A 56,171-nucleotide genomic window follows, 5' to 3' on the forward strand; every position below is an offset into this window, starting at 1 on the left:
ATGCCGCCGATGTGGCGCAGTCCGCCCAAGACCCGGGCATGGCCGCCGAGATGTACCTGGCCAGCGTGATGTTGGTGGACGATCAGCAGGACGCCGAACGCAACTATCTGGATGAGTTGGCCGCTGCGTTGAAGATCGATCCAGAGTTGCAGCTGCACCTGGAGCAGCAGGCCAAGGGCGGCGCTGCCTGAACATTCCCCTGCGATCTTTTAATTTTCAGCGGTTTTGAACATGCCAAAGATCAAAAGATCGCAGGCTTCGCCAGCTCCTACAGGGATGGTGTGGCCGGCTTTAGGCGCTGGCCCGTCTGTCCGGCCAATTTCAACGCCAATGGAATTTTTTTCCGGCACCGCCGCTCTGCTGATAGAGACGTACTGATCCAGCGTCCTGCCACTGGCCTCAGAGCGAGAAAATTATTCCATGACTGCCCTGACACGACTTGAATCCCGGCCTGCCCACGAACACGCGATAACTGCCGCTGGCGGCGTGAAATCGCTCTATGAACAGTTGCTGCTGAGCGACGATGATGCGCAAAAACACGCGTTCGCCCGGCGCTTTCTGCAAGAGCAATTGCAGCAAGCGGCGCACCTGCCTGAACAGATGCCACAGGACCTTTCGGCCCTGCAAAATTGGGTCGAACAGCACAGCGTCGACGTGGCCCGGCAATACGCCGATTACCTTCAGCAGCGCAAGGCGGGCGGGGCGCGACAGTTCTTCAGCAATAAGGCGCATGCGCTGTTTTTCCTGCAGTCGGTTGCCCCGACCAAACTCGTGGATGGCGCCTGGCTTTATGGCCTGTTGCGGCACTGGCGCGACCCGCGCTTCGACGGCCTGTTGTGCACCTATCTGGAAGAGTTGGGCGAGGGCGATCCGGCGCAGAACCATGTGGTGATCTACCGCAAACTGCTCGCCGAACATGGCCTGCAAGACACTGCGGCGATTGCCGATGAGCGCTACCTGCAAGGCGCGATTCAACTGGCGCTCGGCTATTGCGCTGACGACTGCTTGCCGGAGGTGATCGGCTACAACCTCGGCTATGAACTGCTGCCGCTGCACTTGTTGATCAGCGCTTATGAACTCAGCGAACTGGGCATCGATCCGCTTTATTTCACGCTCCACGTGACCATCGACAATGCCAGCACCGGGCATGCCCACAAGGCAGTGCAGTCGGTGCTGCAATTGCTCCCGGTGGAAGGCGACCGTGATGAATTTTTGCGTCGTGTGGCGCTCGGTTATCGGCTCAACGACCTAGGGCAGGGCAGCCGGGCAATCATCGAGTCGTTCGACCTCGACAGTGAAGTCCTGAGCATGCTTGAACGCAAACGCCCGTTCGGCCAGCACATGCATTCCGATTACAGCCGCTTTGAAGGCAAGACCGTCAATCAATGGCTGTCTTCACCCGAGCAGTTGCCAGGATTACTGGCGGCCATGGAAAACAAGGGCTGGATCAAGCGCCACCAGGACCCGAAGGCCAGTCGTTTCTGGCAATTGATCGACGGTGCCGGCGCGGCGATGTTCGGCGTATTCAGTCCCTACGAAAAACAGTTGCTGCATGACTGGATCGCCGGCGACTGGAAGCCGGAGCATCCGGTCGCTGCGGTACGGCGCGGCAGCAGCGTTACGGCGCAGACGCCGGTGCCTGAGAGCGATCCGGATATCCAGCACCTGCAAACCGCGCTTAACGGTCTGAGCGGGCACGAGCAGATGTCGGTGTTGATGCCGTGGCTTTCGCCCCATCGGCATGCCCATCCTGCCGGTCTGTTGGCGACGCGCCGGTTTATCGAACTCAAATCCAGCCTTCTCTAGAACGCCTTTTATCAACGGGAGCGGTTTATGAGTCAGGAAGAACAGCTGTCTGCCGCCGACCTGGCGCTGGTGCAACTGGGACGGCGTTTGCAGGCTGACGGTTACCGATTCATCACGCCGACGCCGCTGACCCATCAGCGCGTCAATACCCGCGCCGAAGCCCGGCGGGCCGAGACCCTGCGCGATGTCTTTGGCTGGTCGCGGCCGTTTGAGCCAGGGCTGTTGTCGGCGGATGAACAACGCCAGTTGCAACAGGCGCAGGTGCTGGAGGAGTGCAACGGGCGGCTGAAAAGCCGGGTGCGCTGGTCCAGCCTCGACGACTTGCTGTTCGTGCATTCGGCCTTTCCGACGGAGGCCGCCGATTCGGTGTTCTTCGGCCCCGACACTTATCGATTCGCCCAACTGATTCACGCCCATCTGCAGCAGAATTTCGCCCCGATCAGGCGCGCCGTGGACATCGGCTGTGGCGCCGGTGTCGGTGCCATTCTAATTGCCCGCGCCCGTCGCGAAGCCGAGGTGTTGGCGCTGGACATCAACCCGGAGGCGCTGCGCATGACGGCCATCAACGCCGCGCTCGCCGAAGTGGCCAATGTCAGCGTCGAGGCCAGCGATGTGCTGCAGGGCGTCGACGGATACTTTGACCTGATCGTCGCCAATCCCCCCTACATGGCCGACCCGGCCGAGCGTGCTTATAGGCATGGCGGTGGCGCGCTGGGCGCGGAGTTGTCACTGCGGATTGTCGAGCAGGCACTCGGTCGGTTGGCGCCGGGCGGCTCGTTGCTGCTGTACACCGGCGCGGCGATGGTCGATGGCCGCGACCCGTTTCTGGAGGCCCTCGCTCCGCGTCTGGAGGCCCCGGGGTTCGGCTGGACGTATCGCGAACTCGATCCCGACGTGTTCGGTGAAGAGTTGTCGACACCAGGTTATCAACGGGTGGAACGGGTTGCCGTCGTCGCGCTGACCGTGACGCGTCTCGGCCCAGGCATTGGGGAAAACGTTGATGAGCAGGCGCCTGAACTTCGGCATTGAAGAAGAATACTTGCTCACCGACCTCGTCACCCGGCGCATGCCCGGGCAGCCCGAGGCCCAGGCGATCGAGGCGTGCAGGGCGGCGCTGGGCCAATCGTTCGCCTATGAGATGTTCCAGGGACAGATTGAAGTCGCCTCTCCGGTTTTCAGCAGCTTGCCGGAGGCCGCCGATTACCTGGCCACCACCCGCAGTGCCCTGAGACGTGCTCTGGAGCCCTTCGGCCTGGGCCTGCTCAGCGCCGGCAGTCATCCGTTGGCGGATTGGCGGATTCAGCAACCGACCGATCAGGCGCATTTCCATCAGCTGTTCGACGACTACCAGCGAGTCGCCCGGCGCAGCCTGTTGTCTGGGCTGCACGTGCACGTCGAAGTGCCCGGTCATCTGGATCGTATTCGGGTCATGAACGAAGTCTTGCCGTGGGTGCCGCTGTTGTTGGCGCTCAGCACCTCGTCACCGTTTTGGGAGGGGGAAGACAGCGGTTTCATGAGCTATCGCCAAGTCGCCTGCGACGAGTGGCCGCGCATGGGCATTCCGGAGTTTTTCGAGGATCAGGATGCGTTCGATGACTACGTCGCGCTGATGACCCGGACCGGCTCGATCCGGCAGCCCAGCGACTGTTGGTGGAGCGTGCGCCCGGCCGCGCGGTTTCCCACGCTGGAGCTGCGCATTACCGATGCCTGCCCACGGCTGGACGACGCGTTGTGCATCGCTTCGCTGTTTCGCCTGATGGTCGCTGACGCCATCGCGCAGCCGCTGCCCGGGGCGAACTTCAACCGGGCGGCTTACTGGATCCTCAAGGAAAATCGCTGGCGCGCCAAGCGTTACGGCGTTCACGGCACCTTCATTCGCAAGGACCACGAACCGACGATCTCGGTCGAGCAATGGCTGGCCCTGGCGCAAGTGACGTTTGCCGAAACCGCGCAGCAACTGGGCGTGCAAGACGTCTTCAAACAGGCCCGGCGCATGCTGATTGAAGGGACCAGCGCGGATCGGCAACGGTATGCGGTGAAACAGGCATTGCGCGACGGAGGCTCGATGCCCGAGGCGTTGGCGCGAGCTGTCGATCAACTGCTGATAGAAACCGGCGAACAACCTTGCGCCAGCCCGGTCCCGCAACGAGCGGTAGGTGAGCCATGAACAAGAACCTGGACGATTACAACCGGATGCGCGATTTCTCGGCGACCTCGGAACCGACCGCCGTCAAACGCCCGGGCAAAAAAACGGCGAAAGACCATGCGTTGCAGTACTGCATTCAGAAGCATGACGCCTCGCACCTGCACTATGACTTTCGCCTGGAACTCGATGGCGCGCTGAAAAGTTGGGCCGTGCCCAAGGGGCCGTCGCTGGACCCCAAGGTCAAGCGCCTGGCCATCCATGTCGAAGACCATCCGCTGGATTACGCCACGTTCGAGGGCACCATTCCGGAAGGGCATTACGGCGCCGGCGATGTGATTGTCTGGGACCGTGGGGTGTGGATTCCCCTGGAGGATCCGGCCAAGGCGTACACCAAGGGCCGGCTGAAATTCGAACTGCAGGGGGAGAAGCTCGGTGGCCTGTGGAACCTCGTGCGCACGCACATGCCGGGCAAGCAGGAACAATGGTTTCTGATCAAACATCAGGACAGCGCCGCCAGACCTGACAGCGAATACGACGTGGTCGCCGCCGAGCCGGACAGCGTGCTCAGCGACCGCACCATCGTGGAGAAAAAGCACGGCGCTGAAAAGCCCAAACCGATCAAAAAAGCCCCGGCCAAGGTGCGTAAGGAAAAGTCGACACAACTGACGGGCGCGCGCAAAGCCAAGCAGCCGGAGCTGCTCAAACCCGAACTGGCAACGCTGGTCGAATCCGTCCCGAGTGGCGAATGGAGCTATGAGATCAAATTCGACGGCTACCGGGTCATGGCGCGCATCGACCATGGCGACGTCAAACTCTTCACCCGCAACGGTCACGACTGGACCCACAAATTGCCCGGGCAAGCCGAGGCACTGGCAGCGCTGGGCCTGGAATCGGCCTGGCTCGACGGCGAAATGGTGGTGACTAACGAACAAGGCGTTCCGGATTTTCAGGCGCTGCAAAACGCGTTTGACGCCGGCCGAAGTGGCAGCATCGTTTACTACCTGTTCGACTTGCCCTACCTCAACGGCGTGGACCTGCGCGAAGTGCCTGTCGAGGAGCGCAGGGCCGCGCTGGCGACCGTGCTCAAGCCCAATGAAAACCCGCTGCTACGATTCTCCGACGCCTTCGGCGAATCCCCGGAGGCCTTGCTCAACAGTGCCTGCGAAATGCAGATGGAAGGGCTGATCGGCAAGCGCCTGGGGTCGCCTTACGTGTCTCGGCGCACCAGTGACTGGGTCAAACTCAAGTGCAAACATCGGCAGGAATTCATCGTTGTGGGCTTCACCGATCCCAAAGGCGCGCGCAGTGCTTTTGGCGCGTTGCTACTGGGATTGCATGACCGCGACAGCGGTGAGTTGCGTTATTCCGGCAAGGTTGGGACTGGGTTCAACGAGGCGACTCTCAAGCGCATTTACGAACAAATGAAACCGCTGCAGACGAAAAAGCCATCGGTGGTCAATCCGCCTAGCGGTTTTGAAGCCAAGGGCGTGCATTGGCTTAAACCCACACTGCTGGCGGAAGTGGCCTTTGCCGAAATGACCAAGGACGGCTCGGTGCGCCACGCCGTGTTCCATGGTTTGCGAGATGACAAGCCTGCCAAAGAAATCACCGAGGAGTTGCCGAAAACCGTGAACACTTCAGCCTCGAAAACATCAGCCTCCGCTGCGTCAAAAACCGCCACGAAGAAGAAATCCGTCGCCGAAAAACCTGACGCCACCGACGCGAAAGCCGCCCAGTCGGCTGCCGCGCCGTCGCAGATCGGCTTGGCTGGCGGCAAGGTGCGCATCACGCACCCGGACCGGGTGATCGACGCCAGCAGCGGCACCACCAAGATGCAACTGGCGGAGTACTACGCCAGTGCTGCCGAATGGATTTTGCCGCAACTCAAGGATCGGCCGGTGGCGCTGGTGCGCGCGCCGGACGGCATCGCCGGCGAACTGTTCTTTCAGAAGAACGCCGAACGCCTGGCCATTCCGGGGATTGTGACCCTGGACAAGGAATTGACGGGCCAACCGGTGATGATCATCAACAACGCCGAAGCCCTGATCGGCGCGGTGCAAATGAGCACTGTGGAACTGCACACCTGGAACGCCACGTCAGTCGATCTGGATAAACCCGATCGCTTCGTCCTCGATCTCGACCCGGATCCGGCGTTGCCCTGGAAAAGCATGATCGAAGCGACTCAGCTAACCCTCACGGTGCTGGATGAACTGGGCCTCAAGGCATTTCTCAAAACCAGCGGTGGCAAGGGGATTCACCTGATCGTACCGCTGACCCGCAAGCACGGCTGGGACGAGGTCAAGGACTTCAGCCACGCGATCGTCAGCCACATGGCCAAATTACTGCCGGATCGCTTTTCTGCGGTGTCCGGACCGAAAAACCGCGTCGGGCGTATCTTCATCGACTACCTGCGCAACGGTCTGGGCGCCACCACTATTTGCGCCTACGCCGTGCGCACCCGCGAAGGGCTGCCGGTATCGGTGCCGATTTTTCGGGAAGAGGTGGCAGAGCTCAAGGGCGGCAATCAATGGAATGTGCACAACGTGCATGAGCGCCTGGCCGAGATCGGTGACGAACCCTGGGCCGACCTGAAGAAAACCCGGCAGACGATTACTGCCGAAATGCGGCGGCGGGTCGGGATGAAAAAGTAGGGAATCAGAAGGAAGGCGGCGAGGGTAGTGCCTGTCAGTTAAGTTGCGCAACTTGTGGGAGCGAGCCTGCTCGCGATAGCAGCGGTACATTCAGCATGAATGTTGGCTGACACGCCGCTATCGCGAGCAGGCTCGCTCCCACAAGGGCTGCGGTGTTCACCTCTTGGCTGACTGGCATTGAGTGGGATGTACGCTCACCGCCTCGACGACTATTGCTTGCCGAGCGCGGCTGCCAGCAGCGGCGCCGCCTGTTCATCGGTCAATGCGGCGTGGACTTCCATGCTCATGAGATCGCTCCATTCCAGTACCCACTTCTGAATCGACGCCGGATCACTGGCTTCTGCAATGCCAAAACCACTCGAGCCGCCGACGGCATGCCAGCGCCCCAGCATGTTGACGCCTGCGGGTGGCGCGCCACCGGTCTTGAGAAAACGTTCGATTGCGCTATTACGATGTTGCGGACTGATGGACCAACGGACGATGAATAACATCTGCCACCTCCTGCTACGGATTGGCACCTTTATCTTCGCGCACCTGGCTGGCGCCGGGGCCACGGTCACGCTTGTGTTTCCAGCTCCATCCTGGCTGGCCTGAAACCCTTTCTCCCATGAAAAGGCATAGCAGCGGCCCGCGGTTCGCGTACGACCGCTGATCCTCTTTCAGGCATTTGAAATGAACATATCGGGATAACAGTGCAAACCATCAGGTATCACGCAACAAGTCGTTGGCATTGAGCAGCTCGTAGGCAATCTCCGGGCGCTTCTCCAGCCCTCGACGAATCGCCGCCGGAATCGACTGACGGGTTTTGCGGCACAGCCCCGGCAATTCGCCGAGGGTGATATTGATGCCGCGCATGGTGCGCACTTCATTGAAGCCCGGGGCGATCTCAACGCGCAGACCCAACTGCTCGTACATCCGGCGTTGCAGACGCTCCAGGTCGCTCAGGCTCTGGAGATTTTCCAAGCGTTCGATCAGGCGCTTCTCCTCCGACCGGGTCAGGCTCAGGATGCGCAAATCCGCGCCGGGGGTTTCCAGCAACGGCTCACGCTCGCAGATGCAGGCACCGGGCGGGCAGGGTTGGCGGATCGGAACAGAGGTCGTCATGGGGTTCAATCATAGAGCGCTATGGTCGGGTTTGCCCATGGGGTTGTTGTGCCGTGACATGAGAGGCTTGGTCGGGCTTGCCGGAACAAGCCTCTCGGTGGAGGGGTTGGACTTCAGGGGAGCACACAGCGTTCTCAACCTTAGGGGCAGGTAGCCAGAGGCCAACCGATGCGCGCTGCACGGAGGAGGCTGGCTTTGACAACCAAGCGGTGAAATGGGGCAATGACGAAGATGTAGGCCCGGCCTAGACGGTTGTGGCACTGGACCACGGTTGAAAAAACGAGTTGATGACTGCCTTCTGGCTCTGCCTCTCCAGAACATAGAATCGATATCCGGAAGTCGAGGTGCTTGTCATCCTCTCCCAACACGATTTCAGTCTGGTGCGTGCTGTAGACCTTGAAGATTCCAATCCGATTGGCAAGTGATGCCAGGTGTTTGGCTGTCTTGAGACCAAAACAGGCAACGATAGTGTCTCGGACTTTCATGAGCCATCCGACCCAGGATGGCTGGTGGGAAAAGATGAATCGAGCTAGCAAATCTGGATTGCCAGATGTGCCCGCAGGGAGCCGAATCGCAAAAGCGTCCGCTAGGTTCATCGACTTGTAAAGGTGGGAGATGCCGGACCTCGAGGGGACTGGCACGGACGTAATGAACTCGAATTCTCTGGGCATTGGGGATCTTTCCTGAGGTCTGACTACTAATTGGACGACATGCCATGTCACGTTTCTTGTTGCGATGGCTTGTCGTATAACGCTCCTTGTCGCCCTGTAAGTGCTTGTCTAGCTTAGAAGTGGTTGCGGGTTTCGGCGATAGTAGAACCCATGCGTGTTCCGAATGGAATTGCAAAGCAATCAAGCCTTGACCCACCGCTGACGGCTCCAGCTGCTCAATGTATCGACGGCGAATACCAACAACAGCATGGCCAGAATAACCGTGCTGGCTTGAGCTTCCTGGAACAGGCTGAGGCTGACATAGAGCATTTGCCCCAACCCCCCGGCGCCGACGAAGCCGAGCACACTGGCCATGCGGATATTGTTTTCCCAGCGGTACAGAACGTAGGCCAGTAGCTGTGGCAACAGGTTGGGCAGTGTGCCGTAACAGAAAGCCCATACGGCGTTGCCGCCTTGCAGGCGGATGGCTTCGGCGGGTTCTGGCGGGGTGTTTTCCAGCGCTTCGGCGAACAGCCGACCGAGCACGCCGGTGGTGTGCAGGGCTAATGCCAGGGTACCGGCATTGGGGCCGAGACCGGCGGCAAGGACCATCAACGCAGCCCACACCAGTTCCGGAACCGCGCGCAAGGCGTTGAGCACCAGGCGCGACGCGCCCTGCAGTGGCCAGCCAAAGCGCCCGGCCGCGGGCAATGCCAATATCAGACCGAGTACCGCCGCGAGCAGGGTACCAAGGGCAGACATAGCAATGGTTTCCAGTGCGCCATGGCCAATGGCTTGCAGATGGCTGGAACTCAGGTCCGGGCTGAGAAAACGCTGTGCATAAGCGCCCATCTGCTTCAGATTGCCGGTGCCGCCCAGCTCGCCGAGGTCGATGCCCAAGTAGATGAATGAGGCGACCACCGCTGCGCCGATGCAGAGCAGCAGTGCCAGATTGATCAGGCGATTCATGCCAGCCTCCAGCGCAGCAGACGGCTGAGTTGATCGGCGAGCAGCACCAGCACGAGGAACGTCAGTAACAAACTGGCCACTTCACCACCGGCGAACATGCGTAATGACAGATCTATTTGCTGGCCCAGACCGCCGGCACCGACAAAGCCCATCACCACCGAGGCGCGGATGGCGCATTCCCAGCGGTACACCGTGTACGACAGCAACTCCGCAGCGACATTGGGCAGGATCCCGTAGCAGAAGGCTGCAAGCCGACCGCTGCCCGATTGCAGCAGCGCATGGGCCGGACGCTGGTCGACCGACTCGAAAATTTCCGCGTAGACCTTGCCCAACATGCCGCTGTAGGTAATGGCAATGGCCAGCACCCCGGCAGTCGGGCCGAGGCCGACGGCGCGCACGAACAATAGAGCCCAGACGATTTCCGGCACGCTGCGCAGGAAGATCAGTAAGCCGCGTACAGGCCAGCGCAGCAGTTGGCCCCAATAGCTCGGGTGCCCGGCACGGGAGGCAGCAGACAGCGACAAAGCACGGCTAGCCAACAGGCTGGCGGGGATTGCCAACAGCAACGACAGAGCCATGCCGGCCGTGGCGATGGCCAAGGTCTGCAGGGTGGCTTGCAACAACAGCTCAATGAACTCTTCGCCATGGGCCGGTGGCCAGAAGGCGGATACAAACCGGCCCATCTCGCTTTGACTGTCACTTGCCACCAGCACGCTGAGGTCCAACTCGCTGAAGTGGATGCCCGGCCACAGCAAGGCAAGGGCCAGCAAGGTGAGCAGCAGGCGGGGGCGGGTGGCTGGGTCTCGGGTATCACGGGTCAGCATCGGGGAATCTGCACACTCAAGGGCGCCGGAGCAATCGGTGGGGACAGCAATTGTTCGTTGGCGTAGAGCTTGTCGAGCAACTCACGGTCGACTTCGCTGGCCTGAAGGTCGAACAGGATCTGTCCTTCACGCAAGCCGATGATGCGCGAAAAGTTCGCCAGGGCCAGCTCCACCGCATGCAGGCTGGCAACCAGGGTGACGTTGTGCTGCCGGGCATGGCGACAGAGCACCGAAAGCGTGTGCTGGGCCAACACGGGGTCCATGGCCGATACCGGCTCATCGGCCAGCAACACCTCGGGCGCTTGATATAACACGCGGGCAATGCCCACGCGCTGTAGCTGCCCACCGGACAGTTGCTGGCAATGCGCGAACAACTTGTCACTCAGGTCCAGCCTGGCCAATGCCGCGCGTGCGCCCGGAATATCCAGTGGATGCACCAGGTTCAACAGGCTCTTGCCCAGCCCCCACTGCCCCAGCTTTCCGGCCAGAACCGCGGTGACCACGCGTTGGCGCGGTGGCAGGGGAGGCGACTGATGGATCAGACCGATGCGCGCGCGCAGACGCTGACGCTGACGGGCAGAAAGCTGCCAGGCGCGCTCACCGAGCACCTGCAACTCGCCATTGCCCGGTCGCAGGGCGGTGGCCAGCACGTTGAGCAGGCTCGACTTCCCCGCGCCGGACGGGCCGATGATGGCGACCTGTTCGCTTGCACCGATGTGCAAGTCCACGCCACGCAGCGCCTGGACGCCGTTGGCGTGAGTAAGGCTGACCTGGGTCAGACGCAATGTCATTTGAGCAGTTCGGCGGCGAGGGCGGCTTCCTCGATGCCTTTGTAGTTCTCAGGCTTGGTTTCGATGAATCGGCTGGCGGCCTGCAGGTCCAGAATCTCCTTGTCCGCAGGCTTCGCCGGATCGAGCGCCAGGAAGGCTGCCTTGATCTTGGCCGCCAGCGCCGGGTCGAGGGTTCCGCGCACCGTCCAGTTGTAGTCGAAGTAGGCCGGGGTGGTCGCAAACACTTTGACCTTGGTGGTGTCGACCTTGCCGGCGGTGACCAGTTTTTCCCACACGCTGGCGTTCAGTACCCCGGCGTCCACCTTGCCGGCCTGGACCCAGGCGACAGTGGCGTCATGGGCACCGGAGTAGCCGACTCGGCTGAAGTATGTTTCAGGCTTGATGCCGTCCTTCAACATGAAATAACGCGGCATGAGACTGCCCGACGTGGAGGACACCGAGCCGAATGCAAAGGTCTTGCCCTTGAGATCGGCGAGGGATTTGACGGCAGGGTCGGCGGTGATGAATTTGCTGGTGAATTGGGCGTCCTGTTCGCGCTGTACCAGCGGAATGGCATTGCCGGTTTTCAGGCGTGCCTGCACGAACGTGAAGCCGCCCAGCCAGGCCAGGTCGATGCGGTCGGTGGCCAGCGCCTCGACCACGGCCGGGTAGTCGCTCACGGGCACGAACTCAACCTTCATGCCCAACTGTTGTTCCAGATAGGCGCCAAGTGGCTTGAACTTGCGCAGCAGTTCGGTGGGGGCTTCATCGGGAATTGCGCTGACTTTGAGGGTGTCGGCGGCCTGTGTCAGCAGGGTGCAAAATGACAGGGTCAAGCCGAGGGCCGATGCCAGGGTACGCTTAAACATGAAGGATCTCCGATCCATTAATTCAAGAATGATTAAGCGCCAGGCACACGCTGATAGCGGCATGGCGCGTTGTGAGGGTAGACGAAAGGAGCGATATTGACCGGTTTTGGCCCAATTGCAATCTGTTGCATCGACCGGTTGAATCCACAACCCGAAACGGTCAATTATCGGAGCGCATAACCCCGTTTGTGAGATCACCCTCGGCCAGCATTTGCGTCATGATGTTTCTCGCCCCTCCGGCATTTGGCTAATTACCGTCCGCCACTTTACGTTCTATCTCCGCTATTTTTCGCCTGAGCTCTTCAGCCTCCTGATCCTGGTTTCGCGCTTCATCCAAACTTTCGGCGTCACTGTCGCGGTCCTCAAGCTCGCTTTCGACCACATCGTCGGGTTTGCCAGAGGTATCGGAAGGCGGGGTCGTTTCTGATTCGTCGTCATCTATACGGTCATCATTGTTCATTTCGCTCACCTCCATTGGCCTACACATTGGATTCAGCGGTATGGATGGAGTTCGGGTTTTTCAAATTTATGAAGCGGCTCAACGGTTTCCGTTTTCAGTAACGTCTCTCCATTGCCGCAGCGGAATGTCGCAAACGCTTCCTGAAGTCTCGTCCCCGGCCAACCGCCCTGATCGGTTGCATAATGGCTAGGGCTTTTCGAGCGTCTGCAGGTAGCATGACGCTACGCACCAAATGACAGATTGGCTAACGTAACCGAGTGGGTTGACCATTGATCGAACGACGTCAATTCAGCGGAGGCATGAAAGGAAAAAACCTCCGCTATCTGAATGAAAACACTGGCGAGCCTGTTCGAATGACTCGGGCGGGCTTTTTGCTGCTCGAGCATTTCTCCCTGCCTGCCTTCACCCAGGCGCTGGATACGATTGTCACCGCGAATCTTCTGCGCCCCGGGTTGTTCTCTTCCCGAACGTTCGGCTTGAATGAGGGGGAGGTCGTCAGCGATCTGGGTCTGGTCATTCGGCCGGATGCGCGCATCAATTCTTCAGCCATTCACGACCTGGATCTGCTGGTTATTTGCGGCGGCTACAGGACAGAACTGAAGGCGACAGATGAGTTCATCAGCCTGTTGCGGATGGCGGCAGATCGGGGCGTCAGTCTGGCCGGGTTGTGGAACGGGGCATGGTTCCTGGGCAGCGCAGGCCTGCTCGATGGATACCGTTGCGCCATTCACCCCGAACATCGTCCCGCACTCGCGGAAATCTCCAAGGCGACGCATGTCACCAGTGAGCCCTATGTCATCGATCGAGACCGGCTCACTGCTTCCAGTCCTTCGGGGACCTTTCATATGGCGCTGGACTGGATCAAGGAACTGCACGATAAAGCGCTCGTCGAGGGTATCGAGGACATTCTTGCTTTCGAAGAGTCTCGCTACCGGCGCATCAAACCGGCTGAAAATATCTGTGTGAGCGCGCCATTGCGAGAGGTGGTCAAGCTGATGGACGCCAACCTCGAAGAGCCTCTGGAGCTAGAGCAGCTGGCGGTTTACGCGGGCCGTTCCCGGCGACAACTCGAACGCTTGTTCAAGGAGCAACTCGGGACAACGCCGCAGCGATATTACATGGAGCTGCGCATCACCGAAGCGCGTCGACTGCTTCAGCACACAGAGCTGTCACAGGTAGACGTGTTGGTTGCCTGTGGCTTTGTGTCGCCCAGTCATTTCAGCAAGTGCTATAGCTCGTACTTCGGCTACAGGCCTTCCAAGGAAAAACGCCTCGTTAAATAGCCGCTTTTGAGTCCCGGCGAAGATCTCCCGACGGCGCAGATCTGCCGTCGGGAATGGTCCGGTGGCGGCCAGCTCGCTGGAACAGTGCCACCGGATAAGTCCGCAGATCAGCCCTTGGCCGCCATCGCGGTCACTTCCACGCGCATACCTTCGACCGCCAATGAGGCCACGCCAACGGCGGCGCGAACCGGCCAGGGCTTGGCGAAGAAGCGCTTGTAGACTTCGTTGAAAGCGGCGCGGTCGGCCATGTCAGTGAGGTAGATGGTTAGATGCAGCACCCGGTCCATGGAACTGCCGGCAAGCTCCAACGCCACCTTGAGCGCTTGCAAGGTGCACTCGCTCTGCTCGACGATGCCACCCAGCTCCAGACTGCCGTCGGCGCGGGTAGGGATTTGAGTGGAGACCAGAAGGCCGCCGAAACCGGCGACGTCGGAGGAGATGGATTCCGGGTCTGGGTCGGGGAGAAAGGTGATGTCGTGGCTTGCCATGGGGGATCTCTTGTTTGAGGTGGTAAAAGGGCGGTGTTTGGGGCGGCCGAACGCAGCCTCGCTGGGGCTCGACAGCTGCTACGGGCGAACGCAGGTTTCGCATTACGACTTAATATACCGCGGTCAGTTTACACACGAGACTGTCTGCCAGCCTCATGGCCTGCTGAGTCGCAGCCTTGCGCGCACTCAGGTCAACGTCTTCCCCCAGAATGGTTTTCTCGACAATCACCGAATGCACATCGCTCACGCCGATAAATTGCAGCCAGGCTTCCACGTAGGGCTTCTGAAAGTCGAAGCGCTCCGCTGGCGTGTTCGACTGCGCCGATAAATCCAGGCCGCGGGCGTACATCACCACGGCGGTTTTGTTGTGCAGCATGCCTTCCAGGCCGCGTTCCGGGTCGAAGCTGAATAAAATGTCTTTCTGCGACACCAGGTCGATGAAGTGTTTGAGTTTGTACGGGATGCTGAAATTCCACAGCGGCACGGACATTACCAGGACGTCCGCGCGGTGCAGGAACGCGGCCAGACCTTTCAAGGTGTTCCAGGCGTCTTGCTGCGCCGGGGTCAGGGGCGTGCCATTGAGCCCGGCATATTTGGCGTCCATTGCCAGCTCGTCGAATTCCGGCAAAACCATGTTCCAAAGATCGAGGCTGATGATTTCGGTGTCCGGGGTATTTTCTTGAAAGCGCGCAATGAAGCTGCGGGCGACTTCAAGGGAGGCCGAGCGCTGTTTGCGCGGGGAACATTCGATATGCAGAAGGGTGGTCATGGCGTGTCTCGGGGCGGGGAAGTTGGATCATTGCAACATAGTTTTATTTGGAATATAAATCGTGAATAAATAAGCCATTAATCACGAATGGAACTATGTTCGATATTCTGCTATTAAAAACATTCGTCACCGTCGTCGATGAAGAGGGTTTCAGTCGCGCAGCCGAAAAGCTGCACCTGACCCAATCTGCGGTCAGCGGTCACTTGCGGCGACTTGAAGAGCAAGTCGGAAAACCGCTGTTGAAGCGTACGACCCGTTCCCAGCAATTGACGCCCGATGGCGAGCGCCTGATCGCTTACGCGCGGACAATCCTCGCGCTGAACCGTGATGCCTGGGCGCAACTGACGCGCACGCCGTTTCACGGGCGGGTGCGGATCGGGGTGTCGGAGGATTTTGTCGAAGCGCGGTTACTGCGGGCTTTTCAGGATTTCGCGGCGCAGAACCCGGGAATGGAAATCGACGTGCAGGTGGGCATTCCTGGCACGTTGCTGAACCTGATGAAGCGAGGCGATCTTGAGCTGGTCATCGGTTCTCTGTGCGAAACCAACGAGGGGGGGGTGCTACTGTGGCAAGAACCGCTGGTGTGGGCCTGGTCGGCGCAACCTGTCACGCAGTTACCGACACCGTTGCCGCTGGCGCTGTTCCCTGGGCCCTGTCCTTATCGTGAGATAGCGCTAAGGCGGCTGGCTCAGGCGGGGATCGCTCAACGTACGGCGATGTCATGCACCAGCACCGCCGGGTTGCGAGCGGCGGCGTTGGCTGGTTTCGCGGTGGCACCCATGACGGTCAGTCAATTGGGGCAGGGACTGGCGGCGCTGGGTGCGGAGCAAGGGTTGCCGGATTTGCCGGATGCGCAGTTTCGGTTGTTTACCTCTGCTGAAGCGGATCATACGATTGTGGCAGCGCTCACTCAGCTCATTGTGGAACATTGCTCCACACGAAGGGCTTGAGCGTCTGGGTCGATCACTGAGGCTGGCTCAGCCGCGACGCACTTTTCGTAGGAGCTGTCGAGCCTCGCAGGCTCGACAGCTCCTACCGCCGATCGCAGCCTCGCGGGCTGGGAACTCCTACGATCAAGTGAGCGGCACCCATAGCGGATCGGCGGGCCTAAGGAGGCCTGGGCCCGGGCGCGATGTGTCGTCGCCGAGGCGGAAATCGCGCTCGCCTCGCGTGACCTGAACTGGCCAACTAAGGCACGGACTGGGGATCCTGGAAAATCTGTTGGCCCTGCTGCTGGTAATGGTCCTGGTCAGCGTTTACCGACGGTTCCGCCTGTCTGCCGTTTCCATCAGGCGGGTGTTCGTTTTTCTACGGGGGTTCTGGGTCGGGTTTGTCGCGCTGAATATATTCTGTCGACCTCGACTGTCTATGAAATCGTCGAATGGATAGGTGGGCAGTACCTGGGAAAAGACACGGCGAAGGCTTTTGTCGCTGCACAAAATGACCCATGGGACTCTCAGGCCGATATGGCGCTGGCAGTGGCCGCTGCACTCTTCACGTTATCGGTTATTCATTTATGGCGACGGTTTGTTTATCGGAGCTCTCGATTAAATAACCTAGAAAACAAATTCATGAAATTTATAAAGTGTTCTAATTGAATGATGTCGATAAGCCGCTAATGTAAAGTGGGTGTAACACGTTGAAGTATGCAGTCGTAGTTGTTTTGCCGACGAATAACCTGGAACTTATTAAATGCCGGATAGTATCGCTGTCGCACGAGTGCGCCTGCAATTTGGCAAGGGGGTTTTCTATTGGCAACAAGACGCATTTGAATGTCCTGTATATCCATCCAAATCGCCTTGTTGCTTAGCTTGCTAAAGTCATAACTATTTGAATTATAAGTGTACTATCTGCGTTTGTTGGCGGATTGGTAACGGTGATGATAATAGGGGGTTACAACTTGAGTGTGGCGATATTTTGGCGTTCTTATTGTCAAAAAATAACTGGATAATTAGTCGGGCATTTCTCTGGCGGAGTGCTAGTGTTGGTAGTCTTGTGTTGGACCACACGTGTCTCGCTTCTTAGGGGAGTGCATCATGTCGACTCCAAATCCTCGTATTGCGGTTCTTGGTAATAGAGTGGCCAGTTCTAATATCCCTGAACTCGAACATTTTTCGGATCTAAGCAGCTTATTGGCTGCGCCTGTATTTGATGTTCTGTTGCTTGATATGCCCGCGGCTTATGCCGGGCGAGTTCTGCGCAAATTGCGCTCAACTACGGCCTATCGCTATCAGCTCGTTTACTGCTGTCGAGATCAGGATGGCTGGTGTGAAGCGCTGGGCGATGGCCCATGCCCAGCTGAAACAAGCGAAATAAAAACGCTGTGGGGTATTTGGCGAGAGCGCTTCAACCTGTTCCGGCAGGGTTCTGCGCCCGAGCGGTTTGAAGGACGGGTGCTGTCGTGGCTGTGGTTACGCGCCGACGCCCATGTTTTTGCCCAGCGCGACCCCGAAGTCCCCCAGCATTATCGCTATCCGCTGCTCGAAGCACTGGCGGATAGCGAGCAGGTCAACCCGTTTGCCTGGCTCAGTTTGATGGTGCAGCACGACTGGCTGGAAGAGGGCGTGCTGGTCGATCGGGTGCGGCTGTGTTCGGACTGTGGTTCGGGGCGCCTCAATTACATTGATGTATGCGCCGAATGCCAGGCGATGGACATTTCACGGCAACCTTCATTGCACTGTTTCACTTGTGGTCACGTGGGTAGTCAGGAGTCATTTCTCAAGGATGGCCTGTTGCTCTGCCCCAACTGCCTGAACCGTTTGCGGCACATCGGCAGTGACTACGACCGCCCTTTGGAAAATTATCGCTGCCGCTCATGCCAGGCGTTTTTTGTCGATGCCGACGTGCAGGCGCGCTGCCTGGATTGCGGCTTGTCCCACGCGCCCGACAAGTTGCGTATACGCGAGGTTCGAGACTTTCGCCTGGCGGAAGCGGGGCGCTTCCGGTGTCGCCAGGATTTCAACGATCGATCGGGCAACCATTTCGGTCGCCTCAATTTGTTGGGCAGCAAGGATTTCTACGAGCTTTTGACCTGGCAGCTGCAGGTGGTGCGCCGTTACCAGCAGCCAGCGTTCTCACTGATCGGCCTGCGCTTCGTCAATCTGGCCGGTACGCTGGCGCGACTTGGCGAGCACCGCGGGCATGCCTTCATCGATAGCCTGACGGATCGGCTGAAGGAATCCGTAAGGGAAACCGACCGCTGCTCGCGAAGCACCGAAGAGTTCTTCTGGGTCATGCTGCCGCACACGGATAGCAAAGGGCTGGAGTTTGTCACCCAGCGTTTGGGCCGGGTCGCCGAATTGTTTTCCGCACCGGAGGTCAGTGACATTTCCCTGCGCGTCGTCAGTTTCACGGCCCCCGGGGATTTGCTCGAACAAGAAGACGGTGAGCTGCTGCTGGCCCGTCTTGCCAGTGAGTTGATTTGAGCCATGAGCCCGCTAATGGAGCAACTCTATAGCCTGCTCAGCGCGCTCATGGGGACGGATGGTCTGAGCCGATTGTTCTTCATGCTCTTCCCGTTGTTTCTGGTGTTTGAATTGCCCCTGACGATCATGGTGCTGCTCGGCGTATTGCGCTGGTTTGCCCGTCGACGCAGCCGCGTGCCGAAGACCAGTCTCTATCGGCCCAAAGTCTCTTGCATCATCACCTGCTACAGCGAAGGGATGGATGTCCAGACCACGTTGTTAAGCCTGTGCGAGCAGACGTACCCCGGCCACATCGAGATGATTCCGGTGGTGGACGGCGCCACGATGAATCAACCGACGCTCAGTGCCATTCGCAGTTTTTACGTGGACCCACTGTTGTACCCCCGGCGCCATTTGCGCCCGATCGCCAAATGGCAGAGGGGCGGACGGGTGTCGTCATTGAACGCCGGCCTTTCCCACGCCAGCGGCGAAATCGTCATGGCGCTCGACGGAGATACATCCTTCGACAACAACATGGTCAGTGCCATCGTGCGCAATTTCGAAGACCCTTCGGTGCCGGCGGTCGCTGGCAGTCTGCGGGTGCGCAATGTCTGGGGCTCCTGGGTCACGGCGATGCAGGCGCTGGAATACGTGTTGTCGATTCACATGTCGAAAATCGGTCTGGCCGAATGGAACCTGGTGAATAACGTCTCGGGTGCCTTTGGCGCTTTCCGCCGCAGTTTCCTGGTGAAAATCGGTGGCTGGAACACGCATACCGCGGAAGATCTGGACCTGACGCTGCGCATCAAAAGTTACTTCAAGCGATATGACTTGAAGATTCCTTTTGAGCCGGAAGCGATCGGGCACACCGATGCACCCGCGACCCTCAGGCAGTTTCTGATGCAGCGTTTGCGCTGGGACGGCGACCTGTTTTTTCTGTACGTCAGAAAGCACAACCACAACATCAACCCGGATTTACTGGGCTGGCGAAGCTTCCTGATGATCCTGGTCAGTGGCTTCTTTTTCCAGTTGGTGCTGCCCTTCATCATCCTCATCTACACCTTGCTGGCGTTATTCATTTTGCCGGGCAAGACGCTGTTGTTTCTGTTTACGCTGATCTACCTGCTGTACCTGTTGATCACCATGCTGCTGTTCGGCGCCATGTTGTCGATGGTGTCCGATCGACCTCGACAGGACGTGACCCTGGGGTTGTTGGTGCCTGTCTTCCCTCTGTTCATGCTACTCATTCGGTGCTGGAGCGCAGTGGCCATGCTCAACGAGATGTTTCGTCGAGGCCATGAAGAGACCTCTATGGCGCCGTGGTGGGTTCTTAAACGAGCCACGAGGTTTTGATATGCGATCCGTACTTCTAGCCTTGACGCTGTCGCTGCCCTTTGCGGCGCTTGCCTGTGCATCGGCAGCACCGGCATTCACGCCACCGCATTTTTTGTTGGCATCCACGTCCGCGGCAGCGCCGAAGTCGGGGGAAAGGGCAGGGACGGGCAAATGGTCTCAGGCCAGTTATGTCTGGGACAGCGAAGCATTGCTCGACCCTGATCGGCGTGAGGCGGAGCTTCAGGCGTTGCGCAAGGCCGGGATGGACAAGATTTACCTCGGCCTCAAGGGCGCACAGGTCAATGACCTGGTGACCACCCGGCGACGGCTGGAGCAACTGCTTCAGGACGCGGCCCGAGAAGATCTGCAAGTGAGTCTGTTGCTCGGCGATTCGAGCTGGATCGAGCCGACGGATCGCCATCAGCTCAGCGATTTATTGAAGAAGTTGAAGGGGCTTGCATTCAGCAGCCTGCATCTGGACCTCGAGGTCGAACAACTGGGCATGCCAGTCCCTGATCAGCGCCTGAAAAACTGGCTCGATACCTTGCGCATGGCGTCCAGCGAAAGCCCATGGCCGGTGGAAATATCCAGCCATCATCGCTGGTTCGCTGAACCGAAGGCAGGGCAAACCTGTGTGCCGTGTGCACTTCCCGACGCCGGTGTGCGTCAGGTCAGCCTGATGATTTACACCCGCAACCCGAAAAACAGCGCACGCATGACGGAGCAGATCGCCCAGCGCTGGCCGGCGCTGCAGTTTCGTTTGGCCCAAAGCACAGAACCCGAATTACCAGCCACGGAAAGTTGGGCTGGCGCATCCACTGAACAGCTGAAACATCAGGCCAGCGCCTGGCGCGAACAATTGCAACCGCGGGGGGTTGCCGGTATTGACTGGCAGGCCTGGCGAGACTTTCCAAAACGGTGAGCCGTCATGAAAATTCGTTTCGATAGTCGCAAAGAATTGAACCCCACCCAGGAACAGGGCTTGAGCGTGCTGTACGCACCGGGCAAGCGCATGGCCTTTCGCGCGCGCTGGTATTTGATTCTGTTGCTGGTTGCCAGCCCCTTGATCTGGCTCGGTGGAAAACTGGCGTACAGCATGCTGATGATCGACGCGCCGGCGCAATTGCGTCTGCCGATTTACGAAGTGCGAGCGCGCGATGCCGGCCGGGTCGACCAGCTGTTTGCCAAGGCCGGTGAGCAAGTCCAGGCCGATCAAATGCTGGTCACTCTGGACAACCCGGAATGGCGGGCCCGATTAGCGCAACTGGCTGCCATGCCGACCAAGGCGACGGGAACGGGCACGGGCAAAGTCACTGCCCAACTGGGCGGCCGCGAGCGCCAGTTGCTCAAGACCCGTATCGGCAGGGCGGAACAAAAGATCAATGAACTTGAGTATCTGGTTGGACAAGGCGCGGCCGCTCGTGGCGAGGTGCTGGCAGCGCAGTCGGAACTCGACGGGTTTCGGGCGGACCTGTTGGCGTTCGAACGCCGCGAGCAACTGGCGCGTCAGGCGCCCCCAGGGCTTGAGCGCGAGATTGTTCAACAGAACGCTGAGCAGCAGTGGTTGAAGACGCGTCTCGCCGCGTTGTCGATCAAGGCGGGGCAGAGCGGACGGATCGCGGAAGTGCTGGTGACGCCCGGCGAAAACGTCGGCGCCGGCACGTTGTTGATGCGCCTGGAGCGGCTGGAGGACCCGCTGCTATGGATTTATCTGGAACCGCTCAATATCAGTTACGCCGCGATCGGTCAGCCGCTGCGCGTGCGCATGCCGGATGGCCAGTGGCTGGCGGCTCACGTGGTTCAGGCAGTAGACAGCGCCGGGCGCACGCCGACGGTGCTGCGCGGCCCGTTTGCCGCCAGTGAAATGGGCTTGCAGGTCGCAGCCCGGTTCGATGACCCGCTGCCGTCGCGCTGGCGAATTGATCAACTACCCTTGAATGTGCGCTTCCCCACGGACTGGCAAGAGATGTTCAGCGCCGGCCGGGAGCTCATGGAAAGAGTCGAGGAGTTCGTCGCGATGGATCGACCTACAACCACTACTCCAGAGTGAATTTGCCATGTCTGCTGATCGAATTCTTGTGACGGGTGGCGCGGGCTTCATTGGTTCGCACCTGGTCGAAGCCTTGCTTGAAAACGGCTATGGCGTACGGGTACTGGATGATCTTTCAACCGGCAAACTGGCGAATCTGCCGGTGGATCGTGCGCATTTGAGCCTGATAGTCGGGGATGTCGCGGACGCGCCGACAGTGGAGCGCGCCCTGAAAGATTGCAGCGCGGTGGTGCATCTGGCCGCGGTCGCCTCGGTTCAGGCGTCGGTCGAAGACCCGGTCGCCACTCACCAAAGCAACTTCATCGGGACGCTGAATATCTGCGAAGCCATGCGCCAGGCCGGCGTGAGAAGGGTGGTATTCGCCTCCAGCGCCGCCATCTATGGCAACAATGGCGAGGGCACGGCCATCACCGAAGACACACCCAAAGCCCCGTTGACGCCCTATGCCGCGGACAAACTGGCCAGTGAGCATTTCTTCGATTTTTACCGCCGTCAGCATGGTCTGGAGCCGGTGATTCTGCGCTTCTTCAACATTTACGGACCGCGCCAGGATCCTTCATCGCCTTACTCCGGGGTCATCAGTATCTTCAGCGAAAGAGCCAAGAAACACCTGCCCGTCACCGTGTACGGGGATGGCGAGCAGACCCGGGATTTCGTCTACGTGGAAGACCTTGTAAAGGTGCTGGTACAGGCAGTGAAAGAATCGGAGCCGAGCGGCGAACCGGTCAATGTCGGTTTCAACCGCTCCACCAGCATCAACGAGCTGGCGGCCACGTTGAGCACGCTGCTGGGGCGGCCTCTGGCGTTGAATTACGCTGCACCGCGCTCCGGCGATATTCGCCATTCCCGGGCCAATAACCAGCGTTTGATTGAACGTTTTCGGTTCAGCGAGCCGACGTGTTTTGCAGACGGCTTAGGTCAATTGCTCAGAAGTCTGGAGAGCGGTGACCGGTGAGCCCCGGGGCCTATAACTTTATGACGGTAAGTTAAGCCATTCAGCTGAACGCACTCTGTAGCAGCGGCCGAGCCCGCGAGGCTGCGTTCGGCTGTTTAGACTGCCACCGTGGCGCATTGACGCCTCGGCTTGGGCGAGTCCATCCAATTACAGGATTAGGTCGTATAACCGGATGGAACTGTTTTGGCGCGCGTACCGTCAATCGAGGATAAGGCCGCCAGACCAGAGTGAGAGGAAACCCCGAGGTGCTGGAGGCCATTCTCCTTCGACCCCATGACCGGAGGGCCCCTCAATGAGGATCGCTCAGATCGCGCCGCTTACCGAACGTTGTCCGCCCCGTCTGTACGGTGGCACTGAGCGGATTGTGTCTTACCTGACTGAAGAGCTGGTGCGACAGGGCCACGATGTCACGCTCTTCGCCAGCGGCGATTCGCAAACCTCGGCACGTCTGGAATCGAGCGCGCACCAGGCCCTGCGGTTCGATCCAAGCGTCAAGGACGGAGCGCCTCATCACATTCTGATGCTTGATCAGGTCCTGCGTCAGGCGGATCAATTCGACGTGATGCACTTTCATGTCGATATCTACCATTTCCCCTTGATTCGGCACTTGGCCGGGCGCAGCGTGACCACGCTTCACGGGCGTCTGGATATTGGCGATTACCAATCCTTTTACCCTCACTTTCCCGAAGTGCCGCTGGTTTCGATTTCCAAGTCGCAACGCACTCCGGTGAAAGGCGACGTCAATTGGGTGGGCAATGTCTATCACGGCATTCCGAGCGATCTGCTGACCTTCAACCCTGAACCGAGCGGCGACTATCTGGTGTTTCTGGGGCGCATTTCTCCCGAAAAACGCCCGGACCGCGCCATCGAGATTGCCTCGAAGGCCGGGCTGTCATTGAAGATCGCGGCCAAGGTCGACAAGGCCGATCAGGTGTATTGGGAAGAAGTCATCGCACCGATGATCGCCACCCATCCGAATGTCGAATTTCTCGGCGAGATCGATGAGTCCCAAAAGGCAGACTTGCTGGGCAATGCCCGCGCCTTGATCTTTCCCATCGACTGGCCCGAGCCGTTCGGCCTGGTCATGATCGAAGCCATGGCTTGCGGCACACCGGTGATTGCGTTTGGTCAGGGCTCGGTGCCGGAAGTGATCGACGAGGGTGTATCCGGTTACATCGTCGATGGAATCCCTGCAGCGGTAGCAGCGGTGCAGCGGTTGGGAGAGCTGGATCGGCGCAAGGTGCGGGCCAGGTTCGACGAACGGTTCACCGTCGAGCGCATGACCAATCACTATCTGGAGTTGTATCGCCATCTGACGGCGGGCAACACCTATGGCCATCCGTCCACGCCCTTCGATATTCCGGCCACCGCGTCGCTGCAAGAGCTGCGTTTGCGTAACCTGAAAAACAACGACACCTTCGCGGTGTTCGATCCCAATGGCGACGTGCTGTTCGCGGACGATAGCCCGCAAGGGATTTTCCATACCGATACCCGACACCTTTCCGGGCTCTACCTGACGCTCAACGGCGCGCGGCCGCTGTTGCTCAGTTCCACGCTGCGTGATGACAATGCGATGCTCACCTGCGACCTGACCAACCCGGATCTGTTCGATGCTCATGGCGATAAAATTCTGCACCACGATTTGATCCATCTGCGCCGCTCACGGTTCTTGTGGAAGGGCTCCTGCTACGAACGCCTGACTCTGCGCAATTTCGACGATGCCCCCCAGCATCTGCAATTGAGAATCCAGTTCGCGGCCGACTTCAAAGACCTGTTCGAAGTTCGCGGTGCCCGGCGCCCGCAACGCGGCGAAGGGCACCGGGCAGAGATCACCGATGAAGAGGTGGTGCTTTCCTATACCGGCCTGGACCACAAACGTCGCATGACCCGCCTGCGTTTCGCCCCGGTGCCGGCCAGTCTGACCTGCGATTCGGCGTTGTTCGAGGTTCAGCTGGCCCCGGGGGAAAGCCAGTCGCTGTTCATGGACATCAACTGCGGTGTGCAAAACCCGCCGTTTACGGTGCGCCACGGGTTCTTTATTTCATTGCGCGATGCCCGGCGCGAGTTACGCACTTTCTCTTCGCGGGCGGCCTCAGTGGTGACCTCCCATGATGTGTTCAACGAGGCGGTCAGCCGCAGCGTTTCCGACCTCTACATGCTTATGACCAAAACTCCTGAGGGGCTATATCCCTATGCCGGCATTCCATGGTTCAGCACCGTTTTCGGACGAGATGCGCTGATCACGGCATGGGAGATGCTGTGGTTCGATCCCGGTATTGCCAAGGGCGTGCTCGGGCATCTGGCCGCCAACCAGGCAACCATCGTCGACGCCCACGCCGATTCCGAGCCCGGTAAAATCCTGCACGAAATACGACTGGGAGAGATGGCTGAACTGGGCGAGGTGCCGTTCCGCCGCTACTACGGCAGCATCGATTCCACGCCGCTGTTCGTCATGCTGGCCGCCGCCTACCTGGAACGCACCAATGATTTGGGCACAGTGCGTCAGCTCTGGCCGAATATTGAGGCGGCGCTGACCTGGATCGAGGAATACGGCGACCGGGATGGCGACGGTTTTGTCGAGTATGGCCGGCAGTCTGCCGAGGGGCTGATCAACCAGGGCTGGAAGGACAGCTACGATTCGGTTTTTCATGCCGATGGGCAACTGGCCGTGGGCCCGATTGCGATTGTCGAAGTTCAGGCCTATGTGTATGGCGCCTGGACCGGTGCCGCCAAAATCGCCCGTCGGCTGGGTGATCCGGAGCGAGCCCAACGCCTGAAATACAAGGCTCAACGCTTGCGCGAAGAATTCGATAACCGCTTCTTCGACGAAGAGCTGGGCACTTATGTATTGGCCCTGGACGGTAACAAGAAGCCCTGTCGAATACGTACCTCCAATGCCGGCCATGCCCTGTTCGCGGGCATCGCTTATCCGGAACGCGCGGCATCGGTCGTCAGCACGCTGATGGACCGCTCATCCTTTTCCGGCTGGGGCGTGCGCACCGTCGCATCTTCCCAGGCACGCTATAACCCGATGAGTTATCACAACGGCTCCGTCTGGCCCCACGACAATGCGCTGATCGCTGCTGGCTTCGCCCGCTACGGTTACCGTCGGGAGGCGGCGCGGATTTTCGAAGGCCTGTTCGCTGCGTCGACCTACATCGATCTGCGGCGTTTGCCCGAACTGTTCTGCGGCTTTGCCCGGCAACGCACCCAAGGGCCGACGTTCTATCCAGTCGCCTGCATGCCCCAGGCCTGGGCCGCTGCTGCGCCGTTATCGATGATTCAGTCGTGCCTGGGGCTGAGCTTCAGGCCGAGGAAGCTCAACATCCTGTTCGACGAACCGGTGCTCCCGGCGTTTCTGGACACCATCGCCTTGCGACGTTTGGCAGTGGGTACTGAATGTGTGGACTTGATGCTCCGGCGCTCGGGAGAAAACGTGATGATCGAGGTGCTCAATCGCCAAGGCCCGGTGCGGATCTTGAGTACCAGTTAGCAAGCGTGTCAGAAAGTGAATGCTTGTGCCGAAGGATGCTGAGTCATTTCGGTCTCCAGCAGATGCTCGAGCAGCACGTCATTCAAAAAGCGGAACTGATCATTGAGCCCGACCACTTCGTTACTGAACTGGTTGGCCGCTGTCGGCATCAGCAAGGCCTCGAAGTGCTCGTCGAACACCAGCGCGACCGCTTTGCGAAACACCTTGAGGGCTTTTTCGCGAGCAGGCTCGCTCCCACAGGGGAATGCATTTCAAATGTAGGAGCTGGCGCAGCCTGCGATCTTTTCGGGCCATCGCAGAGCAAGGTCAAAAGATCGCAGCCTTCGGCAGCTCCTACGGGGTGCACTCCAAATGTGGGAGCGAGCCTGCTCGCGAAGGCGTCCTTGAGGGCACCCTCCATTCAACTGACGGACGGCCCACGCCCCCGACCTATACTCAAATCAGCACGCTCTTTAGCGTCGGACACTCCGTTCGGCGAAGACTGTAGGACACCGCGATCTTGAACCTGCGTTCGCTGATCGTCGCTGTGTTGGTGATTTTGGCGGGATGCGCCACGCCTACGCCTGCACCTGTAGTCGTGGTGCCGGTGGTGGTGTCCCAGAGCACCTGGCAGCAGGTGGACCGGGAGATTGTCGCCGCTTCGCAACAGGCCACCGAACAGGCCAGAGTCTTCGCCCGCGGGTCCATGGAGCACTGGCGCACGCGGGTTTACCAGCAGACCGAAGAAGTGTTCATTCCGTGGTTCAGCAGCTACTGGACTCAGGAATGGCTGTCGATGAAAGTCAGCTGGTACGCCATCAATTCCGGGGACGAGCAGGATGCGACGGTCAAACGCCTGGCGGCTTATCTGCTGGAGCAATATCACCGACGCGTGCTGGAACCGGTGGCGGTGGAGATCGATCCCGACGCGATCCTCGGCCAGGCGACAGCGTTTTATGTGCAACTGATGGGTCAGCAACTCGAGGTTATTTCCAAACGTCATGGCGTGCCAATGGCGCAGCTCAACGGTCGCATCCAGAAAATCCCGGCTATTTCACTGGGCCCACCGACCGCCCGTGACGCTTCGCTGTATCAGGTGGTGCATGCCGAACTAAGCAAATTGCCGGCCTACCTGGCGCTGATCGACACGATCCACAAGGCGGGCGGCGAGAAGGGCATTGCTTCGACGGACGCCGGCATGGCGCCGGTGGCCAAGCGTGCCAGTAAGCGAATACAAGCCGAAATGGCCCCCCGAGGGGCGGCCAGTGCGGTGGCGGCAGTGGCAGGGAAGGCGGCCGGGGCGTTGATTTCCGTGGGGGTGGCGGGGGTGCGCGCGATTATTCAGGCCAACGACCGGCCCGATAGCGAAGCGCTGATCCGCAGCAGCCTGGGCAATTCGTTCGACAAGGCCTGGGTGAAGCTGGTGCAAAACCCCGCCACCGGCGTCATGGCCGGAACGCTGTACATGGCCAGGCAGATCGAGGGCAGCCTGGCCCTCACCCTCGAACAGCCAGCCGAGCCGTCGGTCGGTCTGGAGGCAGGAACTGTCGATTGGAGCCACGCTGATTCGACTACCCAGCGGATCAACCCATAACTTGAGGAAAACGATCATGGCTTACGTCGATGGCTTCGTTGCAGCAGTACCTACCGCCAACCGCGAAAAATTCAAGCAACACGCGCAATCCGCCGCCGAGATCTTCAAGGAAAGCGGCGCCCTGAGCCTCGCTGAATGCTGGGGCGATGACGTGCCCGATGGCAAAGTGACCTCATTTCCCATGGCGGTAAAACTCAAGGAAGACGAAACCGTGGTGTTTTCCTGGATCGTCTGGCCGGACAAGGCCACCCGTGACGCCGGCATGGCGAAACTCATGAGCGATCCGCGCATGCAACCCGACGTCAATCCAATGCCGTTTGACGGTCAGCGCATGATTTTTGGCGGTTTCGAGATGATTGTGAAAGCCTGAAACATCGTCGCAGGATCACTCCGGCGTCGAGGCGGTCCTGCAACTCTTGCGGTTACGAATTTCGCTGTCCGAGGGGCGCTCCTTGATGAACTCGAAACGCGGCTCGCCTTCGTTGTAGTGAACCAGCCAGCCCCATTCCAGCTCGGACTCATCCTGGCCGGGTTTCGGTGGCACGGCCCACCATGGCTCTTTGCTGATGATCTGACGCATGGCGCCCTCCCGTCGATTCGGTTGCTTCAACTATAACGCGCATGCCGACAGGTGCCAGAAATGCACTTGCTGGTGTGGTATCCCTTTGTAAAATCAAAGGGACTCCGAAGGCTTGAGGTGGCAGACATGAGCGATGAATCCCGTGAGCCGTTCAAGCGGCTGTTCTTCGCCCTGAACTGTGCCCCCGAACAACGCCGGGCCATCGCCCAATGGCGCAATGCGCTGGAACTCAATGTCGGGCGCCCGGTGCCGGTGGAAAACTTTCATCTGACGCTGCTGTTTCTCGGCACGGTGGGGATGGTGCAGATAGCGGGCGTCTGCGAGGCCGCCGCCAATGTGCGGATGCCCGGCACGCCGTTGACGGTTGTGCTTGATCGTCTGGAAGTCTGGCGTCGCTCCGGGGTTTTGTTGCTGGCGCCCGCGCAGGCAGAACCAGCGTTGCTGCGATTGGTGTATGCGCTGGAGCAGGCCATGTTGCCGTTTGGCTTCGAAGACACCCGTCGGGAATTTCGCCCGCATTTGACCCTGATGCGCGACTACCGGGCGCCAGTCCCCGAATCCGCTACGCCGCCAGAGTTTTTCCTGCGCGCTGACCGCTTCACCTTGTTCGAATCCCATAAAGGGCGGTATCGGGCGCTGGCGGAATGGCCGTTGGTTTGTGCATAAAAAAAGGCGCCCGAGGGCGCCGAATTCACCTTAACCGAGGAAGCCAGGTGAAGCCGTTCTTCTTCAGAGGAGTGCAGCGGTGGTAAGGCGCTGCGTGAACGGAAAATGGTTGAAACCTTGCCTCTGATCGTTCTCATGCGGAGCGTGGGAACGATCAGATTGATGTTGGATGTGATGGCCTCATCGCGAGCAGGCTCGCTCCCACAGGGGATCGGCGTCATCAACAAATCTGCGCTCCACCACGGACTCCTGTGGGAGCGAGCCTGCTCGCGATAGCGATGTCAGGTTCAACAGTGATGCCGAGTGAATCACTTACCGAGCTTCACCCGCGTCCAGCCCCGGGTCATCACCCGCTGAATACCGATCGGCATATCTGGAATGGCATACAGCGTCGCCATCACCGCTTGCGGCGGGTAGGAACCCGGGTCGTTTCGAATCGCTTCATCCACCAGTGGCGTGGCCGCTGCGTTGGCGTTGCTGTAGCCGACACTGTTGGTGACTTCGGCGATGATGTCCGGGCGCATCAGGAAGTTCATGAACAGGTAGGCGTTGTCGACGTTGGCCGCGTCCCGTGGGATGGCGACCATGTCGTAAAAGCTGCCGGCGCCTTCTTTCGGAATGCTGTATTCGATCTTCACCTTGTCGCCGGCTTCCTGGGCGCGAGCCTTGGCTTGCAGCACGTCGCCGGAGTAACCGACGGCGACGCAGATGTTGCCGTTGGCCAGGTCGGAGATGTACTTCGAGGAATGGAAATAAGCCACCGACGGCCGAATCTTCATGAACAGCGCTTCGGCTTCGGCGATCTGCGTCTTGTCCTGGGAGTTCACCGGGTAGCCCAGATAGTGCAGGGCGGCTGGAAGCATCTCCGTTGGCGAATCAAGGAAACTGATGCCACAGGCTTTCAGCTTCGCGGCGTTTTCCGGTTTGAACAGCAAGTCCCAGGAGTTTACCGGGGCATCAGTACCCAGCACTTCCTTGACCTTGGCCGGGTTGTAACCGATGCCGATCGAACCCCACATATACGGGAAAGCGTGGCCATTGTCAGGATCGCTGGCAGAGGCGTTTTTCAGCAGCACCGGGTTGAGGTTTTTCCAGTTCGACAGCTTCGATTTATCCAGCGGCTGATAGACGCCGGCCTTGATCTGCTTGGCCAGGAAACTGTTGGACGGCACCACAATGTCGTAGCCGGATTTACCGGCCAGCAAGCGTGCCTCAAGGGTTTCATTACTGTCGAACACATCGTAGGTCACGCGGATGCCGGTCTCGTCTTCGAATTTCTTGACGGTGTCCGGGGCGATGTAATCCGACCAGTTGTAGACGCGCAATACCTTGTCATTGGCCTGGGCACCGGTAGCCATCGCGCCCAATAGGGACAGTGTCAGCAGAGTCCTGCCAAACATTTTCATCGGTACAACTCCATTTCTTTTTATAGAACACAAAACCGATTGTAGGAGCGAGGCTTGCCCGCGAAGAACGATGACGCGTAATACCTGAAAAACCGCGGTGTATTCGTCGCGGGCAAGTCGGATCGCCGCATCGCTCGCTCCTACAGGATTTTCGTCGCAGCCACTAGGCCGTCGCTTCTGCCGTGTGGTTTTTCGGTTGCTGCCACGACTCGCTGGCGGTCTGGTCCATCGCTTCCTGAATCGCCCGCTTGCGCGTGGCTTCGGCCTTGCGGCTGAAGTACCAGACCAGGAAAGTCACCAGCGACACCGCCAACAGAATCAGACTGGCCACCGCATTGATCTCAGGCTTCACGCCCAAACGCACCGCCGAGAACACTTCCATCGGCAAGGTCGTGGAACCCGGCCCCGACACAAAGCTCGCCAACACCAAATCATCCAGCGACAAGGCAAACGACATCATGCCGCCGGCCGCCAGTGACGGCGCGATCATCGGAATGGTGATCAAGAAAAACACCTTGAACGGCTTCGCGCCCAAATCCATCGCCGCTTCTTCGATGGACAGGTCCAGCTCACGCAAACGCGCCGAAACCACCACCGCTACATAGGCGGCACAAAACGTGGTGTGGGCGATCCAGATGGTGAAGATGCCACGTTCCTGCGGCCAGCCAATCAACTGCGCCATGGCCACGAACAGCAGCAACAGCGACAGACCGGTGATCACTTCCGGCATCACCAACGGCGCCGTCACCAAGCCACCAAACAGCGTGCGACCTTTGAAGCGCGTCACACGGGTGAGCACGAAAGCGGCGAGAGTGCCCAACGCCACGGCGGCAATCGCGGTGTAGCAGGCGATTTCCAGGGAGCGCACCACCGAGCCCATCAGTTGCGAGTTGTCGAGCAGGCCGACGTACCACTTCACCGACCAGCCGCCCCACACCGTCACCAGTTTCGAGGCGTTGAACGAGTAGATCACCAGAATCAGCATCGGCAGGTAGATAAACGACAGGCCGAAAATCAGCATGAACTTTGAAAATCCGAAGCGTTTCATCCCCGTCCCTCCATCTCTTTGGCCTGGCTGCGGTTGAACAGCAGAATCGGCACAATCAGAATCGCCAGCATCACCACCGCCAAGGCAGACGCCACCGGCCAGTCGCGGTTGTTGAAGAACTCCTGCCACAGCACACGGCCGATCATCAGGGTTTCCGGGCCACCCAACAGTTCCGGAATCACGAACTCACCCACCACCGGAATGAACACCAGCATGCAACCGGCGATGATTCCGTTTTTGGCCAGCGGCACGGTGATTTTCCAGAAGTTGTTGAAGTTGCTCGAGCCCAGGTCCGACGCGGCTTCCAGCAAGCTGTGATCGTGTTTCACCAGGTTGGCGTACAGCGGCAACACCATGAATGGCAGGTAGGCATAGACCACGCCGATGTACACCGCCGTGTTGGTGTTGAGGATCTCGATCGGCTGCGACGTGAGCCCGGTCCACATCAGGAACCCATTGAGCAAACCGTTGTTGCTGAGGATGCCCATCCACGCATAGACGCGGATCAGGATCGCGGTCCAGGTCGGCATCATGATCAACAGCAGCAGAACGTTCTGCGTTTCCTTGTTGGCCTTGGTGATCGCGTAAGCCATCGGGAAGCCGATCACCAGGCACATCAGCGTGCTTAAAAACGCGACCTTCAAGGAGCCGAAGTAGGCCGAGATGTACAATTCATCTTCGGTCAGCAGCGAGTAGTTGCCGAGGTTCAGCAGCAGCTGAAATTTCTGTTCGGCGAAGGTGTAAATCTCGGAGTAGGGAGGAATGGCCAGTGCGGCTTCCGAGAAGCTGATCTTCATCACCAGGAAGAACGGCAACAGGAAAAACAGGCACAACCACAGGAACGGAATGCCGATGACCAATTTTCGGCCGCTGGGCACCAGGCGCAGGAACTGCTGGTTGAAGGTTCTCATGAGCGCAGTACCACGCCGCTGTCGTCTTCCCACCACACGTAGACCTGATCGTCCCAGGTCGGGCGGGCGCCACGGCGTTCGGCGTTCGCCATGAACGACTGGACGATTTTGCCGCCGGGCAATTCCACGTAAAACACCGAGTGGCCGCCGAGGTAGGCGATGTCATGCACCTTTCCCTCGGACCAGTTGTAGCGAGTCTCGGGCTTGAGGGTGCTGACCAGCATTTTTTCCGGGCGGATGGCGTAGGTGATTGACTTGTCCTGCACCGACGTACTCACGCCGTGGCCGACGTAGATCTTCTGTTGCAGATCCGGGCTGTGGATGATCGCGTGACCTTCCAGATCCTCGACCACGGTGCCGTCGAAGGCGTTCACGTTGCCGATGAATTCGCAGACCATGCGGCTGACCGGGGCTTCATAGATGTCGACCGGGCTGCCGATCTGGGCGATCCAGCCCAGGTGCATGATCGCGATGCGCTCGGCCATGGTCATGGCCTCTTCCTGATCGTGGGTCACCATCACGCAGGTCACGCCGACGCGCTCGATGATTTGCACCAACTCCAGTTGCATCTGCGAGCGCAGCTTTTTATCCAGCGCACCCATCGGTTCGTCGAGCAACAACAGCTTCGGACGCTTGGCCAACGAACGCGCCAGCGCCACACGCTGACGCTGACCGCCAGACAACTGATGCGGTTTGCGTTTGGCGTATTGGGTCATGTGCACCAGCCGCAGCATCTCTTCGACACGGGCGTCGATTTCGCTGGTGGGCAAACGGTCCTGCTTGAGGCCGAAGGCGATGTTCTGCGCCACCGTCATGTGCGGGAACAAGGCGTAGGACTGGAACATCATGTTGATCGGCCGTTCGTACGGCGGCATGTCGGTGATGTCGACACCGTCGAGCAGAATCCGCCCTTCGGTCGGGCGCTCGAAGCCGGCGAGCATCCGCAGCAGGGTCGATTTGCCGGAGCCGGAACCACCGAGCAGGGCAAAGATTTCGCCTTGATGGATCTCCAGGGACACATCGTCCACGGCGGTGGTTTCGTCAAATTTCTTAGTGACGCGGTCGACTTTCACCAACACCTTTTTCGGTGCCTGGTGATTTTCAAGAGCCTTCCTGTAGATGCTGGAGGCGTTTGCCATATGAAACTCCCAACAGGTTTCAGTCGTCGGGCCAACGCGGCCTGACTTAAGAGTGGATTGCAGACCCGATGCCAGTCATAACGCCGTCCCTTGTAGGAGCGAGGCTTGCCCGCGAAGGCGGTGTATCAGGCAACGATGATGTCGACTGACACACCGCCTTCGCGGGCAAGCCTCGCTCCTACAAGGGATTTGCGCTTACCCGTACCGGAGGGCTTATTCGGCACCGCCATCCTGGCTGCCTGGTCGTACTTGTTGTTATTGCGGTTCATCTATTACGTGAGCGACCGGCGCGCAAAGGCACGCCCGCCAGACTCACGGGGGCAGTTAAATCGTTGAATGCTTTTTGAAGTCAGCGCGTATTACGCAACGCCGCCCGTTGCCGGCAGGCTTCGCCAAACGCCTGGAAAATACTCAAATAGAGGGGATTCGAAAGCACCTGCCATTCCGGGTGCCACTGCACGCCGACAGCGAAGGCCTTGCTGTGCTCGACCGAAATCGCCTCGATCAAACCATCCGGTGCGACAGCTTCAGCGCGAAGGCCAGGAGCGAGCCGGTCGATGCCCTGGCTGTGAATCGAATTGACCTGGAACACCTGCGGCAAATCCAGCGCTTCGAACACGCCACCCCGCTGCACGTTAACCGCATGAGCAGGCGCATATTGCACAGCCAGGTCCGGGTGATCCGCTTCGCGGTGATCGAGGTAGCCGGGCAGTTCGTGCACCTTCTGATGCAGGCTGCCGCCGAACGCCACGTTCATTTCCTGAAAGCCCCGACAGATGCCGAGCACCGGAACACCGGCGGCAATGGCTGCGCGCAATAAGGGCAGGGTGGTGGCGTCCCGCGCCGGATCGTGATCCGTGCCGGGGGCACTGGCCGGGCCTTGATAGTGGAAGGGTTCCACATTCGATGGCGATCCGGTCAGCAACAGACCGTCGAGCTGCGCGAGCAGGTCATCGATTTCGGTCAGATCGCCTAAAGAAGGAATGACCACGGGCAACCCCAAAGCCGCGACGCTGACAGCACGCAAATACTTGTCGCCGCTGACGTGGTAGGGGTGCAGGCCAATCTGTTTGATGCACGCAGTAACGCCGATCAATGGCTTGAATGCCATTTTTATCACCTCGAAGTTTCACACTTGAACGAGCTTTTCCGGAGCTTAGCCTTGTTGATTTTAATTAACAACTCTCATGTAAAAAATTCTAAACGCCGCACGTCCTATCCTTAGGATATACGCGGTGCGCAAGACTCACTTGGCACTCTCGTGCCCAAAAAAGCCCTGAAAATAAAGGATGAGAGGCCAGGTGTTCGCTATTGACTTCACTTTGCCGTTCGGGTTGACTGGGCTCGTGAACGTGAAGTGAACATAATAATTAACAGCTAATAGGTGCATCATGTCGGTCCCTCTGCGTACCGTTCAACTCAACGAAGCAAACGCATTCCTTAAGAAATATCCTGAGGTTTTGTACGTCGACCTTCTGATTGCGGATATGAACGGTGTGGTGCGCGGCAAGCGCATCGAACGCACCAGTCTTCATAAGGTTTACGAAAAAGGCATTAACCTGCCGGCGTCACTGTTTGCTCTGGACATCAACGGTTCTACGGTGGAAAGCACTGGCCTGGGTCTGGACATCGGCGATTCCGACCGTATCTGCTACCCGATCCCCGGCACCCTCAGCATCGAGCCCTGGCAGAAGCGCCCGACCGCGCAACTGCTGATGACCATGCACGAACTCGAAGGCCAGCCGTTCTTCGCCGACCCGCGTGAAGTGCTGGCCAACGTCGTGCGCAAGTTCGACGACATGGGCCTGACCATCTGCGCCGCGTTCGAACTGGAGTTCTACCTGATCGATCAGGACAACGTGAACGGTCGTCCGCAATCGCCACGTTCGCCGGTGTCCGGCAAGCGTCCGATATCGACCCAGGTCTACCTGATCGACGACCTCGACGAATACGTCGACTGCCTGCAAGACATTCTCGAAGGCGCGAAAGAGCAGGGCATCCCGGCCGACGCGATCGTCAAGGAAAGCGCCCCGGCGCAGTTCGAAGTCAACCTGCACCACGTGGCCGACCCGATCAAGGCGTGCGACTACGCCGTCCTGCTCAAGCGTCTGGTGAAGAACATCGCCTACGACCACGAGATGGACACCACCTTCATGGCCAAGCCGTATCCGGGCCAGGCGGGTAATGGTTTGCACGTGCACATTTCGATTCTCGACAAAGAAGGCAACAACATCTTTGCCAGCGAGGATCCCGAGCAGAACGCCGCACTGCGTCACGCGATCGGCGGTGTGCTCGAGACCCTGCCGGCGCAGATGGCCTTCCTGTGCCCGAACGTCAACTCGTACCGGCGTTTCGGCGCGCAGTTCTACGTACCGAACTCTCCAAGCTGGGGCATCGACAACCGCACCGTAGCGGTCCGCGTGCCAACCGGTTCGGCGGATGCCGTGCGCATCGAACATCGAGTCGCGGGCGCCGACGCCAACCCGTACCTGCTGATGGCTTCTGTTTTGGCCGGTATTCACCACGGCCTGACCAACGAAATCGAACCGGGCGCGCCAGTGGAAGGCAACAGCTACGAGCAGAACGAACAAAGCCTGCCAAACAACCTGCGCGATGCTTTGCGCGAGCTGGACGACAGCGAAGTCATGGCGCGCTACATCGACCCGCTGTACATCGACGTGTTCGTGGCGTGCAAGGAAAGCGAGCTGGCCGAGTTCGAAAACTCCATCTCGGACCTTGAGTACAACTGGTACTTGCATACGGTTTGATGGCCCCTTCGCGGGCAAGCCTCGCTCCTACAGGGATGATGTGTCGGGCACAGAAAATGTGCATACCGCAAACCCTGTAGGAGCGAGGCTTGCCCGCGAAGACGGCAGCACAATCACCGTTGGAATTGCCTGACACTCCACCTTCGCCAGCTCAATCCAACGACTACTTATTCCTCTGCGTAGAGTCACAACCATGACAAACACTCGCAGCGACTGGGAGCAACACTTCCAGTTCTTGACACTAGAAGGCCGCGCATTCATCGACGGCCAATACCGCCCGGCACTCAGCGGCGATACGTTCGAATGCATCAGCCCGGTCGACGGCCGCTTTCTGGCGAACATCGCCAGCACCGACGAAGCCGACGCCAATGCCGCCGTGCAGGTTGCACGCCGCACATTCGAATCCGGCATCTGGGCCAAACTGCCCCCGGCCGAACGCAAGCGCATCCTGATTCGTTTCGCCGATCTGATTCTGCAAAACCAGGAAGAACTGGCGCTGCTCGAAACCCTCGACATGGGTAAACCGATCAGCGATTCCATGAGCATCGACATCCCGGCGACCGCCAACGCGATCCGCTGGAGCGCCGAGGCCATCGACAAAATCTACGATGAAGTCGCCGCCACACCGCACGACCAACTCGGCCTCATTACCCGTGAACCGACAGGCGTGGTCGCCGCCATCGTGCCGTGGAATTTCCCGCTGATCATGGCCAGCTGGAAGTTCGCCCCAGCGCTCGCCGCAGGCAACTCGTTCATTCTCAAGCCTTCGGAAAAGTCACCGCTGACGGCGATCCGCATCGCGCAATTGGCCCTTGATGCCGGCATCCCCAAAGGCGTGTTCAATGTCCTGCCAGGCTTCGGACACACCGTCGGCAAGGCGCTGGCGTTGCACATGGACGTCGACGTGCTGGCCTTCACCGGCTCGACCGCGATTGCCAAGCAACTGCTGATCTACGCCGGGCAAAGCAACATGAAACGCGTTTGGCTCGAAGCAGGGGGGAAGAGCCCGAACGTGGTGTTCGCCGATGCGCCGGACTTGCGCGCAGCAGCGCAGGCAGCGGTCAGCGCGATTGCCTTTAACCAGGGCGAAGTCTGCACCGCTGGCTCGCGTTTGCTGGTGGAGCGTTCGATTCGCGAGCAGTTCATTCCGCTGCTGGTGGAAGCACTGCAAGCCTGGAAACCGGGCCACGCCCTCGATCCTGAAACCACTGTTGGCGCTGTCGTCGATCAGCGCCAACTGGAGAACGTGCTGCGCTACATCCAGATCGGCAAAGACCAGGGCGCGCAACTGATCGCCGGCGGCAGTCGTACCCTCGCAGACACCGGTGGCCTGTACGTGGAACCGGCGATTTTCGACGGCGTGACCAACGCCATGACCATCGCCCGCGAAGAGATCTTCGGCCCGGTGCTGTCGCTGATCACCTTCGACACCGCTGAAGAAGCGCTGCAGATCGCCAACGACAGCATCTTCGGTCTGGCCGCCGGCGTGTGGACCAGCAATCTCAGCAAAGCCCACACCTTCGCGCGCGGCTTACGCGCCGGCAGCGTCTGGGTCAACCAGTACGACGGCGGCGACATGACCGCGCCGTTCGGCGGGTTCAAGCAGTCGGGTAACGGTCGGGACAAATCGCTGCATGCGTTCGACAAATACACCGAACTCAAAGCGACCTGGATCAAGCTCTAACACCTTTACAGCGGCGGTCGCAGGCACACGCCAGCGGCCATCGGAGAAACCTATGAAACAAGACTCTGTTAAACAAAAGCATGTAAACAGCTACTACGCCGCGACCCGCAACTTCACCGGTGACTTCCCGGTGCTGGAACAAGCGGTGGACTGCGACGTCTGCGTGATCGGCGCCGGCTACACCGGTCTGTCCTCGGCGCTGTTTCTCAGCGAAGCGGGCTACAGCGTCACCGTACTGGAAGCCGCCAAAGTCGGCTTCGGCGCCAGCGGTCGCAACGGCGGTCAACTGGTCAACTCCTACAGCCGCGATGTCGATGTGATTGAAGAGCGCTACGGCGACAAAACCGCCGAAGTGCTCGGCAGCATGATCTTCGAAGGCGCCGACATCATCCGTTCGCGCATCAAAGAGTACGACATCAAATGCGACTACCGCCCCGGCGGCATCTTCGCAGCGCTGAACAAGAAACAACTCAATGGCCTGGCCGAACAGAAGAGCAGCTGGGAGCGCTACGGCAACAAAAACCTGAGAATGCTCGACGCGGCTGACATCCAGCGCGAAGTGGGTTGCGACAACTATGTCGGCGGCCTGCTCGACATGCAGGGCGGCCACATTCATCCGCTGAACCTGGCCCTCGGCGAAGCCGCCGCGATCATCAGCCTGGGCGGCAAAATCTACGAACAGTCCGCCGCCGTGGAAATCACCTACGGCGAACCGATCACCGTGCGCACCGCCAAAGGCGTGGTGCGGGCCAAGTACCTGCTGATCGCCGGCAACGCCTACCTGCCTCAAGACCTCGACAACCGCGTCACGCGCAAAAGCATGCCCTGTGGTTCGCAAATCGTCGTCACTGAGCCGCTGTCCGAAAAAGTCGCCCGCAGCCTGATCACCAACAACTACTGCGTCGAGGACTGCAACTACCTGCTCGACTACTACCGCCTCACCGCCGACAACCGCCTGCTATATGGCGGCGGCGTGGTCTACGGCGCTCGCGAGCCCGACGACATCGAACAACTGATCAAACCAAAAATCCTCAAGACCTTCCCGCAACTCAAGGACGTGAAAATCGACTACCGCTGGACCGGCAACTTCCTGCTGACCATGTCCCGCATGCCGCAATTCGGCCGCGTCGAAAAAAACGCCTACTACATGCAAGGCTACAGCGGCCATGGCGTCACCTGCTCGCACCTGGCCGGCAAACTGATCTCGGAAATGATCCGCGGCGACGCCGAACGCTTCGATGCCTTCGCCTCCCTGCCGCACATGCCCATGCTCGGCGGCCGCACCTTCCAGGCCCCACTCACCGCCATGGGCGCCGCGTATTACGCGTTGCGCGACCGGTTCGGCATCTAAGCCAGACGCAACCCCTGTAGGAGCCGAGCTTGCTCGCGAAGACGGCGGCACAGTCAACATTGAGGTCACCCTGACACACCGCCATCGCGGGCAAGCCTCGCTCCTACAAGGGTATACGGTGTACAAATTTTCTGTACCCGACATACCATCCTGTGAGCGAGGCTTGCCCGCGAAGGCGGCTGCACAGCCGCCATCAATGTCCCCTGACACACCGCCATCGCAAGCAGTCTCACTCCCACAATTCCCGCACCTGACCGACCGGCATCAGGGGCCCGCCGGCTTTTTTCATAGCCGTTTATCGAACCTGCTGAGCAACACCAACAAACGTGATTTAATACCCGCCTTCCACGGTTCCGGGACGGGAAACGGCGTAATCCGCGGCCACCAGTCGCCCGCCACCCACCCCCATTACCCCTTAAGTATTCTTCGCATAAGGCTGTCATGGACACGGGCTCACGACTCAAATTAGTACGCGAAAGCTACAAACTGTCCCAGCGCGAGCTGGCCCGGCGTAGCGGCGTCACCAATGCCACCATTTCCCTGATCGAACAGAATCGCGTCAGTCCCTCCGTCAGCTCCCTCAAAAAACTGCTCGAAGGCATCCCCATGTCCTTGGCGGACTTCTTCACCTTCGACCAACCGCCGCGTGAGCACCAATACGTGTTCCGCGCTAATGAGCAGCCGGATCTCGGGCGTCATGGTTTGCGGTTGTTGTTGATTGGCGCTTCGGTACCGAGTCGGCAGATGCGGTTGTTGCGCGAGCAATACGCGCCTGGGGCCAGTTCCGGGGAAGAGCCGATTGTGCACTCGGAAGGGGAGGAGTGTGGGCTGGTCACCCGTGGCACGGTTGAGCTGACGGTGGATGGGCAGATTAGTGTGTTGAATGCCGGGGATGGGTATTACTTTCCGACGACGTTGCCGCATCGGTTTAGGAATATTGGGGCGGATGAGGCGGAAATCATCAGCGCCAACACCCCGGCTAACTTCTGATATCGAAAGCAACCATCAAACCTGTAGCAGCTGCCGAGGGCTGCGTTCGGCTGCGAAGCAGTCGTAAATCCGGGTACTGTTCCTAATCGTTCCCCTCCACGATTGACAACCCGGATCATCCAAAACACTATCAGCCCATGACCTACACACGCCGCATGAACATGATGTGCTCCTCCATGATCGCCGCTGGCGGACCATGAGGTCATGCGTTCACAGGATTTGACGTAATTACCCAAGGCCCCGCCAGAAATGGACGGGGCTTTTTAGTTCTCCGTCTACCGATGGCTAACGGAGAATGAAATGTTCGAGATCAGACGAGCCACGCACGGCGATGCCCAAACGGCGTTCGACATTCGCCTTCAAGCGATACGGCATCAATGCATCGGCGCCTATACCACGGAGCAAATGCTGGCCTGGACGGCAGGAGCAGCCAAGGACGGGTATAGCGACCTGATGGATAAATACTTTTATCTGGGCTGTATTCAGGGGGAACCGGTGGCGACAGGAATGCTTGATCTGGAGAGGAGCGAAATCGGCGCGATCTTTGTCCTCCCGAGCTTTATGCAACGTGGCATCGGCTTGAAAATCCTGAACCACCTTGAATGCCAAGCGCGAGATCTGGGGCTGAGGGAGGTCAATCTGGACGCCACGTTGAACGCCGCTGACTTTTACCGGCGCTGCGGTTTCGTTGGCCACGAACCAGCTATTTACCATTCGCCCTCCGGGCTTCAGCTGGCTTGTGTGCCGATGGTGAAAGCGCTTTTGTAGGCTAGACAGGATTGATTGCTTCACCGACGGCAGACCCGGAGGGGCTGGTGCAGACCGCAATATTCCTGATTGCCACGATTGACAGCCCTCACGACTTGTAGGAATTTAGCCGCCCGCAGGTAAGGAATATCTGCTGACGGCCAAAAAATGGCCATTGTTCACCACACAAGGGATTGTCTATGCAAGATTCAAACACCGTCTCTCAACAGGTGTGCGGTCAGCTGATGCACGAGCATCAGAACAATGCGCACATGAACATTGCCCAGCAAATCCTCGAATGCCTATTCCGCCGCCGTAGCCTCGCTCCGGGGCAAGATCACGAACTTTCGTCGCAGGTGCTGGAACCCCATCTGGCGAAAGTAGTGCAGGCGATCGAGAACGGTCGCAAGGTCGAAATGGTCTTGCCAGCGTTTCCCGGCAAGTCGCCCAGCCGCAAGAAAACCCTCAGCCATCTACCCGATCTTGCTGAACATCATGCAATCGACGAGTTGCATCGCCTGTGCAATGAGATCCAGGAGATCTACGCACCGGGGGCGCTGATTCATATCTGCTCCGATGGCTATGTGTTCTCTGACTTGGTGCATGTTCCCGACGCGGACGTCAAGGCCTACACCGACGCTATCCAGGACTACGCTGAACAGCACTATCCCGGCACGTTCGCCCATTTCGATCTCAGGGATGCCTATCCTCCGCTTGACTGTCTGGACGCCATGCGTGAGGAGATGATGATCGAGCACGGCCAGTCATTGGTCTTGTTGCAGCAGCGCTTCAAGGATGATCCGCACATGATGTTGATGTACTGCGGTATCCATCGCTTCCTTTCCGAGGATTACTCGGGGCTCAAAGTATTCGCCGGCATGAGCCTTAATGCGGTGAAGAAAATTGCCAAACCGGCCTCGCAGCGAGTGATCCAGCGCAGTGAAGCCTGGAGTGCTCTGTTACAGGCGCGCTACCCGCATTGCCTGCGCCTGTCGATTCACCCGCAACTGGCGGTGTCGACGAAGATCGGTATCCGACTGGTGCCAACGAGTGACCTGTGGCGTACGCCCTGGCATTCGGTGGCCATCAAGCGACGGGGTGTGGTCACCCTCGAAAAACGCAGCAATGTCGATGAACGCTACCACCGCTTGGTGTTCCGCAAGGGGCGTCCTTGTCACTACGCCAGTGCTCAATGATGGCGTCCGGGTTGCGGTTCGAAGCCGTACTCTTCGATTTGGACGGGACCTTGGTCGACACCTTGCCTGACATCACCTGGTGCCTGAACCAGGTGTTGCTCGCACACGGTTGCCCGGCGCAGACAGCGCAAACAGTGCGAGGTTATATCGGCGGCGGGGTCACGGCGATGGTCGAGCAGATTGCCACGCGGTTCGGCATAGCCGATGCGGTCGCCCTGCACCAGCGCTATGTGGCGCTGTATCAAAACAACCTGGTTCAATTTTCCCGGCCATTCAGCGGTGTGCTTGCCTTGCTTGAAGGCTGTCGCCAGTTACAAGTGCCGCTGGCAATCGTGACCAACAAGACCGAGGACATGGCCCGGCAATTAGCCGATGCGCTGCTTCCACAAAATGCCTTCGGGACGATTCTGGGGCATCGCGCGGGCAGGGCGCTCAAACCTCAGCCGGATGTGGCATGGGAAGCCGCCCGGCGATTGTCGGTTGATCCGCAACGTTGTTTGTTCGTCGGTGACACCGAGATCGATCTGAAGACCGCCCATGCCGCAGGCATGTACTCGGCGGCGGTCACCTGGGGCTATGGCCTGACCTCTACATTGCAGGCCCAGGTCCCGAACTTCTGCTGCGAACAGCCGGCCGGGTTGTTGCGCATTCTGCAGCAAGTCTGCGGTACAGCGCATGCATTCACCGAGCATGGCGACACTGTTAAATCCTATTGATACACACACTCTCAAGGAAGTTGTTCTATGGAACATAGAGACGCCTGGATCGCTGCCATCAGCGATTTGCTCGCGGGTTATCTGCTCAAAGGCACGGATGATCGTTTCGACACACAAGGCAGAGCGCATCTCGCGCTACGCCTGGGGCATTGCTTCGATCAGAGCCTGCCGGTGCGTCTGGTACTGCCAGGCTTTCCCTGCAAGTCGCCGAACGCCACTGACCAGACATTCGGCGTGCTGCCGGACTACGGCGAGGTAATCGCCATCGAGCGCCTCGACCAACTCGGCCAAGCCATCGCCGCGCTGCACGCACCGGGATGTGTGGTGTCGATCCTCAGCGACGGAACGACCTTCAATGACATCGTCGGGGTGGTCGACGAGGTTCGCGAGACCTACAACCGGGCTTTGCGTGAACTGTGCACCACCCATACGATTCAATGGGTCAGCATGGAAGACCTGTTCCCACAGGCCCAAAGTGCCGATTCAGTTCGCGCCAGCCTGATCAAGCAGGCCCGTCTGCCCTGGAAAAACCTTGGGGATCTGATCGAGCAGAGCCGCGAAGATGAATCCCTCAGCCAGGCGCATGACCACCTCTGCAGTCACCTCTACAACGACCTGCGTCTGTGCCGTGAAGACGGGCAGAGCGAGGACGAGTACCTGCAACAAATCAATTTCAAAGCCTACCAAATGATGTATCGCGGACAGGCATTGAATGCGGCAGTGGATCGTTTCTTCGGCGATGACATTCGATTGTCGGTCCATCAGTACAGCAATGCCGGGCCCAAATTTACCTTTGGATTGGCCGAAGGGCTGACCCGTGTCGTCAGCCCCTGGCATGCCGTGCCGGTGTGCAACATCGATGGCAGCCAGAGCCTTCGCGCACGCGCCCAAGTCGACCTCGATCATCATGTGCTGGTCACCTGGCAGGGGCGGCCGTGGCTCTACCACCAAACAGAAAACCCGCAGGCCAAAGGCTTCGAATACGAACTGCAAAAGCTGCCGCTGTTTGGCCTGGTGGTGCGCGACCCCTTAGGGCTGGGTTTCGAGCGACTGTCCACGGGGCTGCTGGAGGCACTGGTGGAAACCTTTGGTTTCGTCTGCCTCAAGGGCTGCCGCTTCGACGACCAGGACAGTTTTGCTCGCAGCTGCGAACGCTTCGGCACGCTGTACGAATGGGCCTTCGGCGCCGTGCACGTGGTCAAGCCTGCAGACAAACCCCAAGGCGTGGTGCACTCGCTGGAGAAAACGCCTTTGCACTGGGACCTGAACATGCTGCCCGACAGCGACGCACAGGTTCAGCGCAACCCGAAATTCTGCGCCAGCAAATTCATGCTGTATTGCAAGACCGCGCCGCAGCCGGGCGAGGGCCAGACCACCGTCGTCGACAGCCGAAACGTACTGCGCAAAATCGGGCAGCAAGTCGCCCGACAATGGCAGAGCGTAAACATCACCTACTACACCAAAATGACCTACTTCGGCGGCTCGCCGCGCATGTACAGCCTGGTGGATCATCACCCCCGCAGCGGCGAACTCATCCTGCGTTATCAAGAGGGCACTGATTCGACACTGCAGACGCTTAGTCAGTCTGTGCAGGATCATGACGAGGAGGCTCAACAGGCGCTGCTCGAACAGGTCAACGCGCTGGTTTATGACCCGGAGTGCATGATTGCTCATCAATGGAGTGAGGGGGATTTGGTGCTGATTGATAACTATCGGACACTGCATGGAAGGCTGCCGATGTCGGCGGGTTCTTCGTCGCGGGAGTTGTGGCGGGTGCAGGTTTACTGATTGCTGTTGTCTGAGAGGCCCTGGGGACAGGGCCGTCTATTGCACATCAGGCAGCCTTGCTGAGCAGTGCCGCAAATTTACGTTTGGCATCTTCAACGGCATCGGCGATATCACGGGCGGCGTTGCTCGATTCGGTGCGGTAGGTTTCAGTCAGGCTATGCATGTCGGTCTGAAAGCTCAGGGTCGCATCGGCCAGGGCACGGACCGAGTCGACCTTGATGGTCGAGCCGTAGCTGGCCTTGACCGCGGCTTCCAGTTGCTGATTGCCGGTTGCGCCCAGGGCTTCGAGGCCTTTGCTGATACCTTCGGTGGTGGCGTTCAACGTGTGGGTGGCTTCGGCCAGACCACTGTTGCTGGTGAAGGAAACGGCAAGGCCGGTCAGCACCACTTCGTTGGTGGAGAAGAACGAAACCATGCGCTGATACTGACGCTCCTTGATCACGTGCACCTGGTTGATCCGGGCGAAGACCATTTCGGCGGTGTTGTAGCCGACCTTGAGGTCGTCGGCGATGTCCTTGACGATCTGATAGCGCTTGTCTTCATCCTGCAGGGCGCGCACGGCTTCGTCGCGTCGCAGCTCCAGGGCGGCGCGCTGGGCTGGTTCCTGAGTCTCGGCGGCAGCCACTTGGGCGTTGGCCTCATTTAGCGCCTGAGTGCGTTGCGTCAGGGTTTTACCGGCTAGGGCGAGGACTTGCTGAGCGTCGACTTCGGCCGCTTTCATGGCCATCCGGAAGTCCATGTACGACTCCAGAATCACGGTTTCCCGGGCAATCTGATCGTTGGCCGATTTGCACACTTGCAAGTAGTTTTCGCGAATGTCGTTGAAGCGATTGGGGATGGAACCGCGGCGCAGGTTTATCCAGCTCAGCTTGAGCTTTTCCATGCTGTCGAGGCGACCGTCATCCATCCAGCCGGCCATCGCAGCGGCGTCTTCACGGATCGAAGTGAAGCTCTGGGTGATGTCCATGAAACGCGTGGAAATGTCCATGCCTTCGATCTGCTCGCGGACCATGCTGTTGAAGGCGGTCGACTGCTGCAGCACCGAGGCGATGGAAGTGACTTTGGTCGTGTCGTACTGAGCCACCCGGTCCAGCAACACCAGTACCGGGGCATCCTGAACAGGTTGAAAGAGGTTGATGCCGATAGTGCGCAGGCCTGTGAGTGCACGTTCGAGGTAGTTGCTCATCGAGTGTCCTTTCGTGATGGTTTCAGCACAGGGTGAAATTGAGTGAGTGTGCCGATGGGTTAATGCTGAACAATGGCAGATTTTACCGGGCGCGCTTACTGCGCAATTCTTCATTACGTGCCTGCATTGCCAGCAGCATCTGTTCGTTCTGGCGATTGGCGGCGTAGTTGATCCGCTTGGCCACCAGACCATCCAGCCAGCGCTGGATAAAGTTGTAGCTGTACTCATCAGTGCCATAGCTGCGGTCGCGCAGGAAAATATAAGCCTCGTTGTCGTGGTACGCGCTTAGTTTCTCCCGGCACTCCTGGCGGATATCTTCATAGTCCTTCGCAAGTTGCGCAGGGCTGAGTGTCGGCGTGGGTTCGCTGGTGTCTGGAGCGTGTTCGTCGGCGATGTAGGTCATGGCATTACCCGTTCAAGATCATGTCGAAGTTGCTGGACCCGTTGGTGGGCGTCGATCCGGCCGATCCAGAGCATGTATCCGGCGGCTTTCATTTTTTGGACGAGATGATTGATCTTCGCTTCAGCGGCACCCGAGTCGCCCTTCTTGAGGTCGGCGTCAATCTCGTGGCTGATCCCCTCCAGTTCGTCGCGTAGGTCACTCGGGATGGTTTGGGAGTCCAGACGACTTTTCAGTTCATTGTGGTGCCGGGTCTGGAGAGTCAGCACGCTTGTATCGAGCAAGTCGCTATTAAGATCGCGGTAGGCGAAGAACGCATCCTGATAGCCCGTGTCGTTGTCGATTCGAGCAAGCTGCTGCTCGAGGAGGGCCAGCCGTTGGTACAGATCGCTGGATTGCGCAATGGCGGCTGCCCGATTCGGGTTCTGCTGAATCTCTTTGATTCCCTGACGCATCCAGATAATCCCGCCGGCAAACTTCAGGTCTTCTTTGACTTGGGGAAGGGCACGCCAGAATGCGTCTTGCGCGTTCTTGAGCACTATCACCTGTCGTTCGATTTCATCCACGTTGTCACGATTGATCGGTTCGCTCGTGCCGATGTCTCTGAGTTCATCTCCAGCGGGCAGCGCCTGCTGCACACGCTTGAGTAGCCGACTGACATTTGCGTCCTGCTGTTCGGCGTTGCTTCGCTGCAAGGTCTCGAGCTTTTTACGTTGCACCTCTAGCGCTCTGTTCACGTCAAAGCCGAGTTGGTTGAGCCTGTACGCCTCTCGATCGATCTCCGGCACTTTTACCTGATAACTCGCGAACTTGACGAGGGGCACGAACGCCAGGCTGAGTCCCAGTGCCACGGCCAGCAAGAATATACGTCGGCCGGAAAACCATGGCTCGGCACTCGGGGTGCCCCATGCGCGATTGATTAAGGTGTTGACCAGCCAGGCGTTGAAACCGTTGAGCGCCGGCGCCTCGAATTTCAAGCGATGAGCGAAGAACTGGTGCACGCCTTGCTCGATCAAATCATCGTCGAAGGTGATGTTATGACTCTGGTAATAGGCACGGATGCGCTCAGCGATTTCAGCGCGGCGCCGGGGCAGGTCGAGGTGTTCCTGGACCTGCCTCTGCTCATGACGCAGCTCGTCGACGAATGCCATCGCTGTCAACTGTTCGGAGAGTGGAATGCGGCTCATCGGGTGTCCTTTCTTGATGTTCTCAACACAGCGTGACGCGACAGGGCCTTACCGGGTCCAGTAACCGGCGGCTTTGAGTCGCTTGGTCAACTGACTGATTTTCTTCTCGGTAGCGTCTGAGTCGCTCTTTTTGAGCTCGGCATCAATCTCGCGCATCTTCACCTGCAATTCCTCGCGAATTTCCTCCGGGACGGACTTTTCGGCCAGACGGGTTTTCAGCTCGTAAGCACGCTGGGACTGTAGCTCAAGCAAGTCTTTGTCCGGCCACAGATCACTTCTGAGTTCACGGTAAGTGGAGGACGCATCCATGTGGCTATCAAAGCTGTTGACGTGTTTCAACTGCTGATCAAGTTCGGCCAGACGTCCATCCAGATCGCTGAATTGCGCAAGGGCGGCTGCCCGTTGCGGATCCTGCAGCATCTCCTTGACGCCTTGGCGAATATCAAGGATCCCGCGGGCATATTTAATGTCTGTTTCGGCAGCGTACAGGGCACTGTTGATCGCGTTTTTTTCTGCCTTGAGCGCATTGACCTGTGGTTCGATGACAGCCACGTTGGCACGGCTGACCGGCTCGGAAGCACCGATTTCTGTGCGGACATCGCTAACAGGCATCGCTTTCTGCGCACGCTCAAGTAGTTGGCTTGCGTACGCGTCAGGCTGTTGCGCATTACTTTTCTGAAGAGCCATCAGCTCTCTGCGCTGCTTATCGATTTCCTTGTACAGGTCTCTGCGTTCACTACGCACTTCGGCTGCGGTGCGGGCGACCTCACGGATTTTGTCATCACTGTAGAAGGTGGCTCCATAGCGTGGGTTCTGCGAAAAGGCGCCCATCACGAAGGCCGCCATGAAAGCTGCCAGGGACATCGCAATGAACCCACTCCAAAACCGCATCTTTGAGCGGTGAGTGAGCGTCTTTACCAGCCAGGCATCGAAGCCGTTGAGCGGCGGCGCTTCGAACATCAAACGATGGGCGAAGACCTGACGAACACCTTGCTCAATCAGGTCAGCGTCAAAAGCGATATTGTTGCTCAAGTAATAGGCGCGAATACGCTCAGCGATTTCAGCGCGGCGCCGCGGCAGATCGAGGTGTTCCTGGACCTGCTTTTGCTGATGACGCAGCTCGTCGACAAAGGCCATTGCCCCCATCTGTTCGGAGAGTGGAATGCTGCTCATCGGGTGTCCTTTCCAGATTGGGGCTCAGTGCCAGGTAGCGCGCGGGGCGAGTATACCGGAGCAGGATACCTGCGGTCCGCCCTGCGCGCTGTTCAATCAGTGCTTCAAGTCGGCTTCACACTGGTTGCGCACATCGCTGTTGCTGATCTGGCCACAGCCACTGCCGCTCTTTTTTGCATAGCAATAGTTACGCATGTCGCTGTCGTTGATCTGCCCGCAGCCAGAAGTGCCGGTCTCCGCATAGCACGTATTGCGCAGGTCGCTGTTATTGATCTGGCCACAGCCACTGCCGCTTTCCCTGGCATAGCAATAGTTGCGCTGGTCACTGTCGGAAATTTGCCCGCAACTGGCATGGGCGCACCCGCTAAGCATCAACAATACTGCAATGATTATTCTCATCACACACTTCCATGGTTTGCCAGGGAGCAGCCTGGCGCTGGGGTTGATCCGGGATGAAATCGCGCTATGCGCTATCACATTGACATCATTCTATAGAAAAGTTCCAGAGGGGGGGGCGAGGTGCAGGGGAGGTGGCTGGACGAGCCGCCGAGTCCTAGGTTTTGGAGGTGGAGAGGTTATCGACGACAGTAGCGGAGGAAGTGCGTGTGTCAGTTGATGAGTGTCTCGAATTTTCTTGGGGATGAACTTGGCTCTGTCCTGGTTTTGATCAAGGCCCCGCCAAAAATGGATGTGGCTTTTTAGTTCTCCGTCTACCGATGGCTAATGGAGAATGAAATGTTCGAGATTAGACGCGCCACGCACAGCGATGCCCAAACGGCTTTCGACATTCGCTTTGCCGACGGCAGAATTGGAAGCGAAACCTCTCCCCATTACTGCGCAATAAAGTCCCGAATCGCTCGAATAGTCTCTGTTGGCGCTTCTTCCATCAGCCAATGTCCTGCCCCCGGAATCACCACTTCCGTAACCTTGTCCGCCGCATTGCGCATCACGATCGCTTGATTGCTGCCAAAGGATTTTTCACCGCCGATGGCCAGCACCGGCATCGTCAGCCGCGGCGCCATCGAAGCCTTGTTGTCCACCTCATCCTGACGAATGCTGCGGAACTGAGCGAAGGCTGCACGCATGGCGCCGGGGCGGGCGTAGAGCGAGGCGTAATGCTGACGGGTTTCTTCATCCACCTTGCTAGGACCGCCCGCGAACTCGTTCAACACTGCTGCCCTGTTGCACGAGGCAGCTCTAGAAAACCCGCAGTAATGCGGGTTTTTTTAACCGAAGTTTAGTCACTGCCCGTTAGGCGTATCAAACCCCCGCTGCTCAATCACCCGAAAAACATCACTCACATCCTGAACCATGATCCGGGCGATGTTGGTGACGGTGTTGATGTCGTGCTCGGCGTAGTCGGGGAGGCTGGTGCAGGCCATGAGGTTGAGGTATTTGAGGACGGCGCTGAGGCGTTCGCTGAGGCAGTTGTGGAGTTCGCGCAGTGGGGCGTCGGCGTCGATGAGGAGGACGGGACGGTCGGTGGCGAAGTGGGACATGGGGGTGTAGTGGCGAAGCGGGTGTTGAGTTGTCATGGTGTTAATCCTAATAAAAGTAGAATCGCCACCGTTCTGCTGCGAAACAAAATGGGTGGCAGCTATGCGCGGGTTCGCAGACCGGAGGATTAACACCAAGACCCGGCAGACCCGAAGGTCTCCCACGCACAACCGCCATAAAACGATACGCAGCCGGGAGTCGGCCGTGCCTGACGGAACAAGGTGTCAATCTTAAGGGCTGCGAAACCCTTCGCCAACCGATGTCAGCGACAGACCCACTCTAGGCAGCAATTTTGATAGCCGCAACCGGGCTGTAGGACCACACGCGGTCACTGTGGCGAGGGGGCTTGCCCCCGTTCGGTAGCGCAGCCGCCGCAAAACCGGGTGTTAGGTGTGTCTGAGGAAACGGGCTAGCAGGGTTTGGGGCTGCTTCGTTGCCCAACGCGGGCAAGCCCCTTCACCACAAAGGGCAGATTCCTACGAGATTCTCGGACTTCAAAATCCTGGCTGTGCGCTCATCGAACGATCAGGCGCGGGTTTTTCGGTGATGAGGACGCTTGCTTCCGTTCAGCGTCGCCGCCGTCGTAGACTGAAAGCCAACGGCAATTCAAGGATGTAACGCGCCCATGATCGAAATCGGCAGCCGCAACAACGCTCCGACAACGCAGCACAAAACCCAGGACATTTACCTCTTCCACATCGACCTTTCCCGGCCGGATACGCCATTTTGTTTCGAGCAGTCCATCGGTGGCGGTCATTGCGAGCAGGGTGGGGCGGCGTGGTTGGCGGTGTCGGAGCTTGAGGCTTGGCCGGGTGAGTGGCGTCTGCATTTGCAGAATTCCGGTTGTGGCTGGGTCGCCGAAATGATGGATGGTCATCCGGGCGTCGATCAGGCGATGCTGGTGTCGATGATTCTCGAACGCCACGCCGAGGGTGCGAAGCCTTTGGGGCGGTAAAAAGCGATTGCAGGTTGATTCAAGCGCAACATTCATTTCAGCGGCCGTTACGGCGTTTAACCCGAGGAGAATCCCATGAGTCAGACACTGGAACGCGCCATTGCCATCGCCGCTGCGGCGCATGAGGGGCAGGTGGACAAGGGCGGCGCGCCTTACATCCTGCATCCGCTGAAAGTCATGTTGCGGGTGAACACGCTGGAAGAGCGCATCGTCGCGGTGCTGCATGACGTGGTCGAGGACTGCGGCATCAGCTTCGATGATCTGCGTAACGAAGGCTTCAGCGAAACGGTGTTGATGGCGATTGCGTCGGTGACCAAGGTGCCGGGCGAATCCTACGAGGCGTTTGTCGAGCGCGTAGCGCAGAACCCGATCGGGCGGGTAGTGAAACTGGCGGATCTGGAAGAGAACAGCGACTTGTCGCGAATTGCCCAGCCGTCCTGGGAGGATCTGGAACGCGTTGAGAAGTATCGGCGGGCGATAGGGGTGTTGCGGTCGTAGTGAGTGGGTCTGGGTTCGGAGTCCATCAAGGCGTGATGGTCGCCAGATTGTAGGTGAGTGCCGACCACTGTGGGAGTTGCGGACGTCAGGATCAAAAGATCGCAGCCTTCGGTAGCTCCTACGCCGATCGAGTAGGGATTTGAATTTGGAGCAGTCCACGATTTTTTCCATTCAACGTTTTTTGAAATCGTGGTCTGTCCCGGAATTTCGGAATTTTCGTTATAGTGCTTGGTTCAGGGCCTCCATGAAACCAAGAGTCCTGGCCGCTGCGACTGCATCTCGCCTTGCAGTGAGCCTCCAGTCTTGCACTCCGACTGCGGCCCCAACACCGGTCAAGGAATTTTGAATGTTGGTGATCACCATCGTGCCAGCATCTCCAGGTCGGCGCAGGGATTGAAACGCGGTCATCGCTTGAGTTTGTTCAAGTGTAAGCCTGTCAATGAGTACCTGGATGCGCTGGCCATCGGCTTCGTAAAAATCTCTTTGAGGATGGTCGTTCACTGCAATCACAGGGATTGTGGCCGCCAGGTACGCGGTCACCTGTGTTCTCAGTTGACCCACACTCTGATCCAATCGGGCAACAACAGGATCGAATCGCTCGCTGATTAGCGGAGTGGGGTCGTGTCGGGCGCGTCTTTCAGTGAGTTGCAAGCTTGATCTGTCGGATGTGCTGAGAAAAGACCCTATGCGTCCTAATGAGTTGATATCTACAGTTCCCCACGGCATAGCTCAATCTCCATTTCGTAGATGTGGCTCATTAGTATAGTCAGTGATTGCGCGATGCTTGCAGGAGCCCGCAGATCGGCGTTATTGCCTGGCCTGCGGTGAGTGCGGGTTATGTGTGATGTGCTTCGGTCCCGCCAAGGCCCATGCGATCAGCCCGAATAGCGGCACAAACACGATCACCACCATCCACACCAGTTTGTTGCTCGATTTGCCTTCGGCTTTACGCACTCTGTTTATCGCCCACAACTCGACCAGCACAAGTACTGCTGCGAGCACGATCCAGATTGTTTCGATTTGCATTAGTCACCTCCTGATAGTCTTTCGGTTAGGCGAGCGGGTGTGGGCGGGGTTCATTAAATTTGCGGTGGCTTGGGGGCTTAAGATCAAAAGATCGCAGCCTTCGGCAGCTCCTACATGGCGTTCGGCCGCACCTGACCGGAGCAGTGGAAGTCCGTCCCGCGGCATTAGTATTTTTCCATCCGCCGGTCATTCCCCTTGAAGGGAATCGGTCTAAAAAAGCCCGACCGAGGCCTCGAGCAATTTGCTATTCTGAAGTTGTAGGTGAAGACGCAGACTGATGCGCAAAGGGATAGCGAGGAAGCGTGGGGCGCGCTCCCAAGGGTACACGGTTAGAAAGATCTCCGCGCTGAGATCCAGCCCTTATGCCGTGTGAGGCAGAACAGCCCAAAGCAACAATTACTGTTCTGTGAGAGGCCCGATAAACCTTGTAAGCCAGAGACCAGCGCTGGCCACCTACATCGATTTCCAAAGCCCGCCTTGTGCGGGCTTTTTCGTGTTTGCGGGTAGCCATTGGGTTTACACCGCGCTTCGGCACTTGGCATTGACCCGGTTGTGTTCATCTCGCTGTTTGGCTAATCTCGCACAAACACGCAAAAACAGGCATAACCATGCAAGTCAAGCATTCCATCGCCAACCTCCCGCAGCTGCGCCGTCAGAAAATCCTCTTGATCCTCGAACGCGACGGCAAGGTCATGGCCTCCGAGCTGAGCCAGCATTTCGCCGTTTCCGAAGACACTATTCGCCGGGATCTGTCGGAGCTGGCCAGCGCCGGACTGGTGCAGCGGGTCCACGGCGGGGCGCTGCCGCGGCCCAAGGACACGGGCAAGGACTACTTCACCCGGGTCGGCGAAACCGATGAAGTGAAAACACGGCTGGCTCAACTCGCCGCGCGCCGGGTCAAAGATGGCCAGATCGTGATTTTCGATTCCGGCAGCACCACGCTGCAGATCGCACGCTCGCTGCCCGCTGACATCTGCATCACAGCCATCACCGCGTCGCCAATGATTGCGATCACCCTCGCCGAATACAAAGGCATCACGGTGATCGTCGCCGGTGGTCAGCTCAATCCCGCGACGATGTCTTCCGGCGGCCATGAAACCCTGCGGCTGATCGAGGGCATCAAGGCCGACCTGGTCTTTACCGGGGTTTGCGCCATTCATCCGGAAGTCGGCATCAGCTCGCTGCATTTCGATGAGGTGCCGGTGAAGCAGGCGATGCTCGCCAGCGCCTCCCACGTGATTGCCGTTACCACCGCAGACAAACTGGGGGCGGTGGAGCCCTTCGTTGTTGCGCCTTGCAACCGTGTGCATACCCTGATCACCGAACGTCATGTGGCCTCGGGCAATGTCGAGGATTATCAAAAACTGGGGATCGAGGTGGTGCAGGTAGACGCTTGAGCGCCATCGCGGTCCGCGGTGTATGAGTTACGCTGATAGCTACGACGGGAGGAATGCAGCCATGACTGAGCGCCATATGATCCACTCGGAAACGCTATCGAACGGATGCAGCATCGAGGTTAAAGCCGAGATATTAAGAGACGGCTCGCTGAAGATGTTCATCGGTGTTTACCGGCCGGACGGTTCGGTCATCGTTGAGGACAACCATCCGTCACCGCATCTGCTGGACATGGAAGCCGCGCAGGAGTGGGCCATCGAAAAAGCCAAAACCATCGGCAACAGCCAAAGAACGCTGTAAGGCCTAACGCCGTCATTGCAATCTGTAGCAGCTGTCAAGCTCCAGCGAGGCTGCGTTCGCCTGCGAAGCAGTCGTCAAACCAGAAATTGCGATACGTCAGGCAGACCGCATTAGCCGGATTCACGACTGCTTCGCAGCCGAACGCAGCCTCGCTGGGGCTCGACAGCTGCTACAAGCGAACGCAGGTTTCGCCCGCTACAAGGAGTGCGTCGCGGAATCATTGTGTATCTGAAAGGTCGTATCTGCGGTTTGCACGCACTGCGATTGAATTCGTGGACAGCGTCAACTCATCCCCGCAGCTCTGACCTTTGCTTTTAGGATGTTCAAATGAAGCGCACCGCGATAATGACCCTGGCCATTGCAAGTACTCTCCTGCTGGGAGGCTGCTTTCCTCACTGGGAAGATGACGACAGGTACGATCGGGATCACCGCCGCGAATACCGTCGTGACCATGACCGAGGCTATGACCAACGTGATGATCGAGGGTATGACCGCGATTACGACCGTCGTGATGATCGCCGTCGTTACCGTGATCGGGATCGCGACGACCGCGACGACGATTGATACTAGCCCGCCAGCCTTCAGAGCGGAGGGCACCACCGCTCTGATCTGCCGTCAGTCATGCGAGGTATCACCATGGGAATTCTGCCTGGACGTTTTACTCGGCATTTAAGCCACTGGCTGATCGCGGCGGGTATCGGCCTGACCGCCATGGCGCTCGATGCCCAGGCGCAAACCCCACCTCAAGCCACTCGGGAAATAAACAGCTTGCTGGACTTTGTCGAGCGCAGTGAGTGCCGGTTTGTGCGTAACGGAAGTGAATATCCGGGCGCTGAGGCCCGGGCGCATCTGCAGAAGAAGCTGAAGTACCTCGAAGACCGGAACAAGGTCAACAGCGCAGAAGACTTTATCGATCTGGCGGCCAGCCAAAGCAGCATGAGTGGCCGCGCCTATGAAGTGCGCTGTCCGGCAGGTGTGCAACCCGCCAGCCTCTGGCTGAAGACCGAGCTACTGAGACAACGGCAAGGTCAATGATTGCGTCTTGACGGGCTAGCGCAGCAGATGCACCGCCAGCCCGATCAACCCGCACCCCATCAGTACTTCGATTACACCTCGCTTGAAGCGAAACAAGGCAATGGCCGCTGCAATGGCGATCAGCGCCGAAGGCCAGTCGAGCTGGCCGCTGAAGCCGTTGGGCCACAGCACGTGGTAGCCGAAGAAACACGCCAGATTAAGAATCACGCCGACCACCGCCGCGGTAATCGCGGTCAGCGGCGCGGTGAGCCGGAGTTCGTTATGCGTCGACTCTACCAACGGGCCGCCGGCGAGAATGAACAGGAACGAAGGCAGGAAGGTGAACCAGGTCACCAGCGTGGCGGCGAGGGCGCCGGCCAGGAACATTTGATCAGGGCCGAACACCTGCTGAACATAGGCACCGACAAAACCGACGAAAGCCACCACCATGATCAGCGGCCCGGGAGTGGTTTCGCCAAGCGCCAGGCCATCGATCATCTGCGTGGGTGTCAGCCAGCCATAGTGGCCGACAGCGCCCTGATACACATAAGGCAGCACGGCATACGCGCCGCCGAACGTCAGCAACGCCGCTTTGGTAAAGAACCAGGCCATTTGGGTCAGGGTGCCTTCCCAGCCGAACAGGGCGGTGAGAATGCCCATCGGCAATACCCACAAAACAGCACCCACCAGCAACAGGCGCAGCAGTTTAAAACGGCTGAAACGGGCGTGTTCGGGAGTCGGAGTGTCGTCGTCGATCAAGGCCGGGCCGAAGGATTTTTTCGCCGCACTGTGGCCTCCGGTCCTGAATCTTTCAGGGGCCAGACGTCCGCCGACATAACCGATGATCGCAGCGCCTAGCACAATCAATGGGAAGGGCACATTGAACACGAAGATGGCCGTGAATGACGCCGCGGCGATCCCCCACAGCCAGTTGTTCTTCAATGCCCGCGA

At 58.8% G+C, this 56,171-nt stretch carries 55 protein-coding genes and 3 pseudogenes (2 of these 58 cut by a window edge); 31 read left to right on the top strand and 27 right to left on the bottom strand.

Going from position 1 to position 56,171, the window contains the following annotated elements:
* The 5 genes from ACYZT2_RS12400 to ligD all read left to right on the top strand — a co-directional run.
* Positions 1–191: the 3' end of a tellurite resistance TerB family protein gene (locus tag ACYZT2_RS12400; RefSeq protein ID WP_461972456.1), read on the top strand. It extends 592 nt beyond the left edge of the window; the window shows 191 of its 783 coding nt (coding positions 593–783); the start codon falls outside the window, past its left edge; the stop codon is at positions 189–191.
* 229 nt (positions 192–420) lie between these two features.
* Positions 421–1,806 carry an iron-containing redox enzyme family protein gene (locus tag ACYZT2_RS12405; protein WP_461972458.1) on the top strand — a complete coding sequence of 462 codons (1,386 nt, stop codon included), beginning with the start codon at positions 421–423 and terminating at the stop codon, positions 1,804–1,806.
* Between the two features lie 27 nt (positions 1,807–1,833).
* Positions 1,834–2,835, top strand: coding sequence for a methyltransferase (locus ACYZT2_RS12410; RefSeq protein WP_461972460.1), 1,002 nt, complete (start codon positions 1,834–1,836; stop codon positions 2,833–2,835).
* The gene (locus ACYZT2_RS12415) at positions 2,807–3,973 is read left to right on the top strand and encodes a carboxylate-amine ligase (protein WP_461972462.1); all 1,167 of its coding nucleotides are present in this window, start codon (positions 2,807–2,809) and stop codon (positions 3,971–3,973) included. The genes ACYZT2_RS12410 and ACYZT2_RS12415 overlap by 29 nt, the downstream gene beginning before the upstream one ends.
* Positions 3,970–6,603: a DNA ligase D gene (gene ligD / locus ACYZT2_RS12420; RefSeq protein WP_461972464.1), complete on the top strand. Its 2,634-nt coding sequence runs from the start codon at positions 3,970–3,972 to the stop codon at positions 6,601–6,603. The genes ACYZT2_RS12415 and ligD overlap by 4 nt, the downstream gene beginning before the upstream one ends.
* A gap of 209 nt (positions 6,604–6,812) precedes the next feature.
* On the opposite strand, the gene ACYZT2_RS12425 is transcribed toward ligD, so the two are convergent.
* The 8 genes from ACYZT2_RS12425 to ACYZT2_RS12460 form a co-directional block, all read right to left on the bottom strand.
* Positions 6,813–7,094: a DUF3303 domain-containing protein gene (locus ACYZT2_RS12425; protein WP_461972466.1), complete on the bottom strand. Its 282-nt coding sequence runs from the start codon at positions 7,092–7,094 to the stop codon at positions 6,813–6,815.
* A gap of 211 nt (positions 7,095–7,305) precedes the next feature.
* Positions 7,306–7,707 (bottom strand): hypothetical protein, encoded by a 402-nt coding sequence (locus ACYZT2_RS12430; protein ID WP_461972468.1) that lies wholly within the window; start codon positions 7,705–7,707, stop codon positions 7,306–7,308.
* Positions 7,708–7,847: 140 nt separating this feature from the next.
* The gene (locus ACYZT2_RS12435; protein WP_461972470.1) at positions 7,848–8,378 is read right to left on the bottom strand and encodes a DUF2867 domain-containing protein; all 531 of its coding nucleotides are present in this window, start codon (positions 8,376–8,378) and stop codon (positions 7,848–7,850) included.
* 180 nt (positions 8,379–8,558) lie between these two features.
* Entirely contained in the window at positions 8,559–9,326 is a 768-nt protein-coding gene (phnE, locus tag ACYZT2_RS12440) for a phosphonate ABC transporter, permease protein PhnE (RefSeq protein ID WP_461972472.1), read from the bottom strand.
* Positions 9,323–10,150 carry a PhnE/PtxC family ABC transporter permease gene (locus ACYZT2_RS12445; protein WP_461972474.1) on the bottom strand — a complete coding sequence of 276 codons (828 nt, stop codon included), beginning with the start codon at positions 10,148–10,150 and terminating at the stop codon, positions 9,323–9,325. The genes phnE and ACYZT2_RS12445 overlap by 4 nt, the downstream gene beginning before the upstream one ends.
* A complete protein-coding gene (locus ACYZT2_RS12450) occupies positions 10,144–10,941 on the bottom strand; it encodes a phosphonate ABC transporter ATP-binding protein (RefSeq protein WP_461972476.1) in 798 nt (265 codons plus the stop codon). The genes ACYZT2_RS12445 and ACYZT2_RS12450 overlap by 7 nt, the downstream gene beginning before the upstream one ends.
* Positions 10,938–11,789, bottom strand: a complete 852-nt coding sequence (locus ACYZT2_RS12455; protein ID WP_461972478.1) for a putative selenate ABC transporter substrate-binding protein — start codon at positions 11,787–11,789, stop codon at positions 10,938–10,940. Before ACYZT2_RS12455 ends, ACYZT2_RS12450 begins: the two co-directional genes overlap by 4 nt.
* 247 nt (positions 11,790–12,036) lie before the next feature.
* A complete protein-coding gene (locus tag ACYZT2_RS12460; protein WP_461972480.1) occupies positions 12,037–12,249 on the bottom strand; it encodes a hypothetical protein in 213 nt (70 codons plus the stop codon).
* 269 nt (positions 12,250–12,518) lie between these two features.
* Between ACYZT2_RS12460 and ACYZT2_RS12465 the strand changes: the two genes are divergently transcribed.
* A complete protein-coding gene (locus tag ACYZT2_RS12465) occupies positions 12,519–13,532 on the top strand; it encodes a GlxA family transcriptional regulator (RefSeq protein ID WP_461972482.1) in 1,014 nt (337 codons plus the stop codon).
* Between the two features lie 107 nt (positions 13,533–13,639).
* Here the strand turns inward: ACYZT2_RS12465 and ACYZT2_RS12470 are convergent, their stop codons facing one another.
* Together ACYZT2_RS12470 and ACYZT2_RS12475 are read right to left on the bottom strand one after the other, a co-directional pair.
* Complete coding sequence (locus tag ACYZT2_RS12470; RefSeq protein WP_461972484.1) at positions 13,640–14,020, bottom strand: RidA family protein; 381 nt, start codon at positions 14,018–14,020, stop codon at positions 13,640–13,642.
* Positions 14,021–14,129: 109 nt separating this feature from the next.
* The gene (locus tag ACYZT2_RS12475) at positions 14,130–14,789 is read right to left on the bottom strand and encodes an FMN-dependent NADH-azoreductase (protein ID WP_461972486.1); all 660 of its coding nucleotides are present in this window, start codon (positions 14,787–14,789) and stop codon (positions 14,130–14,132) included.
* 95 nt (positions 14,790–14,884) lie between these two features.
* Here ACYZT2_RS12475 and ACYZT2_RS12480 point away from each other — a divergent pair, with 95 nt between their 5' ends.
* From ACYZT2_RS12480 to ACYZT2_RS12515, 8 genes and pseudogenes are all read left to right on the top strand, one after another.
* Complete coding sequence (locus tag ACYZT2_RS12480; RefSeq protein WP_461972488.1) at positions 14,885–15,739, top strand: LysR family transcriptional regulator; 855 nt, start codon at positions 14,885–14,887, stop codon at positions 15,737–15,739.
* Positions 15,740–15,995: 256 nt separating this feature from the next.
* Positions 15,996–16,387, top strand: a pseudogene (locus ACYZT2_RS12485) (DUF2238 domain-containing protein); the annotation flags it as partial.
* Positions 16,388–16,957: 570 nt separating this feature from the next.
* The gene (locus ACYZT2_RS12490) at positions 16,958–18,214 is read left to right on the top strand and encodes a TackOD1 domain-containing metal-binding protein (protein WP_461973086.1); all 1,257 of its coding nucleotides are present in this window, start codon (positions 16,958–16,960) and stop codon (positions 18,212–18,214) included.
* 3 nt (positions 18,215–18,217) lie between these two features.
* Positions 18,218–19,546: a glycosyltransferase family 2 protein gene (locus ACYZT2_RS12495; RefSeq protein ID WP_461972490.1), complete on the top strand. Its 1,329-nt coding sequence runs from the start codon at positions 18,218–18,220 to the stop codon at positions 19,544–19,546.
* A gap of 1 nt (position 19,547) precedes the next feature.
* The gene (locus ACYZT2_RS12500) at positions 19,548–20,450 is read left to right on the top strand and encodes a hypothetical protein (RefSeq protein WP_461972492.1); all 903 of its coding nucleotides are present in this window, start codon (positions 19,548–19,550) and stop codon (positions 20,448–20,450) included.
* Between the two features lie 6 nt (positions 20,451–20,456).
* Entirely contained in the window at positions 20,457–21,578 is a 1,122-nt protein-coding gene (locus ACYZT2_RS12505) for an HlyD family secretion protein (protein ID WP_461972494.1), read from the top strand.
* A 7-nt stretch (positions 21,579–21,585) separates the two neighbouring features.
* The gene (locus tag ACYZT2_RS12510) at positions 21,586–22,533 is read left to right on the top strand and encodes an NAD-dependent epimerase/dehydratase family protein (RefSeq protein WP_461972496.1); all 948 of its coding nucleotides are present in this window, start codon (positions 21,586–21,588) and stop codon (positions 22,531–22,533) included.
* 292 nt (positions 22,534–22,825) lie between these two features.
* Positions 22,826–26,026 carry a glycogen debranching N-terminal domain-containing protein gene (locus ACYZT2_RS12515; protein ID WP_461972498.1) on the top strand — a complete coding sequence of 1,067 codons (3,201 nt, stop codon included), beginning with the start codon at positions 22,826–22,828 and terminating at the stop codon, positions 26,024–26,026.
* An 8-nt stretch (positions 26,027–26,034) separates the two neighbouring features.
* Here the strand turns inward: ACYZT2_RS12515 and ACYZT2_RS12520 are convergent.
* Positions 26,035–26,229 (bottom strand): annotated as a pseudogene (locus tag ACYZT2_RS12520) (hypothetical protein); the annotation flags it as partial.
* Between the two features lie 296 nt (positions 26,230–26,525).
* Here ACYZT2_RS12520 and ACYZT2_RS12525 point away from each other — a divergent pair.
* On the top strand, positions 26,526–27,599 hold the full coding sequence (locus ACYZT2_RS12525; protein WP_461972500.1) for a hypothetical protein: 1,074 nt from the start codon (positions 26,526–26,528) through the stop codon (positions 27,597–27,599).
* A gap of 16 nt (positions 27,600–27,615) precedes the next feature.
* Positions 27,616–27,969 (top strand): DUF1428 domain-containing protein, encoded by a 354-nt coding sequence (locus ACYZT2_RS12530; protein ID WP_461972502.1) that lies wholly within the window; start codon positions 27,616–27,618, stop codon positions 27,967–27,969.
* Positions 27,970–27,984: 15 nt separating this feature from the next.
* Here the strand turns inward: ACYZT2_RS12530 and ACYZT2_RS12535 are convergent, their stop codons facing one another.
* A complete protein-coding gene (locus ACYZT2_RS12535; RefSeq protein ID WP_461972504.1) occupies positions 27,985–28,179 on the bottom strand; it encodes a hypothetical protein in 195 nt (64 codons plus the stop codon).
* 126 nt (positions 28,180–28,305) lie between these two features.
* Between ACYZT2_RS12535 and thpR the strand changes: the two genes are divergently transcribed.
* Positions 28,306–28,845, top strand: coding sequence for an RNA 2',3'-cyclic phosphodiesterase (thpR, locus tag ACYZT2_RS12540; protein WP_461972506.1), 540 nt, complete (start codon positions 28,306–28,308; stop codon positions 28,843–28,845).
* Between the two features lie 308 nt (positions 28,846–29,153).
* Here the strand turns inward: thpR and ACYZT2_RS12545 are convergent, their stop codons facing one another.
* From ACYZT2_RS12545 to ACYZT2_RS12565, 5 genes are all read right to left on the bottom strand, one after another.
* The gene (locus tag ACYZT2_RS12545) at positions 29,154–30,251 is read right to left on the bottom strand and encodes a polyamine ABC transporter substrate-binding protein (RefSeq protein ID WP_253545097.1); all 1,098 of its coding nucleotides are present in this window, start codon (positions 30,249–30,251) and stop codon (positions 29,154–29,156) included.
* 163 nt (positions 30,252–30,414) lie between these two features.
* Positions 30,415–31,299 carry an ABC transporter permease subunit gene (locus ACYZT2_RS12550; protein WP_461972508.1) on the bottom strand — a complete coding sequence of 295 codons (885 nt, stop codon included), beginning with the start codon at positions 31,297–31,299 and terminating at the stop codon, positions 30,415–30,417.
* Entirely contained in the window at positions 31,296–32,177 is an 882-nt protein-coding gene (locus ACYZT2_RS12555) for an ABC transporter permease subunit (protein WP_461973088.1), read from the bottom strand. The genes ACYZT2_RS12550 and ACYZT2_RS12555 overlap by 4 nt, the downstream gene beginning before the upstream one ends.
* Positions 32,178–32,206: 29 nt before the next feature.
* Positions 32,207–33,349, bottom strand: a complete 1,143-nt coding sequence (potA, locus tag ACYZT2_RS12560; protein WP_461972510.1) for a polyamine ABC transporter ATP-binding protein — start codon at positions 33,347–33,349, stop codon at positions 32,207–32,209.
* A gap of 349 nt (positions 33,350–33,698) precedes the next feature.
* Positions 33,699–34,460, bottom strand: coding sequence for a gamma-glutamyl-gamma-aminobutyrate hydrolase family protein (locus ACYZT2_RS12565; RefSeq protein WP_461972512.1), 762 nt, complete (start codon positions 34,458–34,460; stop codon positions 33,699–33,701).
* A gap of 280 nt (positions 34,461–34,740) precedes the next feature.
* On the opposite strand from ACYZT2_RS12565, the gene ACYZT2_RS12570 reads away from it, so the two are divergent.
* From ACYZT2_RS12570 to ACYZT2_RS12605, 8 genes are all read left to right on the top strand, one after another.
* Positions 34,741–36,117, top strand: a complete 1,377-nt coding sequence (locus ACYZT2_RS12570) for a glutamine synthetase family protein (protein ID WP_461972514.1) — start codon at positions 34,741–34,743, stop codon at positions 36,115–36,117.
* Between the two features lie 193 nt (positions 36,118–36,310).
* Complete coding sequence (locus ACYZT2_RS12575) at positions 36,311–37,801, top strand: aldehyde dehydrogenase (protein WP_461972516.1); 1,491 nt, start codon at positions 36,311–36,313, stop codon at positions 37,799–37,801.
* Between the two features lie 52 nt (positions 37,802–37,853).
* Complete coding sequence (locus tag ACYZT2_RS12580; RefSeq protein WP_461972518.1) at positions 37,854–39,152, top strand: NAD(P)/FAD-dependent oxidoreductase; 1,299 nt, start codon at positions 37,854–37,856, stop codon at positions 39,150–39,152.
* 441 nt (positions 39,153–39,593) lie between these two features.
* Positions 39,594–40,142, top strand: a complete 549-nt coding sequence (locus tag ACYZT2_RS12585; protein WP_007895886.1) for a cupin domain-containing protein — start codon at positions 39,594–39,596, stop codon at positions 40,140–40,142.
* A 300-nt stretch (positions 40,143–40,442) separates the two neighbouring features.
* A complete protein-coding gene (locus ACYZT2_RS12590) occupies positions 40,443–40,910 on the top strand; it encodes a GNAT family N-acetyltransferase (RefSeq protein WP_461972520.1) in 468 nt (155 codons plus the stop codon).
* A gap of 179 nt (positions 40,911–41,089) precedes the next feature.
* Positions 41,090–42,085 carry an L-tyrosine/L-tryptophan isonitrile synthase family protein gene (locus tag ACYZT2_RS12595; protein WP_461972522.1) on the top strand — a complete coding sequence of 332 codons (996 nt, stop codon included), beginning with the start codon at positions 41,090–41,092 and terminating at the stop codon, positions 42,083–42,085.
* The gene (locus ACYZT2_RS12600) at positions 42,085–42,801 is read left to right on the top strand and encodes an HAD family hydrolase (RefSeq protein WP_461973090.1); all 717 of its coding nucleotides are present in this window, start codon (positions 42,085–42,087) and stop codon (positions 42,799–42,801) included. Before ACYZT2_RS12595 ends, ACYZT2_RS12600 begins: the two co-directional genes overlap by 1 nt.
* 27 nt (positions 42,802–42,828) lie before the next feature.
* Complete coding sequence (locus ACYZT2_RS12605) at positions 42,829–44,589, top strand: isocyanide synthase family protein (protein WP_461972524.1); 1,761 nt, start codon at positions 42,829–42,831, stop codon at positions 44,587–44,589.
* Positions 44,590–44,635: 46 nt separating this feature from the next.
* On the opposite strand, the gene ACYZT2_RS12610 is transcribed toward ACYZT2_RS12605, so the two are convergent.
* From ACYZT2_RS12610 to ACYZT2_RS12640, 7 genes and pseudogenes are all read right to left on the bottom strand, one after another.
* Positions 44,636–45,775, bottom strand: coding sequence for a merozoite surface protein 3b (locus tag ACYZT2_RS12610; RefSeq protein ID WP_461972526.1), 1,140 nt, complete (start codon positions 45,773–45,775; stop codon positions 44,636–44,638).
* Positions 45,776–45,857: 82 nt separating this feature from the next.
* Entirely contained in the window at positions 45,858–46,178 is a 321-nt protein-coding gene (locus ACYZT2_RS12615; RefSeq protein ID WP_461972528.1) for a hypothetical protein, read from the bottom strand.
* Complete coding sequence (locus ACYZT2_RS12620; RefSeq protein WP_461972530.1) at positions 46,175–47,362, bottom strand: DUF6384 family protein; 1,188 nt, start codon at positions 47,360–47,362, stop codon at positions 46,175–46,177. The genes ACYZT2_RS12615 and ACYZT2_RS12620 overlap by 4 nt, the downstream gene beginning before the upstream one ends.
* A 48-nt stretch (positions 47,363–47,410) precedes the next feature.
* Positions 47,411–48,535, bottom strand: a complete 1,125-nt coding sequence (locus tag ACYZT2_RS12625; RefSeq protein ID WP_461972532.1) for a DUF6384 family protein — start codon at positions 48,533–48,535, stop codon at positions 47,411–47,413.
* A 96-nt stretch (positions 48,536–48,631) separates the two neighbouring features.
* Entirely contained in the window at positions 48,632–48,934 is a 303-nt protein-coding gene (locus ACYZT2_RS12630; RefSeq protein ID WP_461972534.1) for a hypothetical protein, read from the bottom strand.
* Between the two features lie 431 nt (positions 48,935–49,365).
* Positions 49,366–49,701 (bottom strand): annotated as a pseudogene (locus ACYZT2_RS12635) (alpha/beta fold hydrolase); the annotation flags it as partial.
* A gap of 75 nt (positions 49,702–49,776) precedes the next feature.
* A complete protein-coding gene (locus ACYZT2_RS12640; RefSeq protein ID WP_461972536.1) occupies positions 49,777–50,070 on the bottom strand; it encodes a fructose-bisphosphate aldolase in 294 nt (97 codons plus the stop codon).
* Between the two features lie 587 nt (positions 50,071–50,657).
* Between ACYZT2_RS12640 and ACYZT2_RS12645 the strand changes: the two genes are divergently transcribed.
* Both ACYZT2_RS12645 and ACYZT2_RS12650 read left to right on the top strand, forming a co-directional pair.
* On the top strand, positions 50,658–50,987 hold the full coding sequence (locus ACYZT2_RS12645) for a hypothetical protein (RefSeq protein WP_461972538.1): 330 nt from the start codon (positions 50,658–50,660) through the stop codon (positions 50,985–50,987).
* A 75-nt stretch (positions 50,988–51,062) separates the two neighbouring features.
* Positions 51,063–51,485, top strand: coding sequence for an HD domain-containing protein (locus tag ACYZT2_RS12650; RefSeq protein WP_253545065.1), 423 nt, complete (start codon positions 51,063–51,065; stop codon positions 51,483–51,485).
* Positions 51,486–51,704: 219 nt separating this feature from the next.
* On the opposite strand, the gene ACYZT2_RS12655 is transcribed toward ACYZT2_RS12650, so the two are convergent.
* Both ACYZT2_RS12655 and ACYZT2_RS12660 read right to left on the bottom strand, forming a co-directional pair.
* On the bottom strand, positions 51,705–52,025 hold the full coding sequence (locus ACYZT2_RS12655; RefSeq protein WP_461972540.1) for a hypothetical protein: 321 nt from the start codon (positions 52,023–52,025) through the stop codon (positions 51,705–51,707).
* 267 nt (positions 52,026–52,292) lie between these two features.
* The gene (locus ACYZT2_RS12660; protein ID WP_461972542.1) at positions 52,293–52,511 is read right to left on the bottom strand and encodes a PLD nuclease N-terminal domain-containing protein; all 219 of its coding nucleotides are present in this window, start codon (positions 52,509–52,511) and stop codon (positions 52,293–52,295) included.
* Positions 52,512–53,119: 608 nt separating this feature from the next.
* On the opposite strand from ACYZT2_RS12660, the gene ACYZT2_RS12665 reads away from it, so the two are divergent.
* From ACYZT2_RS12665 to ACYZT2_RS12680, 4 genes are all read left to right on the top strand, one after another.
* Positions 53,120–53,908, top strand: coding sequence for a DeoR/GlpR family DNA-binding transcription regulator (locus tag ACYZT2_RS12665; RefSeq protein ID WP_461972544.1), 789 nt, complete (start codon positions 53,120–53,122; stop codon positions 53,906–53,908).
* Positions 53,909–53,969: 61 nt separating this feature from the next.
* Positions 53,970–54,206, top strand: coding sequence for a hypothetical protein (locus ACYZT2_RS12670; protein ID WP_461972546.1), 237 nt, complete (start codon positions 53,970–53,972; stop codon positions 54,204–54,206).
* A 327-nt stretch (positions 54,207–54,533) separates the two neighbouring features.
* Positions 54,534–54,770, top strand: a complete 237-nt coding sequence (locus tag ACYZT2_RS12675; protein ID WP_008006269.1) for a hypothetical protein — start codon at positions 54,534–54,536, stop codon at positions 54,768–54,770.
* Between the two features lie 72 nt (positions 54,771–54,842).
* Positions 54,843–55,241, top strand: a complete 399-nt coding sequence (locus ACYZT2_RS12680) for a YfeK family protein (RefSeq protein ID WP_461972548.1) — start codon at positions 54,843–54,845, stop codon at positions 55,239–55,241.
* Between the two features lie 15 nt (positions 55,242–55,256).
* On the opposite strand, the gene chrA is transcribed toward ACYZT2_RS12680, so the two are convergent.
* Positions 55,257–56,171: the 3' portion of a chromate efflux transporter gene (gene chrA, locus ACYZT2_RS12685; RefSeq protein WP_461972550.1), read on the bottom strand. Its footprint extends 444 nt past the window's final position; 915 of the gene's 1,359 nt are visible here — the last part of the coding sequence; its start codon lies beyond the right edge, outside the window; it ends in the stop codon at positions 55,257–55,259.

Source organism: Pseudomonas sp. MDT1-85, assembly GCF_054898065.1.

What these genes read in the sequence shown, in the direction of transcription:
- ACYZT2_RS12405 (WP_461972458.1), top strand. Translation starts at nt 421, where the DNA reads ATGACTGCCCTGACACGACTTGAATCCCGGCCTGCCCACGAACACGCG.
- ACYZT2_RS12410 (WP_461972460.1), top strand. Translation starts at nt 1,834, where the DNA reads ATGAGTCAGGAAGAACAGCTGTCTGCCGCCGACCTGGCGCTGGTGCAA.
- ACYZT2_RS12415 (WP_461972462.1), top strand. Translation starts at nt 2,807, where the DNA reads ATGAGCAGGCGCCTGAACTTCGGCATTGAAGAAGAATACTTGCTCACC.
- ligD (WP_461972464.1), top strand. Translation starts at nt 3,970, where the DNA reads ATGAACAAGAACCTGGACGATTACAACCGGATGCGCGATTTCTCGGCG.
- ACYZT2_RS12425 (WP_461972466.1), bottom strand. Translation starts at nt 7,094, where the DNA reads ATGTTATTCATCGTCCGTTGGTCCATCAGTCCGCAACATCGTAATAGC.
- ACYZT2_RS12430 (WP_461972468.1), bottom strand. Translation starts at nt 7,707, where the DNA reads ATGACGACCTCTGTTCCGATCCGCCAACCCTGCCCGCCCGGTGCCTGC.
- ACYZT2_RS12435 (WP_461972470.1), bottom strand. Translation starts at nt 8,378, where the DNA reads ATGCCCAGAGAATTCGAGTTCATTACGTCCGTGCCAGTCCCCTCGAGG.
- phnE (WP_461972472.1), bottom strand. Translation starts at nt 9,326, where the DNA reads ATGAATCGCCTGATCAATCTGGCACTGCTGCTCTGCATCGGCGCAGCG.
- ACYZT2_RS12445 (WP_461972474.1), bottom strand. Translation starts at nt 10,150, where the DNA reads ATGCTGACCCGTGATACCCGAGACCCAGCCACCCGCCCCCGCCTGCTG.
- ACYZT2_RS12450 (WP_461972476.1), bottom strand. Translation starts at nt 10,941, where the DNA reads ATGACATTGCGTCTGACCCAGGTCAGCCTTACTCACGCCAACGGCGTC.
- ACYZT2_RS12455 (WP_461972478.1), bottom strand. Translation starts at nt 11,789, where the DNA reads ATGTTTAAGCGTACCCTGGCATCGGCCCTCGGCTTGACCCTGTCATTT.
- ACYZT2_RS12460 (WP_461972480.1), bottom strand. Translation starts at nt 12,249, where the DNA reads ATGAACAATGATGACCGTATAGATGACGACGAATCAGAAACGACCCCG.
- ACYZT2_RS12470 (WP_461972484.1), bottom strand. Translation starts at nt 14,020, where the DNA reads ATGGCAAGCCACGACATCACCTTTCTCCCCGACCCAGACCCGGAATCC.
- ACYZT2_RS12475 (WP_461972486.1), bottom strand. Translation starts at nt 14,789, where the DNA reads ATGACCACCCTTCTGCATATCGAATGTTCCCCGCGCAAACAGCGCTCG.
- ACYZT2_RS12480 (WP_461972488.1), top strand. Translation starts at nt 14,885, where the DNA reads ATGTTCGATATTCTGCTATTAAAAACATTCGTCACCGTCGTCGATGAA.
- ACYZT2_RS12490 (WP_461973086.1), top strand. Translation starts at nt 16,958, where the DNA reads ATGCCCGCGGCTTATGCCGGGCGAGTTCTGCGCAAATTGCGCTCAACT.
- ACYZT2_RS12495 (WP_461972490.1), top strand. Translation starts at nt 18,218, where the DNA reads ATGAGCCCGCTAATGGAGCAACTCTATAGCCTGCTCAGCGCGCTCATG.
- ACYZT2_RS12500 (WP_461972492.1), top strand. Translation starts at nt 19,548, where the DNA reads ATGCGATCCGTACTTCTAGCCTTGACGCTGTCGCTGCCCTTTGCGGCG.
- ACYZT2_RS12505 (WP_461972494.1), top strand. Translation starts at nt 20,457, where the DNA reads ATGAAAATTCGTTTCGATAGTCGCAAAGAATTGAACCCCACCCAGGAA.
- ACYZT2_RS12510 (WP_461972496.1), top strand. Translation starts at nt 21,586, where the DNA reads ATGTCTGCTGATCGAATTCTTGTGACGGGTGGCGCGGGCTTCATTGGT.
- ACYZT2_RS12515 (WP_461972498.1), top strand. Translation starts at nt 22,826, where the DNA reads ATGAGGATCGCTCAGATCGCGCCGCTTACCGAACGTTGTCCGCCCCGT.
- ACYZT2_RS12530 (WP_461972502.1), top strand. Translation starts at nt 27,616, where the DNA reads ATGGCTTACGTCGATGGCTTCGTTGCAGCAGTACCTACCGCCAACCGC.
- ACYZT2_RS12535 (WP_461972504.1), bottom strand. Translation starts at nt 28,179, where the DNA reads ATGCGTCAGATCATCAGCAAAGAGCCATGGTGGGCCGTGCCACCGAAA.
- thpR (WP_461972506.1), top strand. Translation starts at nt 28,306, where the DNA reads ATGAGCGATGAATCCCGTGAGCCGTTCAAGCGGCTGTTCTTCGCCCTG.
- ACYZT2_RS12545 (WP_253545097.1), bottom strand. Translation starts at nt 30,251, where the DNA reads ATGAAAATGTTTGGCAGGACTCTGCTGACACTGTCCCTATTGGGCGCG.
- ACYZT2_RS12550 (WP_461972508.1), bottom strand. Translation starts at nt 31,299, where the DNA reads ATGAAACGCTTCGGATTTTCAAAGTTCATGCTGATTTTCGGCCTGTCG.
- potA (WP_461972510.1), bottom strand. Translation starts at nt 33,349, where the DNA reads ATGGCAAACGCCTCCAGCATCTACAGGAAGGCTCTTGAAAATCACCAG.
- ACYZT2_RS12565 (WP_461972512.1), bottom strand. Translation starts at nt 34,460, where the DNA reads ATGGCATTCAAGCCATTGATCGGCGTTACTGCGTGCATCAAACAGATT.
- ACYZT2_RS12570 (WP_461972514.1), top strand. Translation starts at nt 34,741, where the DNA reads ATGTCGGTCCCTCTGCGTACCGTTCAACTCAACGAAGCAAACGCATTC.
- ACYZT2_RS12575 (WP_461972516.1), top strand. Translation starts at nt 36,311, where the DNA reads ATGACAAACACTCGCAGCGACTGGGAGCAACACTTCCAGTTCTTGACA.
- ACYZT2_RS12580 (WP_461972518.1), top strand. Translation starts at nt 37,854, where the DNA reads ATGAAACAAGACTCTGTTAAACAAAAGCATGTAAACAGCTACTACGCC.
- ACYZT2_RS12585 (WP_007895886.1), top strand. Translation starts at nt 39,594, where the DNA reads ATGGACACGGGCTCACGACTCAAATTAGTACGCGAAAGCTACAAACTG.
- ACYZT2_RS12590 (WP_461972520.1), top strand. Translation starts at nt 40,443, where the DNA reads ATGTTCGAGATCAGACGAGCCACGCACGGCGATGCCCAAACGGCGTTC.
- ACYZT2_RS12595 (WP_461972522.1), top strand. Translation starts at nt 41,090, where the DNA reads ATGCAAGATTCAAACACCGTCTCTCAACAGGTGTGCGGTCAGCTGATG.
- ACYZT2_RS12600 (WP_461973090.1), top strand. Translation starts at nt 42,085, where the DNA reads ATGGCGTCCGGGTTGCGGTTCGAAGCCGTACTCTTCGATTTGGACGGG.
- ACYZT2_RS12605 (WP_461972524.1), top strand. Translation starts at nt 42,829, where the DNA reads ATGGAACATAGAGACGCCTGGATCGCTGCCATCAGCGATTTGCTCGCG.
- ACYZT2_RS12610 (WP_461972526.1), bottom strand. Translation starts at nt 45,775, where the DNA reads ATGAGCAACTACCTCGAACGTGCACTCACAGGCCTGCGCACTATCGGC.
- ACYZT2_RS12615 (WP_461972528.1), bottom strand. Translation starts at nt 46,178, where the DNA reads ATGACCTACATCGCCGACGAACACGCTCCAGACACCAGCGAACCCACG.
- ACYZT2_RS12620 (WP_461972530.1), bottom strand. Translation starts at nt 47,362, where the DNA reads ATGAGCCGCATTCCACTCTCCGAACAGTTGACAGCGATGGCATTCGTC.
- ACYZT2_RS12625 (WP_461972532.1), bottom strand. Translation starts at nt 48,535, where the DNA reads ATGAGCAGCATTCCACTCTCCGAACAGATGGGGGCAATGGCCTTTGTC.
- ACYZT2_RS12630 (WP_461972534.1), bottom strand. Translation starts at nt 48,934, where the DNA reads ATGAGAATAATCATTGCAGTATTGTTGATGCTTAGCGGGTGCGCCCAT.
- ACYZT2_RS12640 (WP_461972536.1), bottom strand. Translation starts at nt 50,070, where the DNA reads ATGACAACTCAACACCCGCTTCGCCACTACACCCCCATGTCCCACTTC.
- ACYZT2_RS12645 (WP_461972538.1), top strand. Translation starts at nt 50,658, where the DNA reads ATGATCGAAATCGGCAGCCGCAACAACGCTCCGACAACGCAGCACAAA.
- ACYZT2_RS12650 (WP_253545065.1), top strand. Translation starts at nt 51,063, where the DNA reads ATGAGTCAGACACTGGAACGCGCCATTGCCATCGCCGCTGCGGCGCAT.
- ACYZT2_RS12660 (WP_461972542.1), bottom strand. Translation starts at nt 52,511, where the DNA reads ATGCAAATCGAAACAATCTGGATCGTGCTCGCAGCAGTACTTGTGCTG.
- ACYZT2_RS12665 (WP_461972544.1), top strand. Translation starts at nt 53,120, where the DNA reads ATGCAAGTCAAGCATTCCATCGCCAACCTCCCGCAGCTGCGCCGTCAG.
- ACYZT2_RS12670 (WP_461972546.1), top strand. Translation starts at nt 53,970, where the DNA reads ATGACTGAGCGCCATATGATCCACTCGGAAACGCTATCGAACGGATGC.
- ACYZT2_RS12675 (WP_008006269.1), top strand. Translation starts at nt 54,534, where the DNA reads ATGAAGCGCACCGCGATAATGACCCTGGCCATTGCAAGTACTCTCCTG.
- ACYZT2_RS12680 (WP_461972548.1), top strand. Translation starts at nt 54,843, where the DNA reads ATGGGAATTCTGCCTGGACGTTTTACTCGGCATTTAAGCCACTGGCTG.